The organism is Neptunicoccus cionae (assembly GCF_002860325.1).
Classification (GTDB): domain Bacteria; phylum Pseudomonadota; class Alphaproteobacteria; order Rhodobacterales; family Rhodobacteraceae; genus Amylibacter; species Amylibacter lutimaris.
Genome location: NZ_PKOJ01000001.1, coordinates 342,041 through 399,172, shown reverse-complemented (window position 1 = coordinate 399,172; position 57,132 = coordinate 342,041). Strand labels below are relative to the sequence as shown.

Annotated in this window: 52 protein-coding genes, 1 tRNA gene and 1 pseudogene (2 of these 54 only partly in view); 23 read left to right on the top strand and 31 right to left on the bottom strand. The window is 56.9% G+C overall.

The features are described from left to right. A protein-coding gene (locus C0U40_RS01910; protein WP_101654055.1) for a calcium-binding protein crosses the window boundary here: on the bottom strand, positions 1-3,673 show its 5' end (the start). It extends 4,823 nt beyond the left edge of the window; the window shows 3,673 of its 8,496 coding nt (coding positions 1-3,673); its start codon is at positions 3,671-3,673; its stop codon lies off the left edge, out of view. 472 nt (positions 3,674-4,145) lie between these two features. Here C0U40_RS01910 and C0U40_RS20290 point away from each other — a divergent pair. Further along, a pseudogene (locus tag C0U40_RS20290) lies at positions 4,146-4,340 on the top strand (IS3 family transposase); the annotation flags it as partial. 527 nt (positions 4,341-4,867) lie between these two features. On the opposite strand, the gene C0U40_RS01905 reads toward C0U40_RS20290, so the two are convergent. Next, positions 4,868-5,479, bottom strand: coding sequence for a TetR/AcrR family transcriptional regulator (locus tag C0U40_RS01905; RefSeq protein ID WP_101654054.1), 612 nt, complete (start codon positions 5,477-5,479; stop codon positions 4,868-4,870). A 109-nt stretch (positions 5,480-5,588) separates the two neighbouring features. Here C0U40_RS01905 and C0U40_RS01900 point away from each other — a divergent pair, with 109 nt between their 5' ends. The 6 genes from C0U40_RS01900 (at position 5,589) to speB (ending at position 11,076) form a co-directional block, all read left to right on the top strand. Continuing rightward, the gene (locus C0U40_RS01900) at positions 5,589-6,644 is read left to right on the top strand and encodes an extracellular solute-binding protein (RefSeq protein WP_101654053.1); all 1,056 of its coding nucleotides are present in this window, start codon (positions 5,589-5,591) and stop codon (positions 6,642-6,644) included. A 59-nt stretch (positions 6,645-6,703) separates the two neighbouring features. Beyond that, the gene (locus C0U40_RS01895) at positions 6,704-7,558 is read left to right on the top strand and encodes an ABC transporter permease (RefSeq protein ID WP_101654052.1); all 855 of its coding nucleotides are present in this window, start codon (positions 6,704-6,706) and stop codon (positions 7,556-7,558) included. Beyond that, positions 7,558-8,328, top strand: a complete 771-nt coding sequence (locus C0U40_RS01890; protein ID WP_101654051.1) for an ABC transporter permease — start codon at positions 7,558-7,560, stop codon at positions 8,326-8,328. The genes C0U40_RS01895 and C0U40_RS01890 overlap by 1 nt, the downstream gene beginning before the upstream one ends. Continuing rightward, positions 8,325-9,317, top strand: a complete 993-nt coding sequence (locus C0U40_RS01885) for an ABC transporter ATP-binding protein (RefSeq protein ID WP_101654050.1) — start codon at positions 8,325-8,327, stop codon at positions 9,315-9,317. Before C0U40_RS01890 ends, C0U40_RS01885 begins: the two co-directional genes overlap by 4 nt. Further along, on the top strand, positions 9,314-10,042 hold the full coding sequence (locus C0U40_RS01880) for an MBL fold metallo-hydrolase (protein WP_101654049.1): 729 nt from the start codon (positions 9,314-9,316) through the stop codon (positions 10,040-10,042). The genes C0U40_RS01885 and C0U40_RS01880 overlap by 4 nt, the downstream gene beginning before the upstream one ends. 83 nt (positions 10,043-10,125) lie before the next feature. Further along, positions 10,126-11,076: an agmatinase gene (gene speB / locus C0U40_RS01875; protein WP_101654048.1), complete on the top strand. Its 951-nt coding sequence runs from the start codon at positions 10,126-10,128 to the stop codon at positions 11,074-11,076. A 409-nt stretch (positions 11,077-11,485) separates the two neighbouring features. Here speB and C0U40_RS20285 read toward each other — a convergent pair whose 3' ends face one another. The 7 genes from C0U40_RS20285 to serB all read right to left on the bottom strand — a co-directional run bounded on the left by C0U40_RS20285 (position 11,486) and on the right by serB (position 17,690). After that, complete coding sequence (locus C0U40_RS20285; protein ID WP_286134735.1) at positions 11,486-11,659, bottom strand: helix-turn-helix domain-containing protein; 174 nt, start codon at positions 11,657-11,659, stop codon at positions 11,486-11,488. A gap of 295 nt (positions 11,660-11,954) precedes the next feature. After that, positions 11,955-12,046: transfer RNA gene (locus C0U40_RS01865), tRNA-Ser, on the bottom strand. Positions 12,047-12,056: 10 nt separating this feature from the next. After that, entirely contained in the window at positions 12,057-12,653 is a 597-nt protein-coding gene (locus C0U40_RS01860) for an alpha-ketoglutarate-dependent dioxygenase AlkB (protein ID WP_101654047.1), read from the bottom strand. A 121-nt stretch (positions 12,654-12,774) separates the two neighbouring features. Further along, complete coding sequence (gene xsc / locus C0U40_RS01855) at positions 12,775-14,544, bottom strand: sulfoacetaldehyde acetyltransferase (protein ID WP_101654046.1); 1,770 nt, start codon at positions 14,542-14,544, stop codon at positions 12,775-12,777. A gap of 225 nt (positions 14,545-14,769) precedes the next feature. Next, positions 14,770-16,011, bottom strand: a complete 1,242-nt coding sequence (locus C0U40_RS01850) for a PLP-dependent aminotransferase family protein (RefSeq protein WP_101654045.1) — start codon at positions 16,009-16,011, stop codon at positions 14,770-14,772. Between the two features lie 98 nt (positions 16,012-16,109). Further along, entirely contained in the window at positions 16,110-16,799 is a 690-nt protein-coding gene (locus C0U40_RS01845) for a DUF4336 domain-containing protein (RefSeq protein ID WP_101654044.1), read from the bottom strand. Between the two features lie 12 nt (positions 16,800-16,811). Then, entirely contained in the window at positions 16,812-17,690 is an 879-nt protein-coding gene (gene serB, locus C0U40_RS01840; RefSeq protein WP_101654043.1) for a phosphoserine phosphatase SerB, read from the bottom strand. 156 nt (positions 17,691-17,846) lie between these two features. Here serB and C0U40_RS01835 point away from each other — a divergent pair, with 156 nt between their 5' ends. Both C0U40_RS01835 and serA read left to right on the top strand, forming a co-directional pair. Further along, positions 17,847-18,986, top strand: a complete 1,140-nt coding sequence (locus tag C0U40_RS01835; protein ID WP_101654042.1) for a phosphoserine transaminase — start codon at positions 17,847-17,849, stop codon at positions 18,984-18,986. A 64-nt stretch (positions 18,987-19,050) separates the two neighbouring features. After that, on the top strand, positions 19,051-20,646 hold the full coding sequence (serA, locus tag C0U40_RS01830; protein ID WP_101654041.1) for a phosphoglycerate dehydrogenase: 1,596 nt from the start codon (positions 19,051-19,053) through the stop codon (positions 20,644-20,646). Positions 20,647-20,736: 90 nt separating this feature from the next. On the opposite strand, the gene C0U40_RS01825 is transcribed toward serA, so the two are convergent. The 3 genes from C0U40_RS01825 to C0U40_RS01815 form a co-directional block, all read right to left on the bottom strand. Next, positions 20,737-21,870, bottom strand: coding sequence for an alkane 1-monooxygenase (locus C0U40_RS01825; protein WP_101654040.1), 1,134 nt, complete (start codon positions 21,868-21,870; stop codon positions 20,737-20,739). A 122-nt stretch (positions 21,871-21,992) separates the two neighbouring features. Continuing rightward, on the bottom strand, positions 21,993-23,345 hold the full coding sequence (locus tag C0U40_RS01820; RefSeq protein WP_101654039.1) for an aminotransferase class III-fold pyridoxal phosphate-dependent enzyme: 1,353 nt from the start codon (positions 23,343-23,345) through the stop codon (positions 21,993-21,995). A gap of 54 nt (positions 23,346-23,399) precedes the next feature. Then, complete coding sequence (locus C0U40_RS01815; RefSeq protein WP_101654038.1) at positions 23,400-24,173, bottom strand: IclR family transcriptional regulator; 774 nt, start codon at positions 24,171-24,173, stop codon at positions 23,400-23,402. Between the two features lie 140 nt (positions 24,174-24,313). On the opposite strand from C0U40_RS01815, the gene C0U40_RS01810 reads away from it, so the two are divergent. The 7 genes from C0U40_RS01810 (at position 24,314) to C0U40_RS01780 (ending at position 32,260) form a co-directional block, all read left to right on the top strand. Then, complete coding sequence (locus C0U40_RS01810; RefSeq protein WP_101654775.1) at positions 24,314-25,255, top strand: tripartite tricarboxylate transporter substrate binding protein; 942 nt, start codon at positions 24,314-24,316, stop codon at positions 25,253-25,255. A gap of 70 nt (positions 25,256-25,325) precedes the next feature. After that, positions 25,326-25,844 (top strand): tripartite tricarboxylate transporter TctB family protein, encoded by a 519-nt coding sequence (locus C0U40_RS01805; RefSeq protein WP_101654037.1) that lies wholly within the window; start codon positions 25,326-25,328, stop codon positions 25,842-25,844. A gap of 1 nt (position 25,845) precedes the next feature. Next, positions 25,846-27,330: a tripartite tricarboxylate transporter permease gene (locus C0U40_RS01800; RefSeq protein WP_101654036.1), complete on the top strand. Its 1,485-nt coding sequence runs from the start codon at positions 25,846-25,848 to the stop codon at positions 27,328-27,330. Further along, positions 27,327-28,811 carry an aldehyde dehydrogenase family protein gene (locus tag C0U40_RS01795; protein ID WP_101654035.1) on the top strand — a complete coding sequence of 495 codons (1,485 nt, stop codon included), beginning with the start codon at positions 27,327-27,329 and terminating at the stop codon, positions 28,809-28,811. The genes C0U40_RS01800 and C0U40_RS01795 overlap by 4 nt, the downstream gene beginning before the upstream one ends. Beyond that, positions 28,796-30,088: an aspartate aminotransferase family protein gene (locus tag C0U40_RS01790; RefSeq protein ID WP_286134734.1), complete on the top strand. Its 1,293-nt coding sequence runs from the start codon at positions 28,796-28,798 to the stop codon at positions 30,086-30,088. Before C0U40_RS01795 ends, C0U40_RS01790 begins: the two co-directional genes overlap by 16 nt. After that, complete coding sequence (locus C0U40_RS01785) at positions 30,085-31,032, top strand: phosphotransferase enzyme family protein (RefSeq protein WP_101654033.1); 948 nt, start codon at positions 30,085-30,087, stop codon at positions 31,030-31,032. Before C0U40_RS01790 ends, C0U40_RS01785 begins: the two co-directional genes overlap by 4 nt. Continuing rightward, positions 31,025-32,260, top strand: a complete 1,236-nt coding sequence (locus C0U40_RS01780) for a Tm-1-like ATP-binding domain-containing protein (protein WP_101654032.1) — start codon at positions 31,025-31,027, stop codon at positions 32,258-32,260. The genes C0U40_RS01785 and C0U40_RS01780 overlap by 8 nt, the downstream gene beginning before the upstream one ends. Before the next feature lie 13 nt (positions 32,261-32,273). Here the strand turns inward: C0U40_RS01780 and mutY are convergent, their stop codons facing one another. Further along, positions 32,274-33,305, bottom strand: a complete 1,032-nt coding sequence (mutY, locus tag C0U40_RS01775; RefSeq protein WP_101654031.1) for an A/G-specific adenine glycosylase — start codon at positions 33,303-33,305, stop codon at positions 32,274-32,276. Between the two features lie 95 nt (positions 33,306-33,400). Between mutY and C0U40_RS01770 the strand changes: the two genes are divergently transcribed. The 3 genes from C0U40_RS01770 to C0U40_RS01760 are packed head-to-tail and all read left to right on the top strand — an operon-like array spanning position 33,401 to position 35,709. After that, complete coding sequence (locus C0U40_RS01770) at positions 33,401-33,940, top strand: DUF721 domain-containing protein (RefSeq protein ID WP_286134733.1); 540 nt, start codon at positions 33,401-33,403, stop codon at positions 33,938-33,940. 17 nt (positions 33,941-33,957) lie between these two features. Then, positions 33,958-34,563 carry a DsbA family protein gene (locus C0U40_RS01765; RefSeq protein ID WP_101654030.1) on the top strand — a complete coding sequence of 202 codons (606 nt, stop codon included), beginning with the start codon at positions 33,958-33,960 and terminating at the stop codon, positions 34,561-34,563. A gap of 3 nt (positions 34,564-34,566) precedes the next feature. Next, positions 34,567-35,709 carry a CaiB/BaiF CoA transferase family protein gene (locus tag C0U40_RS01760; protein ID WP_101654029.1) on the top strand — a complete coding sequence of 381 codons (1,143 nt, stop codon included), beginning with the start codon at positions 34,567-34,569 and terminating at the stop codon, positions 35,707-35,709. A 4-nt stretch (positions 35,710-35,713) separates the two neighbouring features. Here C0U40_RS01760 and C0U40_RS01755 read toward each other — a convergent pair whose 3' ends face one another. The 11 genes from C0U40_RS01755 to C0U40_RS01705 form a co-directional block, all read right to left on the bottom strand. Next, positions 35,714-36,721, bottom strand: coding sequence for a glycoside hydrolase domain-containing protein (locus tag C0U40_RS01755; protein WP_101654028.1), 1,008 nt, complete (start codon positions 36,719-36,721; stop codon positions 35,714-35,716). A 1-nt stretch (position 36,722) separates the two neighbouring features. Then, positions 36,723-37,142 (bottom strand): acyl-CoA thioesterase, encoded by a 420-nt coding sequence (locus tag C0U40_RS01750; RefSeq protein ID WP_101654027.1) that lies wholly within the window; start codon positions 37,140-37,142, stop codon positions 36,723-36,725. Beyond that, positions 37,135-39,111 (bottom strand): 3-hydroxyacyl-CoA dehydrogenase NAD-binding domain-containing protein, encoded by a 1,977-nt coding sequence (locus tag C0U40_RS01745; RefSeq protein ID WP_101654026.1) that lies wholly within the window; start codon positions 39,109-39,111, stop codon positions 37,135-37,137. The genes C0U40_RS01750 and C0U40_RS01745 overlap by 8 nt, the downstream gene beginning before the upstream one ends. A gap of 48 nt (positions 39,112-39,159) precedes the next feature. Further along, the gene (locus C0U40_RS01740) at positions 39,160-40,278 is read right to left on the bottom strand and encodes an aminotransferase class V-fold PLP-dependent enzyme (RefSeq protein WP_101654025.1); all 1,119 of its coding nucleotides are present in this window, start codon (positions 40,276-40,278) and stop codon (positions 39,160-39,162) included. A gap of 196 nt (positions 40,279-40,474) precedes the next feature. Next, on the bottom strand, positions 40,475-41,473 hold the full coding sequence (lpxK, locus tag C0U40_RS01735; RefSeq protein ID WP_101654024.1) for a tetraacyldisaccharide 4'-kinase: 999 nt from the start codon (positions 41,471-41,473) through the stop codon (positions 40,475-40,477). Then, on the bottom strand, positions 41,470-42,753 hold the full coding sequence (locus C0U40_RS01730) for a 3-deoxy-D-manno-octulosonic acid transferase (RefSeq protein WP_101654023.1): 1,284 nt from the start codon (positions 42,751-42,753) through the stop codon (positions 41,470-41,472). The genes lpxK and C0U40_RS01730 overlap by 4 nt, the downstream gene beginning before the upstream one ends. Positions 42,754-42,880: 127 nt before the next feature. Then, positions 42,881-43,654 carry a 3'(2'),5'-bisphosphate nucleotidase CysQ gene (locus C0U40_RS01725; RefSeq protein WP_353616034.1) on the bottom strand — a complete coding sequence of 258 codons (774 nt, stop codon included), beginning with the start codon at positions 43,652-43,654 and terminating at the stop codon, positions 42,881-42,883. Continuing rightward, positions 43,647-44,993, bottom strand: a complete 1,347-nt coding sequence (locus tag C0U40_RS01720) for a TldD/PmbA family protein (RefSeq protein ID WP_101654773.1) — start codon at positions 44,991-44,993, stop codon at positions 43,647-43,649. The genes C0U40_RS01725 and C0U40_RS01720 overlap by 8 nt, the downstream gene beginning before the upstream one ends. A gap of 92 nt (positions 44,994-45,085) precedes the next feature. Continuing rightward, positions 45,086-46,528, bottom strand: coding sequence for a DUF2125 domain-containing protein (locus tag C0U40_RS01715; protein ID WP_101654021.1), 1,443 nt, complete (start codon positions 46,526-46,528; stop codon positions 45,086-45,088). Positions 46,529-46,704: 176 nt separating this feature from the next. After that, positions 46,705-47,430 (bottom strand): winged helix-turn-helix domain-containing protein, encoded by a 726-nt coding sequence (locus C0U40_RS01710; RefSeq protein WP_101654020.1) that lies wholly within the window; start codon positions 47,428-47,430, stop codon positions 46,705-46,707. Then, positions 47,402-47,719: a hypothetical protein gene (locus tag C0U40_RS01705; protein ID WP_101654019.1), complete on the bottom strand. Its 318-nt coding sequence runs from the start codon at positions 47,717-47,719 to the stop codon at positions 47,402-47,404. Before C0U40_RS01705 ends, C0U40_RS01710 begins: the two co-directional genes overlap by 29 nt. A gap of 165 nt (positions 47,720-47,884) precedes the next feature. Here C0U40_RS01705 and C0U40_RS01700 point away from each other — a divergent pair, with 165 nt between their 5' ends. The 3 genes from C0U40_RS01700 (at position 47,885) to C0U40_RS01690 (ending at position 50,203) form a co-directional block, all read left to right on the top strand. Then, positions 47,885-48,277: a hypothetical protein gene (locus tag C0U40_RS01700; RefSeq protein WP_101654018.1), complete on the top strand. Its 393-nt coding sequence runs from the start codon at positions 47,885-47,887 to the stop codon at positions 48,275-48,277. 96 nt (positions 48,278-48,373) lie between these two features. After that, positions 48,374-49,006 carry a ribonuclease HII gene (locus C0U40_RS01695; protein ID WP_101654017.1) on the top strand — a complete coding sequence of 211 codons (633 nt, stop codon included), beginning with the start codon at positions 48,374-48,376 and terminating at the stop codon, positions 49,004-49,006. Positions 49,007-49,096: 90 nt separating this feature from the next. Beyond that, positions 49,097-50,203: a site-specific DNA-methyltransferase gene (locus C0U40_RS01690; protein WP_101654772.1), complete on the top strand. Its 1,107-nt coding sequence runs from the start codon at positions 49,097-49,099 to the stop codon at positions 50,201-50,203. 258 nt (positions 50,204-50,461) lie between these two features. Here the strand turns inward: C0U40_RS01690 and C0U40_RS01685 are convergent, their stop codons facing one another. From C0U40_RS01685 to C0U40_RS01665, 5 genes are all read right to left on the bottom strand, one after another. After that, positions 50,462-51,655: an FAD-dependent monooxygenase gene (locus C0U40_RS01685; RefSeq protein ID WP_180957591.1), complete on the bottom strand. Its 1,194-nt coding sequence runs from the start codon at positions 51,653-51,655 to the stop codon at positions 50,462-50,464. Then, positions 51,627-52,289 carry an HAD hydrolase-like protein gene (locus C0U40_RS01680; RefSeq protein WP_101654015.1) on the bottom strand — a complete coding sequence of 221 codons (663 nt, stop codon included), beginning with the start codon at positions 52,287-52,289 and terminating at the stop codon, positions 51,627-51,629. Before C0U40_RS01680 ends, C0U40_RS01685 begins: the two co-directional genes overlap by 29 nt. A 117-nt stretch (positions 52,290-52,406) precedes the next feature. Beyond that, complete coding sequence (locus tag C0U40_RS01675) at positions 52,407-52,730, bottom strand: hypothetical protein (protein ID WP_069298573.1); 324 nt, start codon at positions 52,728-52,730, stop codon at positions 52,407-52,409. 59 nt (positions 52,731-52,789) lie between these two features. Next, positions 52,790-53,617 (bottom strand): 2,3,4,5-tetrahydropyridine-2,6-dicarboxylate N-succinyltransferase, encoded by an 828-nt coding sequence (gene dapD, locus C0U40_RS01670; protein WP_101654014.1) that lies wholly within the window; start codon positions 53,615-53,617, stop codon positions 52,790-52,792. A gap of 66 nt (positions 53,618-53,683) precedes the next feature. After that, positions 53,684-54,604 (bottom strand): threonine/serine dehydratase, encoded by a 921-nt coding sequence (locus C0U40_RS01665; RefSeq protein ID WP_101654013.1) that lies wholly within the window; start codon positions 54,602-54,604, stop codon positions 53,684-53,686. A 97-nt stretch (positions 54,605-54,701) separates the two neighbouring features. On the opposite strand from C0U40_RS01665, the gene C0U40_RS01660 reads away from it, so the two are divergent. Then, positions 54,702-55,559, top strand: a complete 858-nt coding sequence (locus C0U40_RS01660; protein WP_101654012.1) for a TIGR00730 family Rossman fold protein — start codon at positions 54,702-54,704, stop codon at positions 55,557-55,559. Positions 55,560-55,681: 122 nt separating this feature from the next. Here C0U40_RS01660 and mepA read toward each other — a convergent pair whose 3' ends face one another. Next, positions 55,682-56,668 (bottom strand): penicillin-insensitive murein endopeptidase, encoded by a 987-nt coding sequence (gene mepA, locus C0U40_RS01655; RefSeq protein ID WP_101654011.1) that lies wholly within the window; start codon positions 56,666-56,668, stop codon positions 55,682-55,684. A gap of 4 nt (positions 56,669-56,672) precedes the next feature. Next, a protein-coding gene (locus tag C0U40_RS01650; RefSeq protein ID WP_101654010.1) for an MFS transporter crosses the window boundary here: on the bottom strand, positions 56,673-57,132 show its end. It continues 872 nt past the right edge of the window; only the last 460 of its 1,332 coding nucleotides appear in the window; its start codon lies beyond the right edge, outside the window; its stop codon occupies positions 56,673-56,675.

Here is a 57,132-nt window from a genome sequence, read left to right as displayed (position 1 = left end):
CAGGATTGAAAAAGTCGAACGCTGACTCACCGGAGAAAAAGCCGCTGCCTTTGCCGTGCCAGACAACCGTGTCACTACCTGCGTCGGCGTAAATCACATCATGGCCCGATGCTCCGCTATCCAGAACATCATTCCCGGCACCGCCGTCGATCCTGTCATCGTAAAGGCCGCCATTGATCTGGTCGCCGTAATCCGTGCCCGCGACATTCCATCTGTCAATTCCGCTGATCACGGAACCCAGTGCAGAATATTCGCCACCGTCGGCTGTAATTGCGATGCCGTGGCCTGTGCCGAAAAGACGCTCGTAGACGCCAAAGTCCGCAATCAACAGGTCTTTACCGGAGCGAACATTCTCAATGTCTTTCGCATGGCCAACATAACGGGTGCCGCCGGTATATAGCATCGCTGTAGAGGCTGGTTCCCCGCCGAAGTCAACGAGTTCACTGTCGAGATCATCCACAGTGTACCGTAGCCAGTCATCCACGACTACGCCGATATGTTCGACCGTTCCATCGTATTCAGTTCGCAAGGATACGTAACCGTCAAAGCCCGCGCCTGTACCCTCTTTGATCCGGATTTCAGCGAGTTTGAAGGTATCCTCATAGACGATTTTCGAGGCTCCCAAAACAGAGTCCCGCTCGGCCATTTCATCAAGGGAGCCTAGGAGGGAAGCTGAATGGGTTGCACGCAAATGAGTCAAATTGCTGCTCAGGGCGTCAAAGCCATAGGTGAGCCCGTCACCCAAACCGACTTTCAAGCCGGTACGTCCGCTTCCGTCCGCCAGATCGTGATACCGTTTTGTAATGTCCGCACTTAGCCCCCAAGGTGCACCTTCCAACGCCAAATGTGCGGCGAAAGCGTTGTTATCCCTGTAGGAATGCACCGCGACATCTAGACCACGCCCGCCGTGAACCTCGTCCGCGATTGTTAAATCGACCCGCGACAGACGGTTTGCGGCATTCACATCGCCATCGGTTGCTTCTTTGGCTTTGGTTGCGAAATTCTCAATGACGTCGGCCACTGCCATTTGCAGTCTGGCCTTATTCAGAAGCAGATCGGAATCCGCAAATTTAACGTTGATAATATCATCGCCATCCCCAAGCCGGATGACATCGCGTTTCAGATCCCAATGGGAGGTGACAAGATCATTCCCACCCAAAGTGGACAGCCAGTCGCTGCCGCGGGACAGGATCATCACATCATCGCCTTGAGTGGTCACAAGGGACACCGCCTCAAAGTTTCCTACTACATAGCCGTCTTTTTCCTGCGTCACCTCGTTGGTCAGGTCGATCCTCGCAAACAGCTTTTCCTTGTCAAACAAGTCCTGCGCCCGCACCGAAGCATGGAGGTCCCAAACAATGGTGAAAGCGGTTTCCTCGGAGAAATTTGCAACAAAACGATCTTCTTCGTTCCACCATCCTTCGGTAATCGGATGGTGCTTGCGCCCGTCGTAAAATGCCCCGAAGCCAGTCTGGCTTGCCTTGGACTTCGGGTCGAGCGCGTCTGTAGGTACCGTGCCTCCGCCTTCGGTTCGGTGCACGTGGATGGCCAGATCATTTGCTTGCGTACCGATGACAGAAAACTGGGTATCAACCGTCAGGGTGGTTACACGGTGATCCTCAACCTGCCCGTAGATAATATTCGTATCCTCCAGCGGGCCGTCTATCCCGCTGACACCTTCGGCACCGAACAAGAGAGGCAGATAGGACTCCAGCCGTTCATTCGCGCCAAGCAACATTTTCCGCAGTTTGGTATCGTCCGTGCTGTTGAAAAACAGATCCTTCGCATCTGCTGCGCCCATCAGGGTTGCCTGAAGGCCCGGACGGTCAGCCTCGGAAGAAAGATGGACGACTCCCGCGCCCCAAATTGCAGAGTCATCTGCGCTGTTGATATCAAAACTGCCAAAGTCCACCAAACGGGTATCATCGTTGTCCGAACGCGCATTTTCCACCCCGCGCCATACAACCACTGATGCAAATCCATCTGGTGCAGGACGGGACCTTGTCCCGTACATCTCCCAATCAGACTCGTCTGTTGACATATCCTGTCGCGGAAAGCGCAAGGTTTTGGAAGGCAGCAAATCCTGCGGGTCATAGTTCAGCGTGGTAGAATTCGCCCAAAGATATGTCGGGTCTCCAGCCGCAACCTTTGAGGGCCCTTGAGACTCCAGCAACGCAAGGTTCGCTTCCAGCGCTTGTTCCCGCGACGGAGCGTTGATGTCAAAATCCGGGTCCGGCGCGTCGGTATAGTAAAAACTGTAATTTTGAGTAACGGTTTCAAACTTGTCTGCAAAATTATTGGATCTGGTTTCGGGCAAACTGAACAGATCAAAATTGGCAAAACTCGGAGCGATCGAAGTTTTTAAGGCGGGGCCAACTTCAAAAGAGATGCCCGGCGCTTTGACTTCAAGCTTCAAAGCCTCAATGATCAATTGGGCATTAAAATTGATCCCGTATCTATGCTGGAAGGCCACCTTTGTCAGTTCATAGGTCGCCTGATAAGTGACATGCCCCGTGCCGGTTTCCGGCGTCTCAAGCGTTTCTGCGCTGCTGTTCAAAAGTTTGGAAAGTGATGTTTTTACTGTAGGGCCTGTAATTATGCCGTCATCATCCAGCCGTTGCAGAGTGATGTTTACGCCGGGCAGGTCTACTTTCTGGCCTTCCCTTCTGAAACTTTCGCCGCTGGTATAATCAACCGTAAGCTGCTCGGTCAGGGCAAGGCCGAATTCTGCCTCAATGTTCAAGACTGTCGCTTTGGCGTCAATGTGATCCTTGATCAATCCGATGAGACCACCTTCGTCTTCATCATCATCGTCATCACCGGCACTATCGTCTTTCTTCTTCTTGAACAAACTCCACAGATCTTTATCAAGAAAGATAGAGTTCTCCAGCGCTGTGCCAACAGTGGCAGTCGCGGGAATCGCCTTTAGAACTGTGGTTATGAAATTGTCTAAATCCACCTTCAAATAGGCAAAATTATCTTCCGCACTCTCTTTCTTTGTCAGCTTAAGCGCCCCGAGTTCCGTGTGTTGCATATCCACGCCGGTAAGAGGGGAACCTCCGATTGAAACCGGCCCGATAGAAACCTCGTTGCCGCCCAGAGAAAGCTCGAATACGTTGATTCTGCCTTCATCGTCACCGATGATGCCAGCCGTATCGATAGAGAAATCAACATCAGGCAGCCATCGTAGTAAAACGGGCCATTCGTATTCTATTCCGGCTTGGAAACGCACAAACGCATCGAGCCCGACGCTTGCGGTCAGACCGCCAAATCCTACATTGGAAAATTCGGCCTTCACCGTTTTGTAATCATACACATCAAAGGTAAATTTGTCGCGATTAGTAAAACCGTGAGTCGAGCCGTCGCTTGACGGCAGAACCGCGTTTCCGATCTCTACATCCAGTTCAAACGACAGGCTAGAGGTGAATGACCCGGTCAGCGAAGGGAGCTTAATATAGGGCTCGATACCAAATTTGATGTCGGCCCAAACTTTCAGATTACTATCTTCGAAATTCTCTTCCGGGTATTCCCATCTATCGGGATCCCAAATAAGCTTGTCTTTGGTACTAATTTTTTCTAACGAATTGTCTTTGGACACGACAGCTTTGCTACCGTCCGTGTTCTGACCTCTGTCACCCATTTCGAACGAAATGACTTTAGAAAATACCGGCATTACAGACCCCCTTGGCTATTGAAGATCCGACACTGGTTTCGTAGCGAACTTGCGAGTCCATCCCCCAATCTGGATGAAATCGCGCTCGAAACCTTTAAATTGAAATGCCGCCCCCCACTTTGGCTAACCAATTTTAGCTAAACTTGTTAAATTATGTAAAGAAAAACTTTTGCAGGTACCTTTGTACAATCTGTACGTTCAATGATTTCGTACACAGCAGTTCAAGCTGCTTTACAGGACAGGCACTACTTGGACACACCAGCCATAACCAATCCTTCCGTTCCTCTTTAGAAAAAGTTGGTGTTTTGTATTAGGCGCAGTCCGCTTTCATTTGGCAAACTATTGAAGCACAACACACGGGAGTTCGAACTGGACCTGTCACGGAGTTGTTCCGCTCCTTTGATAGCATTTACAGCAACAAAGGCGATTGACTTCGGGATTGTAACGGGCGGAAGAATTTTGTCAGGAAGCGGTGCGTATCGCACTAGCGAGTAAGCGTAATAAGGTTGCTGATGACCTTGGCGTGGACATGTCGACGCTGAACAATTGGAACACCGGGCACTGAAACACATACATGGTGCCAAAAGGGGATTTGAGTCTCCCCCAAGAAAATGAGCAGCCGCGACGTCAGAACCATCTTCTAATGGCGGAGCGCGACATCCAAAAACTGTTCCGGGTTGGAGCCGGCCTGCGCGCGGTAGAAACAGCCTGTACTAGTGTCACACCATAAAGAGCAGCGGCCGTTCGCCTAATTGAGGTCTGTCTGAGGAAGGAACCCCGTATAAAAACGTGGTCCAAAGGTACTGCTGCCGTTCATATCGGCGTGCCTCGACACATGACTGCAGTTAACCCTGACGTGAATGACTGGTGGAGTATACGGCGGCTGTAGATATGTACGGATTCTCGGGGCACTTCCTGTAAATTCCCTAATTTGGGATGGAGGAAGTATTCATGACTAACGATAAACGCGGCCTTCATCACAAACTACGCGCTGATCTACTGGGCACAATGGTTCGCGGAGCCGCGTGGCGAAGGCTATTTCGGGCTATTGTCGACCCATACCGCCATGGGTGTCAGCGTTCTTGTCTTTGCTCTGCTTCGGGTCATTTCACGCTGGATGCAAGCCTGCACAGATGGGCGTGGGCAGGATGTGGTAATGCCAGACCAAATCCGCGGCAGGGCTTGGGTATCAACTTACATTGAAATCAGATCGAAAATCGGTGCGCTTTGCCGGTTCACGACGGCCCTGACATCCTCGCCTGTCAGGGTGTCGCTACGAATGTAGTCGATAAAGTTCATGTTCACGTTATTGAACAATAGCTCGCCCACCGGTTCGGATGGCACTTCTGCCCGAATGAGCCCGGCCTCCTTCATTACACGCACGAAGCGGCAGCATTGTTTTGAAAGGCGGTTGTCCATTTCCACATAGCGCAGCGAGAATTCCGCCCTTGGGTCAAGCATGGATTGAGATACCGCAATGCGCCAGAGCGAGCGCGGCGTTTTTGTGAAGGACGTGGTGAAATAGGTTGCGACCAGCGCGTCGAATCCCATCGCGGCAGTGTCATAAGACTGTTCGATACAATGATCTGCTTCGGCGAGCACAAGCTCGGTTTCGGTTGATACACAGCTCAGTAGGATGTCGGCTTTGGACCCGAAGTAGTTGTAAAAGGTCGCGGCTGACAGCTCGGCCTTCGCGGCAACATCCTCGATACGCGTGTTTTCATAGCCTTTTTCCTGAAACATACGAGAGGCTTCCTCGATGATCCGCTGCGCTGTTGCCGCTTTTTTTCGCTCTCTTAGTCCCATGGGCACTCACATTTTTATAGTCATTCAAATTTTAGGTTGACCGGAAGTTTAATATATCCCTATGTTTAGTTTAATGCCAATAAAAACAATTCACCAACAGGGGACTAAAATGCAAAATGGCAAAATTTCCGGATTTGGGGGTGTTGCGGCGCTCCTCATCTCTACTTCAATGGTACAAGCGGCGGACCTGAACGCTTTGGTATGGTGCGACCATACCGATCCTGCGCTGCTAGAGCCTTTCGAAAAGGCTCATGACGTGCGTGTTAACGTCAAGGAATACGAAGGAACTGCGGCAGGGCTCGCCATTCTCGAACAGTCACGACCCGGCGATTGGGATGTGATGGTGATCGACACAGTCGACGTTGGTCGTGCTGTTGATGAGGGGCTGCTGGCCCCGTTGCCCGGCGATGCCCTTCCAACGGCTTCTTTCTTCCCCGAAATCGTGATGGAAGACCACAACGGCCGCGATGGCAAAACCTACGCTGTCACCGAAAAGTTCGGTTACAATACGATTGCCTACAATTCGTCCAAGGTTGATCCCGCAGACATGCAGGACATGAGCAGCCTTTGGTCGGGCAAATATGACGGACGTATTGCCGTTTATGATTATTATCTGCCGGTGCTGGGGCTGATCGGGCTAGAGCAGGGCGTTGCCACGGCCGATCTGGACAGTGACGCGGTGGAAGCGCTGCGCGACCGGGCTTACGGGCTAAAGGCAGCGGCCCTTCAGGTTAGTGATGTTGTGGCAAGCCAAACCGCACTGGCCACCGGCGAAGTCGACATTCTGATCGGCGGCGGCGAGTGGGTGACGGCGGTATTGAGCGCGGAAAATCCGGAACTGGACTGGTCGGTGCCGGAAGAGGGCGCGCTGCGCTGGTCCCAGTCGATCGCAGTGCTGGAAGATTCTGAAAACAAGGACCTTGCTGTAGAGTTCGTCAAATACATCACCAGCCCCGAGGGGCAGGCGCGGCTGGCGACATCGTCTTGTTATTGGGGAATGCCGGCCAACAAGGCAGCCGGAGACGTGCTGGACGATGCCCAGAAAGGCGCGTTGCGGTGGGACGAGCAGGGTGACTATCTTGCCCGCACCCAGCTTTACCCTGTACCGGATGCCGATCTTGATCTTGCCATGCAGGACCTCTGGACCGACATGCTCCAGCAATAACCTTTAAAGGGACAGGCGTTGCTGCCTGTCCCGCTTCTCTGCCAGCCAAGGAGCGGTTGATGACCATGGAACAACAGGAGCGACGGCGCAGCTTCGGCTTTGCCGTGCCCGCTCTGATCTGGACCTGTGCTTTCTTTGTGGTGCCTTTTTTGGTGATGCTGGTGCTAAGTCTTGCGCATCTCGAAGGGCGCCAGATCGTGCAGGATTTTGATCTGGGAAACTACGTCAAGATTTTCACAGAACCCTCGCTTTTCAAGGGTATCGTAGTGTCGCTCGAGATTACGGTCACCGTCACGATACTCTCTGTTCTGCTGGCTTGGCCTCTGGCCTGGATCATCGCTACGCAGGTGCCCGAACGCTACCAGCGACTGGCAATTATGCTTGCAGTGCTGCCGTTCTGGACCTCTTACGTCGTGCGCTCTTATGCTTGGGCACTGGTGTTGGGGCAAAACGGCGTGCTGATGCAAGGGCTTATCGGGATTGGCATTCTGGATGAACCCATCCAGATTATGGCGACACGGGCGGCTACAGTTATCGGGTTCGTCCATTTCTTTGTCATGCTGCTGACGCTGACGATCTATTCCAATTTGATCCAGCTCTCGCCGAACTATGCCCGCGCTGCCGCGGATCTTGGCGCGAATGGCTGGAATACCTTTCGTCTGGTGATACTTCCGCTGACCCTTCCCGGCATCATGACCGGCGCATTTCTGACGTTTGTGCTGTGCATTGGCGACTATATCACGCCGCAGATTCTTGGCGGTAATAACGAGTTGAGCATGCCGCAACTCATTATGCTGCAACTGGGGCGGCGCGGGGATTTCCCGATGGCTTCGGCCCTGTCCGTTGTCTTGATGGTGATCGTAACCCTTGCCTACGCCGCTTCGGCACGCTGGCTCAAGATGGAGCGTGTCTGATGCGGATGTTAGGCTGGCTCTATATGGCGGCGATCTTCGTTTTCATTTTTCTTCCGGTAATCGTGCTTGTGTTGTTCTCTTTTCAGGACAGCCGTTTGCCAGTGCCGCCGTTCGACGGGCCTACGCTGAAATGGTACGGGCAGGTACTGGCAGATCGTGGCATGATGGAAGCGCTGCGCAATTCCCTTGCCGTGGCGATCATCTCTGCCGCTGTGGCGCTTTTGCTGGGGTTCTTTGCCGCGCAGGGGCTGGCACGGGTCAAGCTGCCAGGGTCAATCTTGATGAGGGGCCTGCTGATCGCGCCGATGACCGTAAGCTATCTGATTATCGCGCTCGGGTTGCTTACCGTGTTTAACAATCTCGGTTTTCGTCCGTCACTCTGGACCACTGGGATCGGCCATGTGGTGATAAACCTGCCGCTCTGCTTTGCGATCCTTTTTGCCGCGATGGGCGACCACCAGAAAAACGCCGAACGCGCTGCGCGGGATCTCGGAGCTTCGGATCTTCAGGTGCTGTTTCTTGTGACCGCGCCTATGCTCAAACCCGCGCTGCTGGCGGCGTTCTTCCTTTCCGTCACATTCAGTTGGGACGAGTTCATCATCGCCTTCCTGCTGACCCGATTTGACGTCACCCTTCCTGTCGAGATCTGGTCTATGCTGCGCTCGGGCCTATCCCCTGCAACCAATGCCATCGGCTCGCTGGTGTTTCTTGTGTCCATCGTGATCCTGATCCTGTTGGAACTGACCGTTTTCAGAAAGTCCAAGACATGACCGCTAATGTTTCGCTAAAGGCGCTAAGCCACAACTTCGGAGAGTTTCAGGCACTTGACGACATCAATCTTGAATTTGCAGCCGGCGAATTCGTCGTCCTGCTCGGCCCGTCGGGGTGTGGCAAGTCGACGTTGCTGTTCATCCTCGGCGGGTTTTTAACCCCGACAGAAGGGCAAGTGTGGATCGGGGGGCAGGATATGTCCCCTGTGGCAGCCAAGGACCGTCCGACCACGACGATGTTCCAGGATTATGCGTTGTTTCCGCATATGACCCTTCGCGACAATGTTGGGTTCGGGTTGCGGATGCGCGGTCAGGGGAAGGCGAAACGCAATGCCAAGGCAGATGAGATGCTCGATCTTGTGGGGCTGCTGGACAAGGCCGGACGCAAGCCACACGAATTGTCGGGCGGCCAGCGCCAGCGTGTTGCTCTGGCGCGGGCCTTGGCGGTCGAGCCGGAGGTGTTGCTGCTGGACGAGCCGCTTGGCGCTCTCGATCTCAAGCTGCGTCGCCAGATGCAGGAAGAACTGAAAATCATTCAACGCAAAGTTGGCACGACTTTCGTGCATGTGACCCACGACCAAGAGGAAGCAATGGCTATCGCGGATCGGATCGCTGTCATGAATAACGGCAAAGTTGAACATGCCGGTTCTCCGGAGGAGGTTTATCTGCGCCCTAAAACGTTGTTTTCCGCCAATTTCATGGGTGATTTGAACATGATCCCTGAAGCGCAGGTAGGACGCGCTGCCGGTGCGGGGACGGTATATGCTGCGCGGCCCGAAAACATCGGCCTTACCGGAGACATCAGTCTGGGAGATGCGCGGCTTACCGAAGCGTCTTTCTTTGGCACCTATCACCGGTGCCACTTCCAGACTGTCGAGCAGGGCGGCCAGACTTACGTCGCGCATCTGCCAATAGGCGCGCTTCCTCTCGAAGATCAGACTATACCGCTCTTTGCGTCCAGCCCAATGACACTGAAGGCCGATGTATGAAACACGCACGACCCGAAGACTGGTACCGAATCCGCAAACTTTCGGACGGTGTGACCTGGATTGACGAACCCCACATCAAGGAGTTCTTCCGATGCAACATCTGGCATGTCCGCGGGCGTGATAAGGACATGCTTGTAGACAGTGGAATGGGTGTCCTTTCCCTCCGCGAATGGGTGCCACTGGTGAGCGAACGCCCGCTGGATGCGGTGGCCAGCCATACCCATTTCGATCATATCGGCACGCACCATGAATTTGATTGCCGTCTATGCCACGCTGCGGAAGCAGACATCCTCGCCGCGCCAACCCGGGAGAATACCTGGGCTGCCGATTATGTGAAGGACGATATATTTACCGAACTGCCGCCGGAGCCTTACCAGTCATCTACCTATACAGTGAAGTCTGCGCCTGCCACGCGGATTCTTAACGATGGCAGCATTATTGATCTGGGAGATCGGCAGTTCGAGGTTATTCATACACCCGGCCACAGTCCGGGCGGCATCGCGCTTTGGGAAGCTGCAACAGAGATGCTGATCTCTGGTGATGTTCTCTACGACGGACCTTTGATCGAAAGCGACGATCCGGTGGAAATGGCGCAATATGTCGATAGCATGAAACGCTTGCTTTCCCTTCCGGCCCGCGTTGTGCACGGGGGGCATTTCAAGTCGTTCTCAGGGGTACGTTATCGGGAACTCATAACAAACTGGCTGCGTGAAAAAGACGTCTGAGCGGCTTGATCCCAACTTGATACAGATCTTCAAAAACTGCTCCGGGCGACTGGATACTTAGACAAAAAAACAGGAACAGCACCATGTCGGATAGCTACAACCAACCGCTCGGCGGTAACGAAATGCCACGCTTCGCCGGGCCTGGAACCTTCATGCGTCTGCCATCCGCTGCAGATGCCCAAGGACTGGACGCGGCCCTGATTGGTATTCCTATGGACATCGGTGCCAGCTGGCGCTCGGGCACACGCTTTGGCCCCAAACAGATCAGAGCAGAGAGCACAATGCTGCGACCCTACAATATGTGGACGAAAGCAGCGCCATTCGCGCATATGCAGGTCGCTGATATCGGGGATGTGCCAGTCAATACATTTGACCTTAAGGATACGGTAAAGCGGATTACCGACTTCTACGACGAGGTGTTGAAACATGACGTGGTGCCGGTGACCATGGGGGGCGATCACACGTTGTCCCTGCCGGTGCTTCGCTCGATTGCCAAAAAACACGGCCCCGTGGCACTGATCCATGTCGATGCTCATGCCGACATCAACGACCACATGTTTGGCAACGAAATCGCCCACGGCACCCCGTTCCGCCGTGCCTATGAAGAAGGGTTGATTGATGCTGCCAACACCTTCCAGATCGGTTTGCGCGGCACCGGATACGAAGCGGACGATTTTGACACCGGACGCAGTTGGGGTTTCACGGTTATTCAGGCTGAAGAGGTTTGGTACAAATCACTGGCGCCGGTAATGGATAAGGTGCGCGAACAAGTGAAAAAGCGGCCGGTTTATTTGACTTTTGACATCGACAGCCTCGATCCTTCTGTCGCTCCGGGTACAGGGACGCCAGAGTTTGGCGGGCTGACGGCTTCGCAAGGCTTTGAGATCGTGCGCGGCTGCGCCGGTCTGAACATCGTGGGCTGTGACCTCGTCGAAGTTTCCCCCCCGTACGACCCTTCCGGCAATACAGCTGTCATGGCTGCAAACCTGCTTTATGAAATGCTGTGTGTGCTGCCAAAGGCACAAGCAAGGTAAAGAAGGTGTGAATTCCGGCATTCGCTCGTCTCGCCTAGAGCGAGCTTCCGATCGGTTCGTGGATTTCAGGTGCCGCTGCCCGAAGCTGAGAGCAGTGGTACCTTGGGCCTGTGTCTGATTGGTTATTTGTCCGGTAAGGTTGCCGGATGAAGCAGCTGATTGGATGTTGGGTAAACAATCCACAAATGGATGATCTACCGGCGCCCCCCGTTTCTCGGGCAATTTGAGACCTTTTGGATGACACCCTAATAAGGGATAGCGGCCCTCTCCCTGTGTTGACCTAAGTGTGTTAGGTTTGATCCAAGCCCGTATTTCAGGCTTCCCGCCATAAGGTCCGCCTTGCCCTTTTAAGTATTCTGCAATTTCTACCGTAGGAGCGATCCAAACGTCGCCTTAAGATACGATCTGCCTAAGGTGACGTTCCATTTCCCGCCATCAAGAGAGTCTTCCGGTCAGGGACGGGTGAAGAACCGGTATTCTTTAAACCGGCTTTACCATACTTTTCATAGGCTGCGCGCCATCTGTAGAAGCTGGACCTGCTGACTCCAAAATATCGGCAGGCTTTGCGGGCATTACCGATCATTTCGGCGTACTGCGGTACTCAAAGTTTGCGTTGAATGTCGCGTTCATCGTTAGTCATGAATACTTCCTCCAACCCAAATTAGGGAATTTACAGGAAGTGTTCCGAGAGTGCGTACATATCTACATCTGACGTTTGATGAGTATTCTCTTCTGTCGTATCGTCCAATCTCTGTCGCTTGCACTCAATATTTTAAATCGTGAAAGATTTTGGAATACTGGCGAAGCCCGCCTCAAAGGGGACAAACATTACCGCCACAACTCAACGCACCGATTTAAATGGGTTCGTTTTTTGTTTGTGGCGGAGACGAAGGGATTCGAACCCTCGAGACGGTTCAACCCGTCTACTCCCTTAGCAGGGGAGCGCCTTCGACCACTCGGCCACGTCTCCGTTGGCGTGTTTATTGGGATTGGGCGGCGGGGGCAAGGGGTTTATTTGGTCCACAGCGCAGGGTTACGGAGAGGCGGCGTTTTCGGGCAACTGTGATGCCGTGGCGTTGGTCGGAATGGCGGCCGGCGATGCCGTGGGTCCAACTGTCCCGTGCAGCCCCTTCGAACAGCAATAGAGAGCGGGGTTCAAGGTATATGTGGTGCCTGCGCCCCGTTGGTTCAATAAAACGCATCTCGGCGCCGGAGCCCAGAGACACGGAAATTACCTTACCTCCGCGACAATCGGCGCGGTCTACATGGTCCGCTATACCCTGCCCCGGAAGATATTCATTTATCAGGGCTTTTTGCGGCACATAGGGCAGCAGCCCTTCGCTGTGAATCCGCGTTGCAAGCCGGATGATTGCGGCGGGCATCAACAGGGGGCGCAGATTCGGCGTTTCCTGATAGGCCTTGCCATAATGCTTGCGCCGTCTGGCGTAGGTCAGATCCCACGGACCTTCTTCTATCGCCTCCAGCAGACGCTGTTCTTCTTTCCCGCTCAGATACTCCGGCAGGTAAGTCAGGCCACGAGGCAGCACAATCGGGAAAAGTTCGTCAGACAGCAGCATGATCTCAATCTAGCGAAATGAGAACAAAGTGGCAACATTAATGACAGGCCGGCGCGCCGGATTCCAAAGAAAAACGGCGCCGGAAAATCCGGCGCCGTCCTGTTCCGCAAAGTTGCGAAAGTTACTGTGGACGCATGTCGTCGCGGTTGATTCCGGCAACGGAAACCGGCTTTTTCATTGCATCGCGACGGAAAGGTTCGCCCAGTTCCTGATTGAGCAGCACTTCGATGAAGGTGGTCTTGCCTTCGTTCATCTGCGCCTTGATCGCTGTGTCCAGTTTGTCCGTCAGATCCTCCATAGAGGTCGCTTGTACGCCGATCAGCCCACAGGCCTGCGCGATGCCGGCATAGGACACATTGGTGTCGAGCTCTGTCCCGACAAAGTTGTCATCAAACCACAGGGTGGTGTTGCGCTTTTCCGCGCCCCACTGGTAATTGCGGAAAATGATCATAGTGATCGGGGGCCAGTCGTCGCGGCCGCAGGATACCATTTCGTTCATGGAAATCCCGAAAGCGCCATCACCGGCAAAGCCCACAACAGGCACGTCGGGCTGCGCCACTTTGGCACCACAGATGGCAGGGAAACCGTAGCCGCAGGGACCGAACAGGCCGGGGGCCAGATATTTGCGCCCTTCCTCAAACGTCGGGTAGGCATTGCCGATGGCACAGTTGTTGCCGATGTCCGAAGAAATGATGGCCTCTTTCGGCAGGGCAGACTGGATCGCACGCCACGCCATACGCGGGGACATCTTGCCCGGCTCGCGGTCACGGGCGCGTTCGTTCCATGTGGTGCCCGGATCGTCGTCCTCGTGATCCATAGAGGTCAGTTCCTGCGCCCATGCAGATTTGGTCTTGGCGATGGTGGCCTTACGTTCTTCACGGTTGGCATCGCCTGCACCGTCGTCCAGACGGGCCAGCAGTTCCTGCGCGACTTTCTTCGCATCGCCCTGAATCGCAACAGTCACGTCTTTGGTCAGGCCGATCCGGTCGGAGTTGATATCCACCTGAATAACGGCGGCGTCTTTAGGCCAGTAATCAATGCCATAGCCCGGCAGTGTGGAGAACGGGTTCAACCGTGTCCCAAGCGCCAGAACCACATCCGCCTTTGAGATCAGCTCCATCGCTGCTTTGGACCCGTTGTAGCCCAGTGGACCGGCGGCCAAAGGGTGAGACCCCGGAAACGCATCGTTATGCTGGTAGCCCGAGCACACCGGCGCATCCAGCGCTTCAGCCAGTTTTGCACTGTCTTCGATTGCACCAGCAAGGATCACGCCTGCGCCGTTCAGGATCACAGGGAATTTTGCAGTAGAGAGCAGTTTGGCTGCTTCGCTCAGCGCGGTTTCACCACCCGCGGGGCGTTCCAGACGGACGATTTTCGGCAGCTCGATATCAATGACTTGAGTCCAGTAATCGCGCGGGATGTTGATTTGCGCAGGGGCAGAGGCGCGGAAGGCGTTTTCGATCACACGGTTCAGCACTTCGGCAATCCGGCTCGGATCGCGGACTTCTTCCTGATAGGCCACCATATCTTCGAACAGTTTCATCTGCTCGACTTCCTGAAAACCACCCTGCCCGATTGTCTTGTTAGCCGCTTGCGGTGTGACCAGCAGCAGCGGTGTGTGGTTCCAGTAAGCGGTTTTCACCGGCGTGACGAAGTTGGTGATCCCCGGACCGTTTTGCGCAACCATCATGGACATCTTGCCGGATGCGCGGGTGTACCCGTCGGACATCATGCCTGCGTTGCATTCATGGGCGCAGTCCCAGAACTTGATGCCCGCCGCCGGAAACAGATCGGAAATCGGCATCATCGCCGAACCGATGATCCCGAACGCATGTTCGATACCATGCATTTGCAAGACTTTTACAAAGGCTTCTTCTGTTGTCATTTTCATGGGGCGGTTCCTTGAGTTATCACGCTTTGCGCTTTTATCGATGTCCGTCAGGCGCACATAATTTCCGCCCGATGGAATTGTCTCAGTTAAAGCGATAAAGCCGTATTAACCTGTAGGGCCAGTTACTTCATCACGTGATTCCAGATGCACATGACCTGCTCTAAAAATCGTTGCCTCAAAGCGTTTTTTGAGACCAAGAATCCCAAAACTGCTCCACAATCACAATTACCCTGTCGCCTCTCGCAATACTGAACCCAGTTTTGCGATACCGTCTTCGATTGCCTCCACAGAAGGCAGACTGAAGCTGAGCCGCAAAGTGTTGCGCCCCGAACCGTCCGCGAAAAAGGCGTGACCGGGCACATAGGCAACGCGGGCCGTTTCAACAGACGTTTGCAGCAAGGCTGTAGCGTCGAGCGGTTCGGGAAGCGTAACCCAGATGAAAAGCCCGCCTTCCGGTTTGCTCCATTCCACGCCGTCAGGCATGTGCTCCTCCAGCGCCGCCAGCATTGCGTCCCGTTTCACGCGATAATGGGCGATGCCTTCAGCCACCTGTTGGTCAAATCGCGTGGTTGCAAGCGTTGCGATCACCCGTTGGTTGATAGCCGAATTGCTGAGATCAGAGGCTTGTTTCATCAGGGTCAACTTGCCGATAACCTCCCGCGGGGCGCAAACCCAGCCGACCCGCAAGCCGGGTGTAAATACTTTGGAAAAAGAACCGAGACTGATCACGCGGGACGCCTCTATCCCGCCCTGATCCGCGCAATCCAATGCCTGAACCATCGGCACCTCGTCACCGTCATAGCGCAGCGCCACATAGGGGCTGTCCTCTATCACCGGAATGTCCAGATCGCGGGCAAACTGCAGCAGGCTCTTGCGTTCCGAAACGGTCAGGGTGTGTCCGGTCGGGTTGGCGAAATCCGGCACCACATAAGCAAATTTCGCGGCGCCGCCTGCAGCCTCCGCATTATCGCGGTAAGAGGCAACCGTGCGGTTCGTCTGGCCTGTCGGCAACGTATCATAGGCCGGTTCCATCGCGGAAAAGGCTTGCAACGCGCCAAGGTAGGTCGGCGCTTCGACCAGTGCCGTGTCTTTGGGTGACAGGAACATACGGCCCAGAAACTCCAGCGCCTGCTGGGAACCGTTGGTGATCAGGATATTTTCGGGGGTGCAGGCCACGCCCCGTTTCCCCATATACCCGACAATCCACTGGCGCAGGCCCGCATCCCCTTCGGAAACCGAATACTGCAACGCCGCATCAAAGCGGCTGCGATCGCTACAGATTTGCGCATAAATTTCTGCGATCTGGTCCTGTGGAAACAGCGCCGGATCGGGGATGCCGCCTGCAAAGGAGATAATATCCGGCTGGTCCAGCAGCTTCAGCAGCTCGCGGATTTCGGATGCTTTCATACCGGCCATACGCGCAGCATAGCGCGTGCCCCAGTCAAGCGGCGCTTCGGGTGTTGTCATAGGTCTGTCCTCCTGACCGATTTAGGTCAACAATACGGACCTACTGTCAAGACATTTAGATCATCCTTGCGGAAAATCCGGCTGGCCTTCGGGCAGCGCTATCCCGTCAGCCAGCGGAATGCCCGCTTCAAATAGGCGGCGGCATCCACCGTTACCGGATCTCCATGGGCCATCAGGACCTTCTCGACCGGCCAGTCGAGGATACGTGCCACAGCCTGCCGCGCCTTGCGACGGCGCAGGAAAGCCGTGCGGAATTTGCGCGGCACCGTTGGTTCCGGTTCAACCATCAAATCCAGCCGCGCCACCGCGCGCCGCCATCCCTTATGCCAGCCCGCCGGAAACTGTTGCAACAAATCGGTGAACAGAACTGTACCGCTTTGCCGGTGAAAAAAGACAACTTCCTGCGTGATCAAATTGCCTGCCACAATGGTCTGCTGAACCTCGTCGCGCCACGCCGCATTTGCGCCTTCTGCAAGGTCTTCGTCAAAAGTCAGATCTTTGCGTTTGCTGCGCAACCCCGGCGGCGCATACAATGTGGCCTCGGGATAGGCTGCCACCCAATCTGTCAGCGAAAGGTGGTGCAGGGAATTTGGGGCCACAATGTGCCGCACGACGCCCATGCCATCCACGGCCTTGCGCAAACGGTCACTTAAAGAAACCGGCGACCAGATCATCAGATCGCCACTATTCAACCGGACCACGGCCATGCGGGTCGGATAGTGGAAACCGGCGACAGCGACAGTATCGCCGGCCGTGATCCAGATATTCTCTCCGAATTTTTCCAGCATGGTCTCTCCTGTTTACGGGCGGACAAACTCCGCAGCTTTGTAACCTTGCAAATACAACAGTCCCGTCAGGTCTGCATAGTTCAGACGCAGATCGACCTGCGCAGCGACGACAGGCTTGGCGTGAAGTGCTACACCCGATCCGGCCAGATGCAGCATCCCCAGATCATTGGCCCCGTCCCCGACCGCGATCACATCGTCAGCTGTGAGTCCCTTGGCCGCTGTGATTTCGTTCAACGCATCCACTTTAGCCTGTTTGCCCAGTACCGGAACCCCGTGTTCACCGGTCAATTTACCATCTTCCTGCAACAGCGTATTTGCCCGGTTTTCATCAAATCCCAGCTTGGCCGCGACAGCCGAAGTAAAACTGGTAAACCCGCCGGAAACCAGCGCCGCATAGGCCCCGTTCGCCCGCATGGTCGCCACCAGTTCAGGCCCGCCTGGCATCAGGGTAATCCGATCGTTCAGAACCTTTTCGATCACACCAACTGGCAGACCTTTCAACAGGCCGACCCTTTCCTTCAACGCCGCCTCAAAATCCAGTTCGCCATTCATCGCCCGTGCGGTGATTTCGGCAACCCGTTCGCCGACACCGGCTTCTGCCGCCAGTTCGTCGATACACTCCTGCTGGATCATCGTGCTGTCCATATCCGCGAGAAGGACTTTCTTGCGACGGCCCTCTACAGGCTGCACACAAAAGTCGATTCGCATCCGGTCCAGCCCCCGCCAGAACACATCAAAACCGCTGAGTTCCTGTTCGAAATAGACATCGCAGGCGATCCCTTCAGCCAGCCAGTCCACGTTGGAACCGTTCAGACGCGACTTTATTGACGACACCAGATCGGCGGTGACACGGGCATCTTCGGGCTTGGAAATAAGGGTCGCAACGTACATCTGGTCACTCTGTTTTGGGTCAACTTGCGGCGCTTTATTCGCCAAAAACGTCACAAAGACCAGTGTTTCCTGTTGCGGCGCAACAAAAACTGTCCTAGACGCGGCGGTGGGACACCTCTCCCCAACGAGAGGCTTATATCTGTAAGGATACCACTGATGACGACATCTCAGCCGGGCGCACGCCCGCAAAACCCCCGTTTTAGCTCTGGCCCCTGTACGAAACCACCAACGTGGTCTCTGGACGCGTTGCGCGATGCGCCGCTTGGCCGTTCCCACCGCGCCGCCGTGGGCAAAGACAAGCTGAAAGCAGCAATCGAAACCACCCGTGAAGTTCTTGGCGTTCCGGCCGATTACAAGATCGGCATCGTTCCCGCATCCGACACCGGTGCGGTTGAAATGGCGCTCTGGTCCCTTCTTGGCGCACGTGGTGTGACCATGCTGTCATGGGAAAGTTTCGGTGCGGGTTGGGTGACGGATGTGACCAAACAACTCAAACTGGACGTCACGCATCTGAATGCGGATTACGGCCAGCTTCCCGACCTTTCCGCGATCAATTTTGACGATGACGTGGTGTTCACATGGAACGGCACCACATCCGGTGTGCGCGTGCCAAACGGTGATTTCATTCCGGCTGACCGTGCTGGCCTGACCATCTGCGACGCAACCTCTGCGGCCTTTGCGCAAGACCTGCCTTGGGACAAACTGGATGTGACCACTTTCTCATGGCAGAAGGTTCTGGGCGGGGAAGCCGCCCATGGTGTGCTGATCCTGTCGCCCCGCGCTGTGGAGCGTCTGGAAAACTACACCCCGCCGTGGCCCCTGCCGAAAATCTTCCGCATGACCAAAGGCGGCAAGCTGATCGACGGTATCTTTACAGGTGCTACGATCAACACGCCTTCGATGCTCTGCGTCGAAGATTACCTCTTCGCGCTCGATTGGGCGAAATCCGTTGGCGGACAGGAAGGGCTGAAAGCCCGCGCCGATGCCAACCTTGCCGAGATCGAGACCTTTGTGGCGGCAAACGACTGGATCGATTTTCTGGCCGAAACGCCCGAAACCCGCTCCAACACTTCTGTGTGTCTGAAGTTCACAGACGACCGGATCACGGACGGCGCGGCTTTTGCCAAAGCGGTTGCGAAACGGCTGGAAACCGAAGGTGTTGCGCTGGACATCGGTGCCTACCGCGATGCCCCTGCGGGCCTGCGCATCTGGTGCGGTGGTACAGTTGAAACAGCCGACATCGCAGCGCTTCTGCCATGGCTCGACTGGGCGTTTAACGCCGAGATCGCCCAATAAGCTTTTCGCCCCGCGCCAGACGCGGGGCCACCCCTTACATATTTATACATAAGGAACGCCCAAAATGGCCCCTAAAGTACTCGTCTCTGACAAACTCAGCCCGACCGCCGTGCAAATCTTCCGTGACAACGGGATCGAAGTGGATTTCGAACCGGATCTGGGCAAGGACAAAGTAGAACTGATGAAACGCATCGGGGATTACGACGGTCTTGCCATTCGTTCTGCGACCAAAGTCACCGAGAAGATTCTTGAGAACGCAACAAACCTGAAGGTGATCGGCCGCGCCGGTATTGGTGTGGATAACGTTGATCTGAACGCCGCGTCCCGCAAAGGTGTGATCGTGATGAACACGCCTTTCGGCAACTCCATCACCACTGCGGAACATGCGATTGCAATGATGTTCGCCGTGGCCCGCCAGATCCCGGAAGCTTCGGCTTCCACACATGCAGGTAAATGGGAAAAATCCAAGTTTATGGGGGTCGAGCTGACCAACAAGACCCTTGGTCTGATCGGCTCCGGTAACATCGGGTCCATCGTGGCCAGCCGTGCGCTGGGTCTGAAAATGAAGGTTGTGGCCTATGACCCCTTCCTGTCCGAAGAACGTGCCGCCGATCTGGGCGTGAAAAAAGTAGAGCTGGATGAACTTCTGGCCCAAGCCGACTTTATTACCCTGCACGTTCCCAAAACCGATAAAACAGCCGGTATGCTGGACGCCGCTGCCATTGCCAAAATGAAAAAGGGTGTACGCATCGTAAACTGTGCCCGTGGTGGTCTGGTGGACGAAGACGCACTGGCTGAAGCACTGAAATCCGGTCATGTTGCTGGTGCAGCCTTTGATGTTTTTGCTGTCGAGCCCGCAACAGAAAGCCCGCTGTTCAACCTGTCCAACGTGGTTGTAACCCCGCACCTTGGCGCGGCAACCAGCGAAGCGCAGGAAAACGTTGCAATCCAGGTCGCCGAGCAGATTTCAGACTACCTGCTGAACGGTGCTGTCACCAATGCGATCAACATGCCGTCAATCACAGCAGAAGAAGCTCCGGTGCTTGGCCCGTTTGTGAAACTCGCCTCCCATCTTGGGGCATTCATCGGCCAGATGACCGAAGAAGCGATCGAAAGCGTAAATATCCTTTACGATGGTAAAGTTGCCGAAATGAACACCAAAGCCCTGTCCTCTGCGGCAATTGCCGGTGTGATGAAGGCGCAAAACCCTGATGTGAACATGGTTTCAGCTCCTGTTGTTGCAGCAGAGCGTGGCATCCAGTGCTCTACAACCACACAGGAAAAATCCGGTGTGTTCGACAGCTACATCAAGCTGACTGTCAAGACTGCGAAGAAAACGCGTTCTATTGCTGGCACGGTATTCTCGGACGGGAAGCCACGGTTCATCCAGATCAAAGGTATCAACATTGATGCGGAAATCGGCCGTCACATGCTTTACACCACAAACGACGATGTGCCCGGTATCATCGGGACGTTGGGCCAGACTCTGGGTCAGAACGACGTGAACATTGCGAACTTTACGCTGGGCCGTTCCGAAGCCGGCGCAAACGCCATCGCGCTTTTGTACCTTGATGCACAGCCTCCGGTATCTGTTCTGGACAAGCTGAAAGCAACTGGCATGTTCCAGCAGGTTAAACCACTGGAATTCGACGTAGAATAAATCTCTGTCGCATTTGATCCATGACCTGCGGGTATCCTCATGATATCCGCAGGTCTTTTTGTTTTCCGCTTCCCGTATGAGGCAACAGCCCTAGCGCGGTAGCGGGTTCAAGGCTTTGTTATAGGGTGTCCAGTCTTCCACATCCGGATAGTATTTGCGCCGCCACGCCCGCACTTTCGGGTTCATGTAGCGCCGCCAGAACGGAGGCATCATCGCCATAATCGTCATGATCGGATAGCTGTAGGGCAGCTGCGGTGCCTCATCCGCGTCGTAGTTTTGCAGCAGCGGAAACCGGCGGCTGGGTTTATAGTGGTGGTCGGAATGGCGTTGCAGATTGATGAGTACGTAATTGGTTACGCGGTGCGCAGCATTCCATGAATGGCGGGGCAGAACGTGTTCGTATTTACCTTCCCCCAGATGGCGGCGGGTCAGCCCGTAATGTTCGACATAATTGACCAGCTCCAACTGCCATACCGCTACAAAAGCCTGCAAACAGAACATGCCGACACCGGCCCATCCGCCGATCATATAGGCCAGAAGCAACCACGCGGTCTGCCATGCAGCATATCTCCAGAACGGATTGCTCCTGTGATAAACAGGCAATCCCTTACGCGCCAGCATCGCCTTTTCCGCCTTGAAAGCAGAGCGCAGGCAAGAGACCAGAACACGCCGGAAAAACCGGTGGAACCCTTCATTATAGCGGGCAGTCACCGGATCACGCGGCGTCCCCACATAGCGGTGATGCACCAGCAGGTGTTCGCTGCGGAAATGACCGTAGAGCACCATTGTCATCAACATATCGCCCAAAAACCGTTCGAAACGGGATTTCTGATGCATCAGTTCATGGGCGTAGTTTATACCGATGGTACCACTGGCAATACCGACGGTTGCCATGAATATCCAGCTTTCCCGCGTGCCCAGCCGATCACCCCAACTGACATAAGCCAAGGCGCCGAAAACCAGCAGCACCTGCAAGAACGGCCAGATCAGGGTAATCAGCGTGTACCAGCGCAGGCTTTCATCCGGTGTTTGCGGGTCCGCATTTTCGGTGCGCAAACCACCAATCACGTCCACGATTGACATGATCCACCAACCGAACACCGGCGTCAGCGCCAGCCACCAGCCGCCCTGCCAACCGGCAAATGCGATTACAGGTAAATACCCGAGCGATAACCAGAATGGCAGCGCGGCAAGGAAATTGGTGCGGATGGGATCGCCAGACATGAATGCTCCGGTTTTTTTCGCAATCTGGCACGAAAGACGGGAACACACAATTCAAACGGTGGGGAAGGCTGGCCGCGCCGTGAAGGGCGGCCAGTCCGGTTGTCATAAAGTGTTTGGCGGATTTAACCCGCAGCAGAGATACCCGCGTCGATCGCGTTCAGAACCGTGTCGACTTCAGCTTCGCTGATAACAAGGCTCGGGGACAGCAGGATGTTTGCGCCGGACACTCGCAGCATTGCGCCGTGTTCATATGCAACTTTGGCGACTTTGGCACCAAAGTCCGGTCCCATCTGCTTCTTGCTCTCGCGGTCGGACACAAATTCGATGGCGGTCATCAGACCGTGCCCGCCGCGCACATCGCCGATCACGCTGTGCTTTTCTTTCAGTCGTTGCACGCCTTCAAACATCTGCGTCCCACGCGCCGCGGCATTATCCCGTACGTCCAGACGCTGTGTTTCTTTCAGACAGGCAACCGCAGCAGCAGCCCCGACCGGATGGCCGGAATAAGTGTAGCCGTGCCCGATAGACCCTTCGGGTCCGGATTTTTCGAATACTTCCGTCATGCTTTCCCCGATCATGCAGGCACCAAACGGGTAGTAGCCGTTGGTGATCGCTTTAGCGGTACACATCATGTCAGGCTGTACGCCCCAATGGCGCGAACCGGACCAGTCGCCGGTACGACCAAAGGCAGTAATCACTTCATCCGCGATCATCAGGATACCGTGGCGGGAACAGATTTCACGCATCCCCGGCATGAAGGTTTCATGAGGCACCATAATTCCCCCTGCACCTAGGATCGGCTCCATAATAAAGGCGGCAATGGTGTCCGGCCCCTGAAACGCGATCTCGTCCTCGGCTGCCTGCAAGATCAGTTGCGCCAGTTTTGCGGGGTCTGATTCGTTAAACGGGTTGCGGTAGGCGTAAGGTGCCGGCAGGTGGCGGCAGCCGGGCAGAAGCGGTTCATAGGCGGTACGGAAACGGTTGTTGCCATTGACAGATGCACCGCCGAAATGAGTGCCATGATACCCTTTTTTCAGGCTCAGGAATTTGGTGCGCTGGGTTTCACCGCGAACTTTGTGGTACTGGCGAGCCAGACGCAGGCTGGTTTCAACGGAATCCGATCCTCCGCTGGTGAAGAAGGCACGCGTCATACCTTCTGGCTGGAAGAATTCCTGAAGCATGTAGGAAAGCTCGATCACAGCGTCATTGGATGTGCCGGCAAAGGTGGAATAGTAAGGAAGCTGATTTAACTGGTTGGAAATTGCCTCTTTCACCACATCACAGGAATAGCCGAGGTTCACGTTCCACAGGCCACCAACAGCGTCAATCGCTTCGTGGCCGTCAATGTCGGTGATTTTGACACCCGCAGCCCCGGTGATGATCACAGGCGGATTCTCTTGTTGCGCGCCCGGATGCGCCATCGGATGCCACATGTGCTTTGCGTTATTTTCTTTAAGGAAGTTATCGTCTTTCATCTTTCCGATCCTTTGATTGGTCAAAACCCGTTCGGGCGGTTTAAGGGGGCGCGCCTATTCAGCCGCTGCAGAAACCGGCTGACGCCGTGCTCCGTAAAGTCTGGAAATGGCCTGTGCCGCTTCGTTGATATTGAGTGCGATGCAATCACGGACCCTGTCATCAAAGCGGGACATGGGCGTGGCGACGGCCACCGCACCGCAAACCGTGTCGGTGTTGTCAAAAACCGGTGCAGCCATCCCGACAACATCGGTTTCGAAAGTTCCGAACATGACAGAATGCCCCGCAGTCCGAGCCTGCTCCACCAGCGCGAGCACTGATTCGCGCTCCAGCGGGGTTTCGCTTGTGATCCGTTCCAGTGAACGATTCAGAATCCTGTTGCGCTTTGTTTCATCCAGACAGCTTAGATAGGCGATGCCCGACGCCGTGGCGTGAAAGGGTAGAATTTCGGCGGGATCAATATAGACCCGCGTCGCCCTGACAGAGGTTTCCACAATGGCAATTTCACTTAACCCGCTTTTCTGGTGATGGGTCAGGTGTGCAGTTTCTCCAGTTTTTTCTACCAAATCTGAAAGCACATTTTTTGCTGCAATTTCAATTGGGTATGTCAGGTTTCGAACGGTTGCCAATCGGGTGACTGCAGGACCGAGGTGGTAGGTTTTGCTTAAGGGATCCTGTTCGAGAAAGCCTTGGGATTCAAGCGCGCTGAGATACCGCTGAACCGTAGCCTTATCCCGTTTCAGCAACCGTGCTGCCTCTGACAAACCGACCGAAGGACGGGCTGTGTGGAACAGGTCCAGTATCTCCAAAGCCTTCTCTACGGTGCTCATCTGTTACCCTATCGTTGCAAATGCATCGTTTTTTGTTTGACACCGATACTGCTTTGAAGCAATCATTATTTCAACCGACGGATTGAATAATGATCCAAGGTTATGACTTGGAACACAAGACATCGGACAGGGAGTCCCACATGAAACATTTTATATCTGCAGCAGCTGCGGCTGCGTTGACAGCGGCCGCAATCGGCACACCCGTGCTGGCCGAATACCCCGAAAAACCCGTCAACTTTATCGTGCCGTGGCCTCCGGGTGATCTGGAAGACGTTCTGACACGCATGATCGCCGAGGACTTTCAGAAGGAATACGGCGTGGCAGCGGCCGTGGTGAACAAGCCGGGCGGCGGCGGCGGCCCTTTCCCGGGCGCTATTGATGTCGCGACCGCGCCTGCGGACGGCTATACCATCGGCTCTTTCGTGATTGGCGTTCCCCTTATCGGCCACGAGATCGGCATTGACGAACTGTCTCCGGCAAAATTCGACCCGCTTGGTATCTTCCTGACATATCCTTTTGTTCTGGCAACATCCGGTGATGCTCCGTTTAAAACGGTTGAGGAAATGGCCGAACATGCCAAGTCCAACGAACTGGCACTTGGCCACTTCGGAGCGCCGCTGATCCCGACCAAAGTCTCGCTGGCCTATGCCAAAACTGCCGGATTTGAATGGGGTTCCGAAGCTGCTTTTGATGCATTGGATTGCAATACGCTGGCTTCCGGCGATGCGGATGTGATCAACACCACATTGCAACTGGTTCTCCCTTGTCTTGACAGCATTACCGTCCTGGCCACCATGACAGACGAGCGCATTCCTCAGGTTCCGGACACACCGACCATGGGTGAAGTAAATGCCGATCTGGGTATCTCCCTGTGGAACGGCCTGTTCGTGACCAAGGACACCCCGCAAGACGTGCGTGAGAAAATTATCGCCGTTGCAAAGAAAACCATGATGTCCGAGCGCGCCCAGAAACTGGCCGCCGAAACGGGCGCGGGTGTTTACTGGCAGGATGCTGAAACATCTGCTGCGCGGATCGAAACAGACGCCGGCAAACTGGGCACACTGAACGGTCTGGTAGAATAATCCTACCCTGTTTCAAGATTTGAACCGGCCCAATCGGGCCGGTTTTTCCAAACCTGCGAAGGAGCACGAAATGAGCGCCGAACCGAAAAGAGCCAAACCCGGAGAGTTTCTGTTTGTAGGTCTGTTCTTCGCAATATCCGTTCTACTGCTGACGCAAATCGGCGATCAGGCCAAGTTTTCCGCCAAAGGGAAACTTTTTGCACAGCCCGCCTTCTGGCCCGGTGTCGGTGTGATCGGCATGGTCCTATTCACTGGTCTGCACCTTCTGACCCACATGCGGCAACAGGCCAAAAACGGCACCGGTGCTGAAGTCGTAATCTGGCTGAGAGCCTTTGAATTCGTTGGCTGGTTCATGGTCTATGTGGTGCTGGTCCCGCGACTGGGCTATCTGCCCAGCACTGTTCTCTTCACCTCCCTTCTGGCCCTACGAATGGGCTATCGCAGTCCGGCGATGCTGGGCTGGGCCGCTGCATCCGGTGTGGCGATTGTAGTGATCTTCAAGACGCTTCTCGGCGTGAAAATCCCCGGAGGCGCGCTCTATGAGTATCTGCCCGACGGATTGCGCAACTTTATGATTTTGAATTTCTGATATGGATCTGCTTCTTTCCAGCTTTGACATCCTCGCCCGCTGGGATGTCCTCATCGCCCTTGTTGTCGGTTCAGTCGGAGGTGTCATCATCGGCGCTATTCCCGGTGTTGGCGCTGCGGTGGCGATTGCCATCCTGCTTCCGGCGACGTTCTCGCTTGATCCTATTGTCGGTCTGACCGCGCTGCTGGGGATTTACGGCAGTTCCATGTATGGCGGCGCGATACCTGCCGTACTGGTGAACACACCGGGCACAGCGGTCAACGCACTGACCACCTATGACGGTTATCCGATGACCCAACGGGGCGAAGGCCGCCGCGCGCTGTCGCTGGCCTATTCTGCCAGCTTTTTCGGTGGCGTCTTTGCGGTGGTCTGCCTGATCTTCCTGTCGCCCATGCTAGCCGCAATCGCCCCCCATTTCGGCAGCCGCGAGATTTTCCTCGCCTCGCTGCTCGGCATCATTCTGGTGGTTCTGGCCCATCGCGGGCAGATCCTGATTGCGGGTGCTTTGGCTTGTTTCGGCATCTGGCTGAACACCATCGGGCTGGAGCCGATCCAGTATTCCAAACGCTACACCTTCGGGCAAAGCTGGCTGTCCGGCGGCGTTGATCTGATCGTGGTCGTGCTGGGTCTGTTCGCCATTTCCCAAGCTATCGTCTTGCTGGTGGACAAAAACCGCGCACCGCGCACCGGCACCTTGTCCGGCGATCTGTTTCAGGGCTTTAAGGAACTGTTCCGCTACAAAAAGGTGGCCAGTGTCAGTGCCTCTTTCGGGGTGCTGATGGGGATGATCCCCGGTGTCGGGGAATTTACCGCGCAATTCATGTCTTACACTGCCGCACGGCGCGGATCGAAAACGCCGGAATTGTTCGGCAACGGCGCACCAGAGGGGCTGATCGCCTCTGAAGCCTCCAACAACGCTGTGCCCGCCGCCGCGATGATCCCGTTACTGGCGCTTGGCATTCCGGGCGAGGCGCTGACGGCAATGATGCTGTCCGTGTTTTACGTGCACAACGTCGTACCCGGCCCGCAGCTATTTCAGAACCAGATGGATTTTGTTGTCGCACTATATATCGCGCTTCTGGTGTTGAACGTGATGGTGGTGGCCTTCCTGCTGTGTTCCACCAACCTGCTGCTGAAGATCATCCAGATTCCGACCCGTTTTCTGGGCGTTATCATTCTGACCCTGTCTTTTGTCGGCGTATATTCCCTGCGCAACTCTACCATCGACTGCGCCATTGCTGCCGGTTTCGGTGTGTTCGGATTTATGCTGAAGCGGCTCAACCTGCCGATTGTGCCGATCATTCTGGGCATGGTTCTGGGCGGTATCATGGAAGCAAAGCTGCGCACCTCGATGATGCGCGTGAAATCCCCGCTCGATATGATCGACCGTCCCATCGCCTTTATCCTGTTTCTTCTGATCCTCGTCGTGCTCGGCTCTCATGTCTGGCGCATGTGGAGGGATCGCAACACTACGGAAAACCAATGACGACACAAACGCAAATCGACGCGCTGCGGCGTGAAACTGTAGCCCCTCAATCCCTGTTCATCGACAACGCCCCCGTGCAAGGTGCCGCCGAACCGATGGCTGTGACTTCTCCGATTGACGGTGCGCAATTGACCACGATTGCCAACGCCACTTCGGCCGAGGTGGATATGGCCGTGGCCTCTGCCCGTGCAGCCTTTAACGACGGGCGCTGGTCACGACTGGCCCCTGCTGCCCGCAAAAAAATTCTTTTTGCTGTGGCCGACGCGATTGAGGCCGATGCGCTGGCGCTGTCGGTGCTTGGCATCCGCGACAACGGCACGGAATTTGCTATGGCCTACAAGGCCGAGGCCGGTTCCGCCGCTGCAACCTTCCGCTATTACGCCGAAGCCATCGACAAGATTCCGGGCGAAATCGCCCCTACCGCAGCCGGCACGCTGGGTCTGGTGCATCACGAACCGGTCGGCGTGGTCGGTGCTATTATCCCTTGGAACTTCCCGCTGATGATCGGCGCGTGGAAGATTGCCCCAGCCATTGCAGCGGGCAATTCCATCGTGGTGAAACCGGCTGAAACCGCATCCCTGTCTCTGCTGCGGCTGGCTGAAATCGCTGCGGGCGCCGGTTTGCCTGCGGGTGTGCTGAACGTCATCACCGGCGATGGCCGGATCGCAGGGGATGCGCTGGCACGGTCTATGGACGTGGATGTGCTGGCCTTTACCGGATCGGGCATGACGGGGCGCAAGCTGCTGGAGGCTTCGGCCCAGTCGAACCTGAAACGGGTCTATCTGGAACTGGGCGGGAAATCCCCGAATGTGGTTTTTGCCGACGCGCCCGATCTCGATAAGGCGGCGGCAGTTTCGGCGGCAGGCATCTTCCGAAACGCGGGACAGGTCTGTGTGGCCGCGTCCCGCCTGCTGGTCGAACGCAGCATTCACGACGATTTTGTGGCCGCACTGAAAACCCACGCCGAAGCCTTCAAGGTTGGTGATCCACTGAACCTGAACACCCAGATTGGTGCGGTCAATTCGGAAACCCAACTGGCCGGAAACCTGCGCCTGACGCAAGCCGCAATCAGCGAAGGTGCGGAATGCGTCACAGGCGGCAACCGCATTCTTGAAGAAACCGGCGGCAGCTATATGGCGCCAACCATCCTGTCCGGCGTGACACCGTCGAACACCGTGTTCCGCAAGGAAGTTTTCGGGCCGGTTCTGGCGGTAACGCCGTTTGACACAGAGGAAGAGGCCGTACAGCTTGCCAATGACAGCGAATTGGGTCTGGCCGCCGGTGTCTGGACCGCCAACCTGTCCCGCGCCCATCGCATGATCGGGGCAATCAATTCGGGCGTTGTCCATGTGAACACCTACGGCGGGCCGGATAACACTGTGCCGCTGACAGGTCATAAACAATCGGGCAACGGTTCGGATAAATCGCTCCACGCGCTGGACAAATACACCAACCTGAAAACCGCATGGATACAGTTATGAACCCGCTCAGCAAATCTCTCCTTGCCCGCCGCGATGCCGTTCTCGGGCCCAACATGTCCACCTTTTACGAAGAGCCTGTTCATCTGGTGAAAGGTGAAGGCGTCTGGGTCTGGGACCATGACGGCAAGAAATACCTCGATTGCTACAACAATGTCCCCCATGTGGGGCATTGCCACCCCCATGTGGTCAAAGCCATGTGCGATCAGGCGGCAACGCTGAACACCCACACCCGCTATCTGCACGAAGGAATTGTCGATTACGCGGAGAAGCTGACAGCGACCTTTGACGATGCGCTGAACACTGCGCTGCTGTGTTGCACCGGGTCAGAGGCCAATGACGTTGCCCTGCGCATGGCAGAGGCCGTGACCGGTAAAACGGGGATCATCGTCACCGATCACACCTATCACGGCAACACCACGGCAGTTTCGGCCCTGTCCACCACCAACCCGTCGAAATTCGGCAAATCGGGCCATATCCGCCATGTTCCGGCCCCCGACAGCTATCGTCCGCCCTCGGATGATCCGGCGGCGTATTTTGCCGAGCAGGTGAAGGCAAAGATTGGCGAACTGGAAGAAAGCGGTCACGGGTTTGCCGCCCTGCTGATTGATCCGTTCTTTGCCAATGAAGGTTTTCCCGATCTGCCCGCCGGTTTCCTTGATGCGACGCTGAAAGCTGTCCACGATGCCGGCGGCATCCTGATCGCGGATGAGGTCCAGCCCGGTTTCGGACGCACCGGAAGCCATATGTGGGGGCATCAGTATCAGGGGATCACGCCCGATGTTGTGACCCTTGGCAAACCGATGGGCAACGGCCATCCGGTGGCAGGTGTCGTAACAACATCCGCAATCATGCACGAATTCCGCACTGCATTCCGCTATTTCAACACCTTTGGCGGCAATCCAGTATCCTGCGCCACCGCAATGGCGGTGTTGGAAGTGATTGAACAGGAAGGACTGATGCAACAGGCCGCGGATGTGGGGGCCTATGCCAAAGCCAGACTGCAAGAGCTTGCAGACAAACACATAGTCATTGGCGATGTGCGGGGTCGGGGCATGTTCTTTGGCGCGGAACTGGTGACGGATCGCGCCACCAAAGCGCCTGCGACGGAGTATCTGTTGCGGGTGATTGAGGAACTGCGCAATCGCGGTGTGCTGCTGAACAAGATCGGCATCCACTACAACACACTGAAAATCAGACCGAACCTGCAATTCACGCGCGAAAACGCGGATCTGCTGGTAGAAACGCTGGATCAGGTGCTGACGGATGTACAGCCATGACAGAGACGCTTGCGCAAAAGGCGATCGACCGCTGGGATATTGAAACACTGTCTGTGGATCTGGTGGCCGAGAGAGAAAACCGCGTCTACCGCGTGACAACACCTGATGCGGTCTACGCCCTGCGCCATCACCGCGGCGGCTATCGCACGGACGGGGAGTTGCGCTCGGAACTGGCGTGGATGGACGCACTCGACGGGGCCGGGCTTTCGCTGCCCCGCCCGATTGCCGGTTCGGATGGGGCCCATCTGCAAGTGTTAGAGGGCGCGCAATTCGATTTGCTGACATGGTTGCCCGGCCATCAGATGGGCGCCTACGGAACGCCTCTTGATCTGGATGATCCGGAAGGCACGTTTTACAGGCTTGGTCAGGCCATGGCGCGGATGCATGCGGCCTCTGATGCGTGGACACCGCCACAGGGGTTCACCCGTCCGGCTTGGGATACGGAGGGTCTGATCGGTGAGACACCGCTCTGGGGGCGGTTCTGGGAAAATCCGACCCTGACGGCAGAGCAAGAAACGCTGCTTGAACGCTTTCGCGCGAAGGCTGCAACGGCACTGGCGGAGGGGCAGCATGATTTCGGCCTGATCCACGCCGACCTGCTGCGCGAGAACATCCTGATCGACGGGGACGACCTGCATCTGATCGACTTTGACGATTGCGGCCACGGTTTCCGGCTGTTTGAACTGGCCACAACGATTTTCCGCATCCGCGAAGAAAGCAACGCCAGTGAATTGCAAGCTGCGCTGATTGGCGGCTACCAGTCCGAACGCGCTATCAACATCACCCATCTGCCTCTGTTCATCGCCCTGCGGGCCTGCACCTATGTAGGCTGGATCGTAACGCGGATGGAACTTGAAGGCGCAGAAGCACGGAATGCGCGCAACATCAAAACAGCAACCCAAGTGGTTGCAAACTGGCTGAATTCGGGAGGCACCCATGTCTGACAAGACTATTCTGATCGTTGGCACCTATGACACGAAAGACGACGAACTGAACTATATGGCAGAGCGGATCACCGCAATGGGTGGCGGTGTTCTGACGATGGATGTCAGCGTACTGGGCGACCCGTCAGAGCCTTGTGACCACTCCAAACATGCCGTGGCCGAAGCCGCTGGAAGCTCTATCAAGGCGGCGATCGACTCTGGCGATGAAAACACCGCCATGCAGATCATGGCGCGGGGCGCATCGCAGCTAGCAGCGCAGCTGTACCGCGACGGCGCGTTTGACGGCGTAGTCATTCTGGGCGGCACGATGGGCACCGATCTGGCGCTGGATGTCTGTCAGGCGCTGCCGATGGGCGTGCCGAAATATGTCGTTTCAACAGTCTCTTTTTCCCCGATCATCCCGCCGGAACGCCTGTCAGCGGACATTCAGATGATCCTTTGGGCGGGTGGCCTCTACGGCCTGAACTCTGTCTGCAAGGCATCCCTGTCGCAAGCAGCCGGAGCGGTGCTGGGGGCGGCCCGTGCGGTAGAGCCACCTTCTACCGACCGGCCCATTGTCGGGATGACCTCGCTCGGGTCGTCCTGCCTGAAATACATGAAATTGCTGAAACCCGCTTTGGAACAACGCGGCTACGAGGTTGCCATTTTCCACGCCACCGGCATGGGCGGCATGGCCTTTGAATCCCTTGCCGCACAGAGGCGGTTCTGTTGCGTGATGGATTTCGGCCTGTCGGAACTCGGTAATCTCATTGCCGGATCCGTCGTCAGCAGCGGCAGCCAGCGGATGCTGAGCGCGGGGCGCAGCGGCATCCCACAAATCGTGGCCCCCGGCTGTTTCGATCTGGTGGATTTCGCAGGCTGGCAGGATATCCCCGAAAGCTATCGCGACCGCCCCTTCCACGAACACAACCGCCTGATTAAATCTTCTGCCTTCAACGCCGAGGAACGCCGCGAATCCGCCCGCGAAGTGGCGAAACGGCTGGGAACAGCAACTGCTCCGACCCATTTCATCATGCCGCTGCACGGGGTTGAGGAATGGGACAGGGAAGGTGATGTCGCCCATGATCCCGAAGGGCTGGCCGCGTTTACCGATGAAGCCCGCAAGGTGATGACCGACCCGATCAGCTATTCCGAGGTAGATGCCCATATCAACGATCAGGCTTTTGCCGATAAAGCGTTGGAAATCTTTGACGCGTGGGTGGCCGACGGGACGATCCGCAAGGGCTGAAGGGCGCAAGGGGTTAGCGGCAGAGATCCCAAGCCTTGCGCATGACTGTGGGCAGATCGGCAGGAGAAAACTGCGTCCGTGGCAGGAAACTGCCACTGTCCGGATCGCCGCTGACGTCTCGGGCAAAGCGGACCTGAAGGCGCAGGTGGAAATGGGTGAAGGTGTGGCGCACCTCGCCCCTGTCCTGCCAGTCCGCATCAAGAGGTGGCTCTGCGTCATGGGGCGCCTCCTGCCACGTGCTGCCGGGCCAGCCGAGCATTCCGCCCAGAAGCCCTTTGTCAGGGCGGCGTTCCAACAGCACCGCGCCGTCTGTGCGCTCTGCCACATAGGCAACGCCCAGCCGGATCGGTTTTGCGGCTTTCGGTGTCTTACGCGGCAGGCTGGCCGCATCGCCAGCCAGCCGCGCTGCGCAATCGGCCATCCACGGGCAAATCCCGCAGGCCGGAGAACGCGGCGTACAGATCGTCGCCCCCAGATCCATTACCGCCTGTGCATAATCCCCGCAGCGGCGGTTTGGTGTCAGACCGTCTGCGAGTGTCCGAAGGGTCTCTTTAGAGGCAGGCAAAGGGTCTAACACCCTGTAGTAACGGGCCATTACCCGTTCCACATTCCCATCCAGAACCACCGCACGGCGGTCAAAGGCAATGGCTGAAACGGCGGCGGCTGTGTAGGGGCCGATGCCCGGCAGCTTTAACAGCGCGTCGTAAGTATCGGGAAAGACACCGCCATGCTCCTGCGCCACCACGCGGGCACATTTCAGCAGGTTTCGGGCCCGCGCGTAATAGCCAAGCCCCGCCCAAGCAGCCATGACATCACCGTCCTGAGCCCCCGCCAGATCGCGCACAGTCGGCCAGCGGCTGACAAATTTGCGGAAATAATCCTTCACGGCGGCCACGGTTGTCTGCTGCAGCATGACCTCTGACAACCAGATGTGATAGGGGTCGGGCCGCACACCGTCCTGCCGTGCGGCGGGGCCGACACGCCACGGCATTTCGCGGGCGTGAATATCGTACCAGTCCAGCAAATCTGCCGACTGCTGTGTCATCTTCTCACACAAGTTTTATCACCTCTTTACCACCAATTCGCTGGCATCCGCCCTTTGCCTGCGTAAGATAACGTGAATCGAAGGTTAAGACAGCCATGGCCGCCATGAAATCGAAGAATTCCCCGTCCAAGCCCGCGTTTACGCGGCGCAAGGCCCGTGGGTTTCTGCAAACCGGCGGTATCCTTGGCACGCAAATCCGCAAGGCATCGGAAAAGCGGGGGTTTTCGGAAACCCGTCTGCTGACCCATTGGGCGGAAATCGCCGGAGAGTCTGTTGCGCGGATCGCCCGCCCTGTGAAAGTCGGCTATACCCGTCAGGGCATGGGCGCAACCCTGACCCTTCTGACGACCGGTGCCAACGCGCCGATGGTGCAGATGCAGCTACCCCAGATCAAGGACCGCGTGAACGCCACCTATGGCTATGCCGCGATCAGCCGCATCCATATCACCCAGACATCCCCCACAGGTTTTGCCGATAAACAGGCGGATTTCTACCACGACCGCCCCGAAAAACCGCCCCTGAGCGCCGAAAAGAAAGAGGTGCTTGCCCGGACCGTATCTGACGTGTCAGACGGTGGGTTAAAAGCGGCCCTTGCCGCGCTGGGTGAAAACATCCTGAAGAAACAGAAATCCTAATCCAAGAGGTTCCCGTTATGATTACCCGCCGTACCGCACTGGCCACACTGGCTGCGACCACACTGCCTGGCTCTATCACTTTCGCACAGGAAGAGACCCTAACCGTTCCGGACATGCGCCTTGGCAACGAACTCGCCAAAGTGACAGTGACAGAATACGCGTCTTTCACCTGCCCCCATTGTGCCAGCTTCCACGCCAACACCTATCCGCAGCTGAAAGCGAATTACATCGACACGGACAAGATCAACTTTGTTTACCGCGAAGTCTATTTTGACCGGTTCGGTCTGTGGGGCGCGATGATCGCCCGCTGTGATCCGTCCAAATTCTTTGGCATTGCGGATATGCTCTACAAACGTCAGGCCGAATGGTCCCGCGCTGGTGAACCGGCTGAGATCGTCGGAGAGATGCGCAAGATCGGCAAAATTGCCGGCCTGTCCGACGAACAACTGGACGAATGCCTGAACGATCAGAAAATGGCCGAAGCCATGGTTGCCCGTTTTCAGGAAACCTCCACAGCGGACGAGGTGAACTCCACGCCGACCCTGTTTGTGAACGGTACCAAATACGGCAACCTGCCCTACGACGAGCTGGCTAAGATCATCGACGCCGAACTTGGCAGCTGATCCATGACAAATACGCCATTACATGGCCTGCGGGTGGTTGAACTCGCCCGTATTCTGGCTGGCCCGTGGGCTGGCCAGACGCTCGCCGATCTGGGGGCGGAAGTTGTCAAAATCGAAGCGCCGGACGGCGATGATACCCGCAAGTGGGGCCCGCCCTTTATTGATCGGGGCGATGATGTCGCCGCCGGTTATTTCCATGCCTGCAACCGCGGCAAGAAATCGGTGGTGGTGGATTTCCGCACCCCCGAGGGCAAGGCAGACCTGCTGGGCCTGATCAGCGAAGCCGATGTGCTGATCGAGAACTTCAAGGTTGGCGGGCTGGCGAAATACGGGCTGGATTACGACAGCCTGAAAGAGGCAAATCCCCGTCTGGTCTATTGTTCGGTCACAGGTTTCGGGCAGACCGGCCCCTATGCCCCCCGGGCGGGATATGATTTTCTGATGCAGGGCATGTCCGGCCTGATGTCGATTACCGGCGAAATTGACGGTGAACCGCAGAAATGCGGCGTGGCGATTACCGACCTGTTCACCGGATTATACTCTGTGATCGCCATTCAGGCCGCGCTGGCCCACCGAGAAAGAACCGGCAAGGGGCAACACATTGATATGTCCCTGCTGGATGTGGCCACAGCAGTGACGGCCAATCAGGCGTGGAACTATCTGGCCACCGGAAACCCGCCCGGTCTGACAGGCAACGCCCATCCCAATATTGTGCCCTATCAAGTGCTGCCCACATCGGACGGGCATGTGATTATCGCTTGTGGCAATGACGGCCAATACCGCCGCTTCTGCGATGTTCTGGGCCGCCCCGATCTGGCAAGCCACGCGGATTACACGACCAATCCGTTGCGGGTCAAAAACCGCGAGGTTCTGGTGCCCGTGCTACAGGAAGAAACCCGAAAGCACACTAAAGCAGAGTTGCTGGCCGCCTGTGATGCCAATACGGTTCCTGCCGGCCCGATCAACAATATGAAAGAGCTGTTCGAAGACCCTCATGTCCAGTCCCGCGGCATGCAGATCGAACTGGACGGGCTGCCCGGTGTGCGCTCTCCGATCCGCTTCTCAGGTGCCGATCTGGCCACCAAAGACGCAGCACCCAAGCTTGGGGCGCATACCGAAGAACTGCTCGGGAAAAAAACGTCCTGAACGGCTATTGATAGGCTGGCATCTGCGCCGAGGTGGTCAACACTTCGGCGCGGACATAGCCTGCGATCCGGTCCGTCCCGTCCAGCGACACCGCGTGCCAGTCCTTAATGGATTTTAACACAATCGGGTTGTAGGCCAGTGTCAGGGACCGGACCACTTTGGCACTTGTATCCGGCTTTTCATATACCGCAGCCTTACGGCGGCTTGAAAAATAGAACTGGTCCTTCAACAAGAACGCCGTTCCGAAATCCGCAGGTTGCCCGACAGACGTGCGCGAGAAGTCCCCGAAATCCGGCGCGACCGGATTGATCACGTTCCCGTCCACCTGATTTTTTCCGAACCAGAGATGGTGGGAAAACTGGAACAGGTTCCACCGCTCCTGATTGTAGAACTGCCGTGTGTCGGGCCAGCCCCGCGACAGGGCAAGCCACGTCAGATCCGTCAGCCCTACATCCAGCAACCGCCCGAGCACCAGCCCCGAGCCATAGGCCCCAACACGGTAGCGGTTGCCGTTCTGCTGGAACACGCGGCGCACGGATTCGAAATAGGCCATGACACCGGCCAGTTGCGCAGGGCCGTTCCAACTGCCGTCCACACCGAAATAGATTGCCGAACCTGCCGGCTGGCCGATCGTGTTCTGCGCATAATCAAGCGCATGCTCCGCATCCGCCTGCCCGCGCTCCGGTGTGATGCTCTCCAGCTTGTCGTTGTTGTATTGGAAGACTGCGCCGATGTTTATCCCTGCATCCCACAGCGCCTCGGCTTCGTGGCGGCGCAGCACTTTGTGGGGCAGGTTGCGCTCGGGCTGGTCCTTATAGGCGTAATAGCGAAACACAGTGCGCACCTTGCGTGCCACCAGCATCTCCATCATACCCTTGCGCCGTGTCATATCAAAAGCAGCGTCAATCACAGCGGTGGGGATGAAAGCGGGCAGAACCTCGGCCGTTCCGCTGACAGGGCTGACGAAAGCCGCCCCCGTAAGTGCCATCATCTGCCGCCGTGTCAGGTCCATGTCATCCCTCTGATAAAGGTTCTAACAGTTTTCGAAGCGGTTCGGGCCAAGGTACCGCATGTTTTTTGATAAAATCCACGCAGACAAGGGTAATCCGCGCACTCAGGCGCTGTTCAGCCCCGCAAAGCGCTACAATCGAGAGATCAAGACTGCGCCCGCCCAGACGGGAAATGCGCAACCGGAAATCCAGTCGGTCCTCCAGCCTCGACACTTCGGTGAAATCTGTTTCGATATGCACCGTCGGCACGGAGGTCTTCAGTTCTTCGTGCATCCTGTGGAACGACCAGCCTGCGGTTTGTTCGAAGAATTCTTCTACTGTCAGGTTCAGCATCTCGAAATAGCGGGGATAAAACACAATCCCCGCCGGATCGCAATGCTGGAACCGGACCACTTGGGTCGTGGTGTGAACAGGATCAGCCATTGCCCTGTTCCGCCGTCCGTGCAGCAAACATCGGGCCTCCGCGCCAGCGTGGGAAGCCGTAACCGTTGATCATAACCACATCGATGGCCTCGGGGCTGGCGGCAATGCCTTCGTCCAGAATGGCTTTGCCTTCGGACACCATCGCACCGAGGATGCGGTCCATGATTTCCTCGGCGGTAAAATCCCGCTGCTCAACACCGTTTTTCTTCGCTTCCTCTGCAATGATCGCTGCGACCTGCGGATCCGGTTCTCCCCTGCGGCTGCCATCGGGGTAGTTGAACCAGCCCGCGCCGGTTTTCTGCCCGAAGCGCCCCAGTTCGCACAGACGATCCGCAATGGACACGTATCTTTCCTTCGGATCGCGGGTCGGGGCGCGGCGTTTGCGGGCGGCCCAGCCGATGTCCAGCCCTGCCATATCCTGCATGGCAAAAATGCCCATCGGGAAACCATAGGCTTTCATCGCGCTGTCCACTTCCTGCGGTGTCGCCCCATCCTCAACCATATAGTCACACTCCCGCCGGTAGGCCGACAGGATGCGGTTGCCGATAAACCCGTCACAAACCCCCGCAGGCACCGCGATCTTGCCCAACTGCCGCCCGAGCGCGAATCCCGTTGCCAGTACATCATCCGCCACCTTATCGGGGCGCACGATTTCCAGCAGTTTCATCACATGGGCGGGAGAGAAGAAATGCAGCCCCAACACGCGGGAGGGATCCGCCACGCTGGCGGCGATCTCGTTCACATCCAGATAAGAGGTATTGGTGGCCAGCACCGCATCGGGCCGTGTGGCAGCGTCAAGCGCGGCAAACACCTGTTTCTTGACCTCCATATCCTCAAACACCGCTTCGATCACCAGATCGGCCTGTGCCAGAGAGTCGTATTCGACCGAACCGATAAACCCTTTTAAAAGCGTATCGCGCTTGTCCGGTGAAATCAGCCCCCGCTGGACACTGGCCATCAGCGTATCGGCGACGCGGTTCTGACCGGCAGACAGCGCTTCGGAATCCCGTTCGATCATTGTGACATGCAGGCCGGACAACAGCAGCGCCACGGCAATACCTGCCCCCATCGTGCCACCGCCAATTACCCCCACATGGGACAGCGGGCGGGGCGCAACGCCGCGCAGTTCCGGCAGCTTGCCAACGGAACGTTCCGCAAAGAACACATGACGCAAGGCCGCCGATTGCGGATCAGCCATCAGGTCTGAAAACACCTGCCGCTCCACCGCCAGCGCCGCTGTTCCGTCCAGCCGCACGGATTCTCCGATGGCATCCACGGCGCGGATCACCGAATTCTGCCCCCGTGCTTTGGAAACCAGCTTGCCCGCTATGTCGCGCCAGCTTTCCTCATCCGGTGCATCCACCGGCGCACGGTTCACAAGGGCTTCGGGCAGGGGATCGCCGGCAATTTCACGGGCAAAGGCGATAGCATCCGCTCTCAGATCGCCGCCGGATTTCCGGTCGGCCAGCCCGATTTGCACCGCATCCTGCGCACGGACCGGACGCCCTGTTGCCACCATTTCCGCAGCGCGGGCCACTGGCACAACGCGGGGCAGCCGAACAGTCCCGCCCGCCCCCGGAATAAGGCCCAGATGCACCTCTGGCAGTCCCAGCTTGGCGCGGGCATCCACGATCCGGTAATGACAGCCCAGCGCCACTTCCAGACCACCGCCAAGCGCTGTGCCGTGGATCGCGGCGATCCAGGGCTTGCGAGCCGCTTCAATCGCCAGAACAACATCGGGCAGGTTCGGGTCCTGCATCGGCTTGCCAAATTCCTTGATCTCGGCCCCGGCCATAAAGGTTCGACCGGCCGCGATCAGAACCACCGCCTGCACCGCATCATCCGCATCGGTCTGCGCCACCGCATCCGCCAGCCCCTGACGGACCCCGTGGCCCAGCGCATTCACCGGAGGATTGTCTACCGTGATAACGGCAATACCGTCTGTCATTTCCATTGTTACTGCCGTCATCGTCCTGTTTCCTCAGCTTGTTCCGTCAATCCGTCAGCCTGTCCCTGATCAGGCCACCGCATCCAGCGCCTTGCGCAGCTTGGCCACCGCACCATCCACGTCATGCAGCTTGTCCAGACCAAACAACCCCAGACGGAAGGATTTGTAATCCGCAGGCTCGTCACACATCAACGGCACACCAGCTGCGATCTGCATCCCTTGGGCGGCAAATTTGCTGCCGTTCTGGATGTCGGAATCATCGGTGTAGCTGACCACCACACCCGGCGCGCCGAACCCGTCCGCCGCCACACTGGTAAAGCCCTTTTCCGCCAGCAGCTTTCGCACCGCTGCACCAAGTTCCAATTGCTCGGCGCAGACCTTGTCAAACCCGTAGTTTTTGGTTTCCAGCATGGTATCGCGGAAGGACCGCAATGAATCGGTGGGCATGGTAGCGTGATAGGCGTGGCCGCCGTTTTCATAGGCCTGCATGATGGAATACCACTTACCCAGATCACAGGCGAAAGAACTGCTTTGCGTCTCGCCAATCTTGGCCAGCGCCCGTTCGCCCATCATGACCAGACCGGCAGAGGGTGATGCAGACCAGCCCTTTTGCGGGGCGGAGATCAGAATATCGACGCCGGTTTTCTGCATGTCCACCCAGACACAGCCCGAAGCGATACAATCCAGTACAAACAGCCCGCCATAGGCGTGAACCGCCTCGGCCACAGCGGTGATATATTCCTCCGGCAGGATCATCCCGCTGGAAGTCTCCACATGGGGGGCAAAAACCACATCGGGCTGTTCCTCGGCAATTTTTGCCACCACTTCGCCAATCGGCGCCGGGGCAAACGGCGATGCGGTTTCATTGGCCACCGGACGGGCCTTCATCACGGTTTCGCTGGCCGGAATGCCGCCAGCCTCGAAGATTTGGGTCCAACGATAGGAGAACCAGCCGTTGCGGATCACCAGCGCCTTTTTACCGGCGGCAAACTGGCGGGCCACAGCTTCCATCCCGTAGGTGCCACCCCCCGGAACAATCGCAACACCCTCGGCCTTGTAGACTTCTTTCAACATGCCGGAAATATCCAGCATGACCTGCTGGAATGCCTTGCTCATATGGTTCAAAGACCGGTCGGTGAACACCACCGAAAATTCCATCAAACCATCGGGGTCAACTGCACTGTTCATCACGTCATCCTATTGTAAACTCGTTTGCGCCGTAGGCTACGCAGCGCTGGTGAAAGCGCAAGCCGATTGTGATGTAAAACCACGCTCCGCCCCACTTATAACAGCTTTTCACCGCGCCAGCGATCCAAGCCGAACACGCCAGCTTCTTCTGGCTAAAAATATCCAGATCCACACGCCGCGGCACCGCGGAACGAGCCTAGTTGCGCGCGACAACCGGTTCCAGCAACTCTGCCAGACGTTCCGGTTCTTCAACCGACAGGCGCACCGGCAGGGTTACGACTTTGTGACGGAAACTACGGGGCAGGCGCACGGCGTCTTTTTCGGTGGTCACCATCTGCGCGCTCAAACTCTCGGCCTCGCTCTCCATCCGCTTGAGCAGCGTATCCGACAGGGTCTCGTGATCCCCGAAAGACCGTGTCGCCACGACTGTGGCACCGCTTGCCCGCAAGGTTTCAAAGAATTTCTCTGGCCGGCCAATTCCGGCAAAGGCAAAGGCCCGCAGATCCTGCCAGAGCATTCCGGTTTCAAGCGGCTTCAACTCGGCACGCAATAGGGGCACGCCGCCAAGATCGGGCCATGCGGTCGCAAAAGCCTTTTGCGCCTCTGGCGGGCCAATGGACAGGACCATATCCGCCTGCGCCAACCCGCTTTCAAGGGTCTGGCGCAAAGGTCCGGCAGGCAAAACCCGCCCGTTGCCAAAGCCCACAGCAGCATCCACCACGGTGATGGTAAAATCCTTCACCAGATCGGGATTTTGCATGCCGTCATCCAGAATGATCACATCTGCGCCTGCGGCCACGGCAGCCTCGGCACCCGCCGCGCGGTCCTTGGCGACCCAACACGGACCGAATGCAGCCAGCAACAAGGGCTCGTCACCTACATCGCTGGCGGTGTGTGTCACCTCATCCACCCGCAGCGGCCCGATTGCCTGTCCGCCGTAACCTTTGGAGACCACATGGGGGCGCATCCCCATTTCGGCCAGCAAGCCCAAAAGGGCAATCACTGTCGGTGTCTTTCCGGTGCCGCCGATGTTGATGTTACCGACGCAAATCACCGGCACCGGCACCCGCAGGTGCCGCCCCTTGGCGTGCCGTCGCGCAGCGCCAAAGCGCCAAAGCGCAGAGAGGGGTGACAGCACATATGGCCAAAATCCGGGTGCGGACTGTGGTGCATACCAAAATGCAGGCGGCTTCATAGGGACGCCCCCATCGGAATCATATCCCAGAGCACTTCTACCAGTTCGTCTGTTGCATCTGCCCCTTCCGAACACACGTGCCAGCCTGCATGGGCCATCTCCGCGGCGCGGTCCGGCACGATCAATTCGCTTACGGCCTCTGCGAGTGAGGGAACAGAGTTGACCTCGATCGCCGCACCCGCCTGTTGCAAGCGCAGGTAAATATCGGCGTAATTGTCCACATGGGGGCCATGGATGATGGCAGAACCCAGCCCTGCGGCCTCCAGCGGCGTATGGCCGCCCCGCTCCACCAGAGAGCCTCCGAGAAAACACACAGCAGCCAGTTGGTACCACAGGCCAAGTCCGTCCAGCCCCCGCGCAATGATCACATCGGTGCGGGGGGGGAGATCGTCGAGATCGTCGCTGCAGCGCCAGACAATTCCGGCCGCGTCACAGGCCGTCTTAACCGAAGGTACATCCTCCGGACTGACGGGAACAATTATCAGCAGCAGGCGGTGGGTCATACGCATCGCCTGACTATGCGCGTCGAGCACCTGACTGATCTCTGTCTGCGCCACTTTCGCCGCCAGCCAGACCGGACGGCCGTCCAACTGTCGCGAGAGTTTCGCGCGGCGGGTTTCATCATGGGGCAAGGCGAGCGTTTCCTCACAAAGGCGTCCCATTACGCTGGCCTCTACCCCGAAGCCGCGCACGGCCTGTGCGGTTGCTTCATCTGCGGTCAGGATTGTTTCAAAACTGCGCAGCGCGGATTTGGAAACCCGCGACATCCAGCGGAACTGCGGACCGCTCCCCCCCACATTACCAAGATCTGCCAACACCGAAGGGATACCCCGTCTTGCACTGGCTGTGTTCAGGACGGGCATCAACAGGTCGTCCGTCCAGACACACAGATCCGGTTGCCAGTGATCCAGAAACCGCTCCACCGCCGCCAGTTTATCCAGAGGCGCGTATTGATGCAGGGTACGCGCCGGCATCCGCATGGCAAAGACATAGTCCTTGATCCGGATCTGTGTCGTTACCAGAAAGGTGATCTCGGGCAGTTGCGCATGGATCTGGCCAATGACCCCGATCAGGTTCAGCGCGCCCTGCATGTCATGAGTGTGGCACCAGACCAGCACGCCTTCAGGGCGGATAAGATCGCTTTTGCCCTGCCGTTCATGGGCACGGTTGGCGTCTTCATGGCCACGGGCAACGCGGCGGGCCAGTTCGTGCTGCATCAGCGGTTCGGTGATGCGCGCGGCACTTCGGATCAGGGTCTCGCCAAGGCTCTTGCTGGACATAAGCGGCTCCGCCGGAATTTATAAAAACGCTGTGCCAGAGGCGCAGACGAAAGAACGGGTGCAGGTCTGATCTGAATTTAAGGGCTGGCAGCGGCGCTTGCAATCACCCTGTGCTTTTCATCCGCCTTTACGATCCGGTCACATGCGTCAGCAAGCTGTCTCTGATACGCGGGGCGCAGGCGATCATTCCGGCGGTCTTGGCGCCGCGCGAATTATAGGCCGGAACCCTGCCTTTGGTGTCAAAAACGCAGGCGCCTGCCTCTGTACAGATCAGATCCCCTGCGGCCACATCCCATTCCCACGCAGGGCGGAATGTGATCATGGCATCGAACCGGCCATTCGCCACAAGCGACAGGCGATATGCCAGAGAAGAGCGGAAGTTCCGGCGCAGCGGCGGCACTCCACCGGGCCAGTAAGTCGCATCCATCATCGGTTTCGCTACAAGCGCTTCGGCCTGATCCAGCGCCTCTGTAGTGCTGGGTGTGATCGGTTCTCCGTTAAGCGTCGCCCCGCACCCGAGCGCGGCGGCAAAGGTCAGGCTTTTGGCGGGCATATGCACTACAGCCGCTGTCACCACACCGTTCTTGGCGATCGCAAGGGAATGGGCAAAATTTTCGTGTCCGGCGATGAAGGAACGGGTACCGTCGATCGGGTCGATGATAAACGTGCGTTCGCAGTCCAGCCGTTCCGGATCGTCTGGGCTTTCCTCGGACAGCCAGCCGTAATCGGGCCGTGCGGCCTGAAGGCGGTACTCCAGCATCCGGTTTACCTCCAGATCGGCCACAGAGACCGGCCCCTGTTCCCCCGGCTTGTCCCAGTGATCAGGCTCTTGCTGGAAATGTTTCAGAGCAATTTCGCCTGCCTCTTCTGCCACATCCAGAAGCAGGTCGAGATCACGCACCGGCAATGGTCAGCCCCTCAACCAGAAGGCTTGGCACAACGCGGCTGAGATGGGGGCGCCCGTCATTGGCAGGCGTGATATTCATCAACATATCCCGCAGGTTGCCCGCCACAGTACATTCATTTACAGGGCCGGTGATTTCCCCGTTTTCCACCCAGAAGCCCGAAGCCCCGCGCGAATAATCCCCTGTATTCGGGTTGATGGTAGACCCGATCATCGAGGTGATGATCAATCCTGTGCCCATCTGCGCAATCAGGTCTTCGCGGCTGGCCGTGCCTTGTGTCAGTGCAAGGTTGCCAAGGGATGGCGACGGTGGCGTAGAGATACCACGGCTTGCATTACCGGTGCTTTCCATACCCAGCTTGCGCCCTGTCGCCAGATCCAGCGTCCAGCCTTGCAGGATACCGTCCTTTACCAGCGCACGCTCCTGCACCGGCAGGCCCTCGCCGTCAAACGGGCGGCTGCCCGCTACACGGGGACGGTGGGGGTTTTCGATCAGGGACAGGCTGGCAGGCAGAACCTGTTCGCCCAGCGCATCCTTGAGAAAGCTGGCACCACGTACAATGGCCGCGCCGTTAATCGCTCCGACCAGATGCCCGATCAAAGAGGCCGCGATCCGCTCGTCAAACAGCACAGGATAAGCGCCGGTTGGCGGGCGGGTCGAACCGGCGCGAGCGGCGGCCCGCTCTCCGGCGATGCGCCCGATGCTGCGCGGGTCCGGCAGATCGGCATAATGGCTGCGGGCCTCTCCGTTATAGTCCCGCTCCATTGACAGGCCCTGACCGGAAATCGCCACACAAGAAGTGGAATAGGCGCCACGGCGATAGCCGCCGGAAAATCCGTTGCTGGCGGCCAAATGCAAAGAAGTTTCGCTATAACCGGAACTGGCACCCTGCACCTGATCCACGCCAGAGACCTCCAGCGCGGCTGCTTCCGCTTCCAGTGCAAGCCGTTCCAGATCCGCAGGGCTTGGTGCGGCGCGGTCATCATAAAGTTCCAGCGCGGCCACATCCCAATCGGTCGCTAACTGGTCCGGCCTTGCCAGTCCGCAGGTGGGATCGTCCGGTGCTTCGCGGGCCATGGCCACAGCCCGCTCCGCCATCGTGGCAATACTGGCTGCGCTGTCATCGGAAATCGATACACAAGCCTGTTTCGCACCGCACAGAACCCGCAACCCAAGATCCACACCTTCAGAGCGTTCCGCATGTTCCAGAGCGCCTGTGCGCACTTCGATAGAAATCGACGTGCCTTCCATCACCAGCGTGTCCGCGCTATCTGCCCCTGCGCGTTTTGCGGCGTCCAACACCTGTTGCGCCAAATCCGACAATCTACCTGTCATGCCTGCTCCGCCTGTTTTGTCTGTCATAGACACCTAGAACAAACGGCAGGGCTGCAAAACCCTGCCGTTCTGTTTTTACCTGAAAAGAGCGGTTACTTGATCCGCTGGCCATTGGCCAGAATGGACCCGTCCGCGTTCATCTCGATTTTCGAAACCAGATGATCTGTGCCATCGCCACCGGGAACTGCGAACATGCCGGACATCATCTTGACCATCTGCCCCTGCTGTTGCGGCACCAGTCCCAATGCAACCAGTTTGTCCAGCAGGCCAACGCCCCCCCGAAGATCCATGTTAACTTCCCCCACCGGCATCGGCGGGAATGTTGCATTGTTCAGCTTGGCCTCACCGCTTCCGTTAAGGGCGGCGCCGGCAATGTTCAGGGTTATATCGTTTATCTTCACACTATCGACCTCCACCGGAACCGATTTGGCCTCCGCGGCGCTGAGTGCTTCAACCAGCCATCTGATTTGCGCACTCAGATCAACATTCAGCTTGGCCGAATCCCGTGGCAGCGATCCGGTCGGATCGAACATACCCCATACAGTATCGGACAGTTCCAGACCGTCAAACCCCATCTGTATCCGTGCAGGTAGCGGTGTCTCTACTTTTTTCAGCGGCAGTTTCACCTGCGTCGTCACAGCCTTCATACGTGCAGTGAACGGGGGCAAAGGTATGTCCTTCAGCTTGATGTCATAAGCCACGTCTTGGGCTGTACCGCCCATATCGAAAGTTCCATCCAGCACCGAAAAACTGCCATCTGCACTACTGGCGCTTGTTTCTACAACCATAGCCGATTGCGGGGCGGTAATATCGGTAGACCCAGCCATTTTACCCATCTGGTAACTGACAGACAGGTTGCGCGTTCCGGCAAACAGTTCATCCAGTGACGCATCGTTCACGGCGTCCATATCGAAGGTGGCGGACAGATCGTCGTAGCTGCCGGTCGAGGACATCTTGGTCTCGCCGTCATCCAGATCATACCGCATCTCCAGATTGGCCGCTTTCATATTTCCCTTGTAGTGCAGCGCCTCTGCGCCGGAACTGACCTGATTGACCACCACATCATTCGCGGCAAGTTCCATCGAAAACGGCGGCTCTCCGGTAGCCATTTCGACGGCGATCCGGCTGGCCGTAATGTCGTGGTTCCGCGCCGCTTTTACACCGGACACGATGTGGGTAATGCCCTCTGTGCGCACCATGATATCAGCTTTGGGCTGTTCTCCTTTGGGATCAATGGTGATCTTTACCTCCGGCGGGTAACTGAGAGAAACTTTACCACCGCCCAATTCCTCGGCCCGCATGAAGTCCAGTGTGTAACTGCCTTCATCCTCTGGCAGTCCAATCACAATATCACGCCATTCAACGGTTGAGCCGGTTACGCTTTCCTGACCGGGTGCCACGGTCATGCCGCTTGCGCGCAACTCGTCGAAGTATTCGTTCACCACTTCTTGTGCCAGTTCCTGCGCCAGAACCGGAGAGCCGAGGGCTGTGGACAGTAGAAAAGCCGAAGATAAATTTTTAAAGGAAAATGACATGAAGCCTCCTGAAATTTGTGGAAATCATATGCGGGCCGCGCCGGTGTATTGTGATCTTGGGGATATTCGGATTCGGCACGGGTGTTAGTTTCTCATAGTTCGGAACGGGTTGCAATTTAGGCCGGACCCGAAGGCAGCGTCTGTGCACATTCACACAGTTTGTCTGACAATCAGAATCACAACATGCGGATGACATCCCTATCAATCGACAGGGTATAGCCCTTGCGGCTGATATTCTTGACCAGAAGATGAGAGACCAACTGGTTGCCAAGCTGGTCCCGCAGACGTTTGATCCGCGTGGCACCGGCCGCTTCCTCGCAATCGGCTGCATTTTTACCCGAAATCATGGATTCCAGTTCGGCCCCTGTAATTACTTCGTCATCAAGACGGGCCTCGCAAAGAACCGAAAGTGTCTCACAGATACTTTCGGTCAGTTCGAATTCCATGTTGTTGATATAAACCACCCGTTCGTCACGGCTGACGATCAGGCTGGTGATATGAATGCCAAACTGTTCGATTTCATCCAGCCGGCGCGACAGTCCGTAATTGGTGAACAAAAAGTATAGCGCTGACAGCAACAGCGCCGAGGCCAGCAATAGCAGGATGAAGATTATCAAACGGTAGCTTTGCAACACATCCGCAAAAGCTGTTCCCGACTGCGCGAGAACCTCCAGCAGTTTGATCTGCTCTCCGGTGGTCAGCGCATCATTTTCTGCAAATATCCGCGCCACCCGGTCGTTGAACGCATTGGCATCCGGCAAGGCCATAAACAGAACAACCGCTGTCACAAGGATAAGCAGCAGAACCATAACAGATCCGGAAACCACCACATTACGGGGCTTCAACCGGTGAATCAGGCTTTTGGATGAAGCATCAGTATCTAAGGAAATAGGGTCCGGCATTGTCCTGTCTCGCTTGCAGGCCATTGCGGCCGAATGTGGAAACGATGCGCAGCAGGGTCCAGCCATCCGGCGCGATCCGGCGGCTAACGGCCTGTTCTGCCCGACTCGGAGACTGGCAGGCACGGGCGCTCAATTCTATGACACCATAATGCAATTCCAGACTGCCCGAAACAGACCGTTTCGCTTTGTAATCGGCGAAACAACCGTTCTGCTGTGCGCGAACCGGTTGCACTGCGACCAGACCGGCCAGCAGTACACCCAATATCCATATGTGTGATACGTGTCTCATGCCAAATTCCTGCGCAATACGGACGGGTAATACAATAACAAAGCCGTTTTGGGGCCGTGTTATCCCATAACAAGGCGGTGTTTTTGTCTGACAACAGGGGTTCGGGCAGGGTTGGACCATGTCGCGATGCATTCCGCATTGCCCGAGCCCACAAAGGAAAACGCCATGTTCCATAAAATGACCCTGACAGGAATTCTCGCCCTTGCCCTTGTTGCAGCGCCGATCACAGCACCGGCAGCACTGGCAAAAGACAACGTCGACCGTCTGCTGCTGGGCCTGACCGCACTGGGTGTGATCAGCGTAATCGCCAATGAAGCCAGCAAATCGAACCACCAGCCGACCTATGTGCGTCCCGCACCCCGGCCGCGGCCACATTACCAGCCCCATTACCACGGCAAGACACACTATCAAGCACAGCGCCCCGTCAAACGCCACTTCACCCCGCCTGCGAACTGCCTGCGCAAGAAATGGACACAGAACGGCTGGGTCAAATTCTACAATCAAGCTTGTGTGAACAAATACCGTCCTGCGAACCACCACGGCCATTACCGCCGCTAAGCAGGACACCGGAAAAAAACCAGACAGCGCCTTGTATCGGGCGCTGTTTGCACGGGGCCGCTTGCCAAAACTGCGCACAAACGGCACCTACAGAGAATGATTGATACAAGCATAGAACCCGAACTCCGCCGCAAACATGGACTCACCCGCATCGCAGGTGTTGACGAAGTGGGACGCGGCCCTTGGGCCGGACCGGTTACCGCCTGTGCCGTAGTGCTCGATCCGATGCGTATACCGGACGGATTGAATGATTCGAAAAAACTGTCGGCAAAGCGGCGTGATGTTCTGTTCGATCAGATCATGGCGCAGGCGGATGTCTCTGTTTTTCACGTCAGTGTGGAAGAAATCGACCGGATCAACATCCTGCAAGCCTCCTTGCTGGCAATGCGGTGCGCTATTGAAGGTCTCGCCCGACCGGCAGAGTTTGCACTGATTGACGGGAATAAAACCCCACAGGGACTGGCCTGCCCGTCTGAAACGCTGGTGAAAGGAGACGGGCGCTGCCTTTCGATCGCAGCTGCCTCCATTGTGGCAAAAGTGACGCGCGACCGGATGATGGTTGCGCTTTCGCAACAGTTTCCCGGCTATGGATGGGAAACCAACGCCGGATATGGCACGAAAGCCCATATCGCGGGCCTCGAAACTCTTGGGGTGACACAACATCATCGCAAGTCCTTCAAGCCGATACACAACATATTGTGTTCAGAGGGCTGCCCCAAAAACGTCTAATTCTAGCCACAGATAAGAATTGACCTCGAATCCGGAATGCAACATTCTAGGGACAACGACGCAAAAAATTGCGCGATGACGAGGCAGAACATGACGAACAGTAAACACACCAACGGTGGGGTCTCCCTGCCGCTGAACCAGATATTGTCTGGTGATTGCATCGAAGTAATGGATGCACTTCCCGAAAATTCAGTAGATCTGATTTTTGCTGATCCCCCCTATAATTTGCAATTGAAGGGCGAGTTGCACCGGCCCGACAATTCCAAAGTGGACGCAGTTGACGACCATTGGGACCAATTCGACAGCTTCAAGGTTTATGACGAATTTTCAAGGGATTGGCTGCGCGCCGCCCGCCGCATCCTAAAGCCGAACGGGGCGATCTGGGTGATCGGATCCTACCATAACATCTTCCGTGTAGGGGCGTGTTTGCAGGATGCGGGCTACTGGATCATGAACGATGTGATCTGGCGTAAATCCAACCCGATGCCCAACTTCCGCGGCATGCGCCTGACCAACGCCCACGAGACGATGATCTGGGCAACAAAGGACGAAAAATCCAAACCGACCTTCAATTATGAAGCTCTCAAAGCCCTGAATGACGGCGTGCAGATGCGGTCGGACTGGGTGTTGCCAATTTGTAACGGACACGAGCGTTTGAAAGACGCAGAGGGAAATAAGGCACACCCGACGCAAAAGCCGGAAAGCCTGCTGCACCGTGTTCTGATCGGCTCTACCAATGTGGGGGATGTGGTTCTGGACCCGTTCTTCGGCACGGGAACGACAGGCGCAGTCGCCAAGAAACTGGGCCGGAACTTCATCGGGATCGAACGGGAAGAAGCCTACCGCAAAGTGGCAGCCCGCCGCATCAAGGACACCCGCAAGTTCGACAATGAATCGCTGGAAGTATCCACATCCAAGCGCGCCGCACCCCGGGTGCCGTTCGGCCAGCTGGTGGAACGTGGCATGCTCAATCCGGGCGAAAAACTCTACGCCCTGAACGGCCGGCACACCGCCAAAGTCCGTGCGGACGGCACGTTGATCGGGAATGATTGCAAAGGCTCGATCCATCAGGTCGGGGCCGCGCTGGAAGGCGCACCATCCTGCAACGGCTGGACCTATTGGGGCTTCCGCAAGGAAGGCAAGACCATGCCGATTGATCTTCTCAGAGAGCAAATCCGCGCCGAAATGAGCGCATAAAAGTTTACCGCCGACGTCCGGGGCCGCCCCCGGGCGCGAAGCCTGACTAGCCCTGCCCTTGTGGCAGGGCCTTTTTTTGTCGTCAGAAAGCAGCCTTATCAAGACCCTGCATTTGCGAAGCTTCATTTAAGAAGCTTCTTTTATGAAGCTTCATATATGCAGTATGATGAAGGTACTTATCTAACAAAAACAGATACTTGAATGTTTGATTTATTTCGTGTGTTTTGCACGATTCCCGTCAGATTCGGGGCGCCGCCTTTAGCCGGAAACTTTGGCTTTGAAGTTCAGCCAGATCGTCCGCGCCATTGTGCGCAGGTTAAATCGGGATCGCACCAGCGCTGTCATTTCCTGCTCTGACAGCCGGCCCAAGCGCGCGACGGATTTATCCCAACGCTCCGGTGAATATCCCGCAATGCGTTTGTTCACCATGAAGCCGAACTTGTAATCCCGCTGGAACTCCCGCCGCGCCGCCGCTTCATACCGGCCAAGCGCCTTATCGTCTCCACCAAGGTGGGCCGTCACTTCGGTCCCCAGCAAACGGCCGTATTCCACGGCGATGCGGATGCCTTCCCCCACGGTCGGGGTCGCGAAATTCGCAGCGTCCCCTGTGCGCACAACGTTGCCGAAAACCAGCTCGGGGTCGTAAGGCTCTGACGGAATGATCCCCGCATTGGTTTCATAGTCTTCCGGAATCTCGATACCATAACGGGCCGCCTGCCCCGAAGCTTCGAAGGCGTCCATCACCTGCCTTGGCGTCAGATCTGTATCGGGATTGATCACCCCGATCCCAAGTCGCAGACGGTTGTCTGGCGTTGGAAAAATCCACCCGTATCCCGTAAGCGCTGAAGACCCCACAAACAGCACCGCCCGGTTGGGTTCAAAATCGCCGCGGAGAAATTCGTACTCGATCCCGACACCGGTCCGCTGCGGCTTTTGCCCCAGCCCCAGACTTTCAAGTACTGCGCATTGCCAGCCGGAAGCGTCGATCACCATACGGGACAGGATGTTGAAATTACCCCGATCCCGAGACCGGATTTGCGACAGGAACTGCCCGTCCTCCTGCTCTATGCAACTCAAGAACTTCGCGCCAGTCATCAACTCGCTGCGCTTGCCATCCGACAGGCTGGCAAGGTGCCGGTATACCGCCGTCACATCCATCACGGCCATTTTATCGTCTTTCACCGCGAAACGCGCCTCGGCGTTGTCCGAAAAAAAGTCGAGCTGGTCGATCACACGGTACATTTCCGGCGGGATACCCAGCGCCTGCATATCCCGTTGCCACGTGCCGCCACTGGTGCGTACAGGCAGTCCGATTTCCGCGTCCTGATGCACAACGATACTGTGCACATCATCCCCGAGATGGGAGGCAACGGACAGTCCGGCAGGCCCGCCGCCGACGATCAGGACGTCACAGGCTATGATGTCAGTCAGCATCCAACCCCAGAAGATCAAAAACAATTTCCGGCACTTCTTCGGGTGCTCCGGCCAGCGCGTCTGCTTCGGACTGGCGCAACTCGTCCGGCTCGCCATACCCCCACAGCGCCCCGACGCTCGGGATGTCATTATTGCGCGCGCCAAAAATGTCGAACCGGCGATCCCCGATCATGACAGTTTTTGCCGGATCAGCACCGGTTTCATCCAGCGCAAACTTCAGCAGATCGGTTTTGTCAGAATTCGTGCCATCCAGTTCTGATCCGAAAAGCTGTTCCACATGAGCGTGGATACCGAAATGTTCGATAATTTCCTGCGCATAGACGTGGGGCTTGCTGGTGGTGATGAACATTTTCGCATCCACCTGATGCAAGGCATCGAACATCTCCCCGACTCCGTCATAGACATCCGCCAGATACATGGCCTCGTCTGTATAAAACGCGCGGTACAGATCCACAGCCTGATCCAGATCGGCACCCGGCCCCAGCAATACGTCAAAACTGTTCCACAAGGGCGGACCGATGCACCAAGTCAGATCATCGGCGTGGGGAATATCAACCATCCCCATTTCACCAAGCGCGTGCTGGATGGCTTGGGTGATGCCCTCTTTAGGGTCAATCAGTGTCCCGTCGAGATCAAAGAAGAGTGTAAGCATGATAACCCGCTGCTGGTCCTGTCGCCGCTGTTATCGGTAAAAACAAAGCGGATTGCCAGCCCATACCTTGCGGGAACAGATAAAGACCCTGTGTGCGGCGCAGGGTTTCGCCACGGTTCAGTCGTAAAACGGCGTAACTTGCGCCACAACGACCGAATTTTCATCCAGCGCCCGTTGCATCAGGCCTTCTTCGTCTTCGCTGATGTCATGGCCTTCTGCACGGCGTTCCGCCAGCGTGCCATAGCCCGACACATCCAGCGGCGCCATATCCGCCTGTTTCAGAATCGCCACGGTTTCCCGCACCGCTTCCGCTTCGTCTATACCGCTGGCAAAACACATCAGCGCTGCACCGGTTGCGTTCTTTGGCAGGCCGTCCCCGTCGCTGCGGCCGACTTCGACCAAGAGGGTGAACACTTGCTGTTTGGAATCTGGTTTTGCCACAGGGAATGCCTTTGCTGGCGCACCGCAAGGCGATGCGCCGGTTTCGTAGAATTGGTGGCTTAGTCGCGCAGCAACTCGTTGATCGAGGTTTTGGAACGTGTTTGCGCATCAACCCGTTTCACAATCACGGCGCAGTAGAGGTTCACACCGTTTTTCGAAGGCATGGAACCGGACACCACAACCGAACCGGATGGTACTTCGCCATACATTACTTCGCCGGTTTCGCGGTCCACGATCTTGGTGGACTGGCCGATAAACACACCCATGCCCAGAACCGAACCTTCACGAACGATACAACCTTCAACCACTTCAGAGCGGGCACCGATAAAGCAGTTGTCTTCAATGATGGTCGGGCCGGCCTGCATGGGTTCCAGAACGCCCCCGATGCCAACACCACCCGACAGATGCACGTTTTTACCGATCTGCGCACAGCTTCCCACAGTGGCCCAAGTGTCTACCATGGTGCCTGTGTCTACATATGCGCCGAGATTCACGAAAGAGGGCATCAGCACCACGCCCGGAGCCACATAAGCAGATTTACGGACGATGCAGTTTGGTACAGCGCGGAAGCCGGCTTCGTTCCATTGCGCATCATCCCAACCTTTGAACTTGCTGTCGACTTTGTCCCACCAGCCAGCGCCTTGCGGCCCGCCGGACTGCTGTTCCATGTCCTTCAGGCGGAAGCCCAGCAGAACAGCCTTTTTGGCCCACTGGTTCACATGCCAGTCGCCGTTGTCCTGACGCTCTGCAACCCGCAGCTTGCCACTGTCCAGCGCATTCAGTGTTTCCTCGATCGCATCACGGGTTTCACCCGTGGTGGCCGGTGTGATCGCATCACGATCTTCCCAAGCGGCTTCGATGGCGGATTCAAGCTGTGCGTTAGACATATCGGTTTTCCGTTCTGATGGTCTGAAGTTCCAAGGCGCTATAGCCCTAAAGCGCCCGTCGCGCAATCACCCGAACGGGTCTTCGGTCAAGTTGCTGCCGCACAACAGCACAGCTACCTTCTCTCCCGGCGCGGGCTTGTAGGCGCCGCACATCAAAGCTGACAGGGCAGTGGCGCCGGCGGGTTCGACCAACTGGCGGGTTTCCTTCCACAAGGCGGCTTGGGCCGTCAGGATCGCATCATCGGGCACAAGCACAGATTCAACCTGCGTCTCCCGCGCCAGATCAAAACAGATCTGCCCGATTTTCCCTGCGCCCAGCGCATTGGCTGCAACACCACTCACGTCCACCTGCGTCGGTTCTCCGGCAGCGAGCGCAGCATTCAGCGTCGGGGCAAGCACGGGTTCGACTGCCACGATTTTGCGCCGCTTGCCAAGCCAAGCCATCGCCCCGCCGATCAACCCGCCGCCGCCGACAGCAATCAGCACCGTGTCCGCATCAAGACCCTGCTCTTCCCATTCCAGAGCAACCGTGCCCTGCCCTGCCACGGTCGGATTGGCGTCATAAGCATGCACCTGCATCGCGCCGGTTTCAGCCTCGTAAGCCTGCGCCGCCGTCAGCGCATTGGCATAGACGCCGCCGACCACTTCCAAATCAGCCCCGCAACGTTCGATCAGGGCGATTTTGGCAGGGCCAGCCAGTTCCGGCACAAAAATCTTTGCACGATGGCCCAGTTTCTGTGCGGCATAGGCCACCGCCGCACCGTGGTTGCCCCCCGATGCCGCCACCAGTCCCGCCTTTGGCACATCCAGAGACAGCAGCGTGTTGAACGCGCCGCGTGCCTTGAAACTGCCGGTATGTTGCACTTGCTCCAGCTTGAGCGAAACCGGATAGCCAAGGCCGAAGCCATCGATTTCCAGCACCGGAGTGCGCAACACATGGGGCGCAACCCGCTGATAGGCTGCGGTAATTTCTGTTTGCCAATTCATTAGTTTAGTCTTTCCGATTTCTTGACCTGACACGGACATTGCAAAAGGCTAGACGACAGGCAATGCTGGTGCAACACAGAACCAAGAGGCTTTATCAATGGCACGCAAACAGAATACATTTCCCAACGCCGAAGACGACATTTCAAGAGCAGCAGGCGTCCCTGAAACGCCGCAAACCCGTTCGCCAGCCTATCGACTGGCTTTTGCCGACGATGATTTCCTGTGCCGTGATGAATTGCGCGCGACGCGCATCCAGCTTGAGATGCTGAAACCGGAGCTGATCCTTGCAGAAAAAGGGATTGAAAGCACTGTTGTCATGTTTGGTGGCGCACGTATTCCCGAACCCTCCCGCAAGGATGAAGCCCGCACCAAAACGCTGGCCGAACTGTCAAAATATTACGATCAAGCCCGTGAATTCGCCCGTTTGATGACGATCAAATCAATGGAAAGCTACGGGCGCGAAGATGTAATCGTGACCGGTGGTGGCCCCGGTGTGATGGAAGCAGGGAACCGTGGTGCTGCGGATGCAGGGGGAGCATCCATGTCACTGAACATCGTGCTGCCCCATGAACAGGCGCCAAACGAATATTGCACGCCGGACCTCTGCTTCAACTTCCACTATTTCGCGACCCGCAAGATCCACTTCCTGATGCGCGCCAAAGCGATCACGGTTTTTCCGGGCGGTTTCGGGACGCTGGATGAATTGTTCGAGACCCTGACATTGATCCAGACCGGCCGGATGGAACGGATGCCTGTTCTTCTATTTGGCGAAGAGTTCTGGCGCAAGATCATCAACTGGGAGGCGCTGGCAGATGCGGGCACCATCTCTGCCGAGGATATCAAGCTGTTCCACTTTGTTGAAACCGCTGCGGAAGCGGTTCAGATCATTGAAGATTTCAAGGACATCACCGAGCCTCTGGACGCGCCTCTGATCGATTCAACAGTACCGGAATAACGTTCCGGCTGTTCACTCGGAACAAACGTAAAACACGGGCGCAATGCCTGCTTGCGCCCGTGCCCTCAAGAAATATCCAGCCCCCCTGCCCGACACCGGGCCGACGATCCGCGTGAAGCCTGTCAGTTGCTTTGCAACACAGTCATGCACTGCTTTGGAAGATCGGCCATTGTGTAATCCCGTGCACCCCGTTTGCGCGGCGTCTTTTTCGCTGGTTTCTTCTTTGTTTGCGTCACTTTTTTGGGCGGATTCAGATAATCCGTGACCCACCAGTTCAACGTTGCATCACAGCCGTCTCCACCTTTGGACAGCGCTTTGACGGTCGGCGTCTGGTTGATGCAGCCTGCCTGCCCGCGCGGACATTTCAGGCGCACATGGAAATGGGTGTTATGCCCGTACAGGGGACGCACCTTTTGCAACCACTTCCGGTTTCCCCTGGTGTTGTTGCACATCCAGATTTTCGCCGGTGCCGTGATGAAAATACGATCCACGCGAGGGTCTTCCGCCGCCCGTTTGATGATATTCGCGTGCTGCTGGGTCCAGTTGCTGTTAACGCTACGCTGATCGCCCGAACGGACGTTGGTAGAGGACAGACGCTCCCGCTCGGCGCGGCTGAGGTTCAGACGTGTCGGGCGATAAAGCCAGATATCCGCGTCCAGCCCCAGCTGGTGGGACTGGTGCCCTGACAGCATAGGCCCGCCCCGTGCCTGCGAGATGTCCCCCAGATAAAGCCCCGACCAACCCGGTTGTGTCGCCGCATATGCGCTAAGCTCCTTGAGAAACTGAATGGTCTCGGGATGGCCCCAATGACGGTTCCGACTCAGCCGCATAGCCTGCCAGGTCGGCCCGCTTTCAGGCAATTGCACCCCACCGGCAAGACAGCCCTTGGCATAAGTTCCAATCGCCGCCGGTTTATGCGCCGAAGGTGCTCCCTTGGACCCGAAAAGCTGGTTTGCCTTGGTGCCGGAGGTGGATTTGCGAATGATCTGGGCTTGGGGCTCGGGCGCTATGGCCGCCCCGTCCCGCAGTGTTTGACCTGTCTGTGCCAGTACCGGAAAACCCAAGGCACAGGCCAGTACAGCAGTCGCCCCTACAACAGAAAATCGCATTATCCTACTCCTTTGATGTCTCAACCCACTTCAACATGATCAGTCCGATACCGAACAATAGTATAATTGGTAGTGAAATTCCAAACCGCTGGCTACCGGTGGCCAGCACACAAATGCCGATCAGCATCGGCGCGATGAAGGTCGTCGCCCGTCCCGACAGCGCATAAAGGCCAAATGCCTCGGTTAAACGGTCGTCTTTCACCTGATGCACCAGCAAGGTTCGCGAGGCCGCCTGAATTGTGCCCCCTGCCGCGCCGATGGACGCACCGCAGATCATGAACAATATGTCCGGCAGGCTGCTGCCCGCCGCCAGTTGCACACCAAAGACAGACTCGCGCCCCGTTCCTGCAATCAGGACACAGACCCCGATCAGGATCGAGATAGACAGTACCACAACGAATTTCGGACCCATCCATTTATCAAGATAACCGCCAAGCCAGCAGAACAACGCCCCCGCCGCAATC

Excerpts from the sequence above, each read along its gene's own strand:
- C0U40_RS01905 (WP_101654054.1), bottom strand. The coding sequence starts at position 5,479 with ATGGGACTAAGAGAGCGAAAAAAAGCGGCAACAGCGCAGCGGATCATC.
- C0U40_RS01900 (WP_101654053.1), top strand. The coding sequence starts at position 5,589 with ATGCAAAATGGCAAAATTTCCGGATTTGGGGGTGTTGCGGCGCTCCTC.
- C0U40_RS01895 (WP_101654052.1), top strand. The coding sequence starts at position 6,704 with ATGACCATGGAACAACAGGAGCGACGGCGCAGCTTCGGCTTTGCCGTG.
- C0U40_RS01890 (WP_101654051.1), top strand. The coding sequence starts at position 7,558 with ATGCGGATGTTAGGCTGGCTCTATATGGCGGCGATCTTCGTTTTCATT.
- C0U40_RS01885 (WP_101654050.1), top strand. The coding sequence starts at position 8,325 with ATGACCGCTAATGTTTCGCTAAAGGCGCTAAGCCACAACTTCGGAGAG.
- C0U40_RS01880 (WP_101654049.1), top strand. The coding sequence starts at position 9,314 with ATGAAACACGCACGACCCGAAGACTGGTACCGAATCCGCAAACTTTCG.
- speB (WP_101654048.1), top strand. The coding sequence starts at position 10,126 with ATGTCGGATAGCTACAACCAACCGCTCGGCGGTAACGAAATGCCACGC.
- C0U40_RS20285 (WP_286134735.1), bottom strand. The coding sequence starts at position 11,659 with ATGATCGGTAATGCCCGCAAAGCCTGCCGATATTTTGGAGTCAGCAGG.
- C0U40_RS01860 (WP_101654047.1), bottom strand. The coding sequence starts at position 12,653 with ATGCTGCTGTCTGACGAACTTTTCCCGATTGTGCTGCCTCGTGGCCTG.
- xsc (WP_101654046.1), bottom strand. The coding sequence starts at position 14,544 with ATGAAAATGACAACAGAAGAAGCCTTTGTAAAAGTCTTGCAAATGCAT.
- C0U40_RS01850 (WP_101654045.1), bottom strand. The coding sequence starts at position 16,011 with ATGACAACACCCGAAGCGCCGCTTGACTGGGGCACGCGCTATGCTGCG.
- C0U40_RS01845 (WP_101654044.1), bottom strand. The coding sequence starts at position 16,799 with ATGCTGGAAAAATTCGGAGAGAATATCTGGATCACGGCCGGCGATACT.
- serB (WP_101654043.1), bottom strand. The coding sequence starts at position 17,690 with ATGTACGTTGCGACCCTTATTTCCAAGCCCGAAGATGCCCGTGTCACC.
- C0U40_RS01835 (WP_101654042.1), top strand. The coding sequence starts at position 17,847 with ATGACGACATCTCAGCCGGGCGCACGCCCGCAAAACCCCCGTTTTAGC.
- serA (WP_101654041.1), top strand. The coding sequence starts at position 19,051 with ATGGCCCCTAAAGTACTCGTCTCTGACAAACTCAGCCCGACCGCCGTG.
- C0U40_RS01825 (WP_101654040.1), bottom strand. The coding sequence starts at position 21,870 with ATGTCTGGCGATCCCATCCGCACCAATTTCCTTGCCGCGCTGCCATTC.
- C0U40_RS01820 (WP_101654039.1), bottom strand. The coding sequence starts at position 23,345 with ATGAAAGACGATAACTTCCTTAAAGAAAATAACGCAAAGCACATGTGG.
- C0U40_RS01815 (WP_101654038.1), bottom strand. The coding sequence starts at position 24,173 with ATGAGCACCGTAGAGAAGGCTTTGGAGATACTGGACCTGTTCCACACA.
- C0U40_RS01810 (WP_101654775.1), top strand. The coding sequence starts at position 24,314 with ATGAAACATTTTATATCTGCAGCAGCTGCGGCTGCGTTGACAGCGGCC.
- C0U40_RS01805 (WP_101654037.1), top strand. The coding sequence starts at position 25,326 with ATGAGCGCCGAACCGAAAAGAGCCAAACCCGGAGAGTTTCTGTTTGTA.
- C0U40_RS01800 (WP_101654036.1), top strand. The coding sequence starts at position 25,846 with ATGGATCTGCTTCTTTCCAGCTTTGACATCCTCGCCCGCTGGGATGTC.
- C0U40_RS01795 (WP_101654035.1), top strand. The coding sequence starts at position 27,327 with ATGACGACACAAACGCAAATCGACGCGCTGCGGCGTGAAACTGTAGCC.
- C0U40_RS01790 (WP_286134734.1), top strand. The coding sequence starts at position 28,796 with ATGGATACAGTTATGAACCCGCTCAGCAAATCTCTCCTTGCCCGCCGC.
- C0U40_RS01785 (WP_101654033.1), top strand. The coding sequence starts at position 30,085 with ATGACAGAGACGCTTGCGCAAAAGGCGATCGACCGCTGGGATATTGAA.
- C0U40_RS01780 (WP_101654032.1), top strand. The coding sequence starts at position 31,025 with ATGTCTGACAAGACTATTCTGATCGTTGGCACCTATGACACGAAAGAC.
- mutY (WP_101654031.1), bottom strand. The coding sequence starts at position 33,305 with ATGACACAGCAGTCGGCAGATTTGCTGGACTGGTACGATATTCACGCC.
- C0U40_RS01770 (WP_286134733.1), top strand. The coding sequence starts at position 33,401 with ATGGCCGCCATGAAATCGAAGAATTCCCCGTCCAAGCCCGCGTTTACG.
- C0U40_RS01765 (WP_101654030.1), top strand. The coding sequence starts at position 33,958 with ATGATTACCCGCCGTACCGCACTGGCCACACTGGCTGCGACCACACTG.
- C0U40_RS01760 (WP_101654029.1), top strand. The coding sequence starts at position 34,567 with ATGACAAATACGCCATTACATGGCCTGCGGGTGGTTGAACTCGCCCGT.
- C0U40_RS01755 (WP_101654028.1), bottom strand. The coding sequence starts at position 36,721 with ATGGACCTGACACGGCGGCAGATGATGGCACTTACGGGGGCGGCTTTC.
- C0U40_RS01750 (WP_101654027.1), bottom strand. The coding sequence starts at position 37,142 with ATGGCTGATCCTGTTCACACCACGACCCAAGTGGTCCGGTTCCAGCAT.
- C0U40_RS01745 (WP_101654026.1), bottom strand. The coding sequence starts at position 39,111 with ATGACGGCAGTAACAATGGAAATGACAGACGGTATTGCCGTTATCACG.
- C0U40_RS01740 (WP_101654025.1), bottom strand. The coding sequence starts at position 40,278 with ATGAACAGTGCAGTTGACCCCGATGGTTTGATGGAATTTTCGGTGGTG.
- lpxK (WP_101654024.1), bottom strand. The coding sequence starts at position 41,473 with ATGAAGCCGCCTGCATTTTGGTATGCACCACAGTCCGCACCCGGATTT.
- C0U40_RS01730 (WP_101654023.1), bottom strand. The coding sequence starts at position 42,753 with ATGTCCAGCAAGAGCCTTGGCGAGACCCTGATCCGAAGTGCCGCGCGC.
- C0U40_RS01720 (WP_101654773.1), bottom strand. The coding sequence starts at position 44,993 with ATGACAGGTAGATTGTCGGATTTGGCGCAACAGGTGTTGGACGCCGCA.
- C0U40_RS01715 (WP_101654021.1), bottom strand. The coding sequence starts at position 46,528 with ATGTCATTTTCCTTTAAAAATTTATCTTCGGCTTTTCTACTGTCCACA.
- C0U40_RS01710 (WP_101654020.1), bottom strand. The coding sequence starts at position 47,430 with ATGCCGGACCCTATTTCCTTAGATACTGATGCTTCATCCAAAAGCCTG.
- C0U40_RS01705 (WP_101654019.1), bottom strand. The coding sequence starts at position 47,719 with ATGAGACACGTATCACACATATGGATATTGGGTGTACTGCTGGCCGGT.
- C0U40_RS01700 (WP_101654018.1), top strand. The coding sequence starts at position 47,885 with ATGTTCCATAAAATGACCCTGACAGGAATTCTCGCCCTTGCCCTTGTT.
- C0U40_RS01695 (WP_101654017.1), top strand. The coding sequence starts at position 48,374 with ATGATTGATACAAGCATAGAACCCGAACTCCGCCGCAAACATGGACTC.
- C0U40_RS01690 (WP_101654772.1), top strand. The coding sequence starts at position 49,097 with ATGACGAACAGTAAACACACCAACGGTGGGGTCTCCCTGCCGCTGAAC.
- C0U40_RS01680 (WP_101654015.1), bottom strand. The coding sequence starts at position 52,289 with ATGCTTACACTCTTCTTTGATCTCGACGGGACACTGATTGACCCTAAA.
- dapD (WP_101654014.1), bottom strand. The coding sequence starts at position 53,617 with ATGTCTAACGCACAGCTTGAATCCGCCATCGAAGCCGCTTGGGAAGAT.
- C0U40_RS01665 (WP_101654013.1), bottom strand. The coding sequence starts at position 54,604 with ATGAATTGGCAAACAGAAATTACCGCAGCCTATCAGCGGGTTGCGCCC.
- C0U40_RS01660 (WP_101654012.1), top strand. The coding sequence starts at position 54,702 with ATGGCACGCAAACAGAATACATTTCCCAACGCCGAAGACGACATTTCA.
- mepA (WP_101654011.1), bottom strand. The coding sequence starts at position 56,668 with ATGCGATTTTCTGTTGTAGGGGCGACTGCTGTACTGGCCTGTGCCTTG.